Raw genomic sequence first — 51,710 nt, 5'->3', positions numbered from 1 at the left:
CCCGATCACGGGAAGTTAATACCGGCCGGAGAGGGCGCGCGGGAACACCGCGCGCCCTCATGCGTTACGGTGCTTGAATGCTGCGCCTCGCCATCCTGAACGTACGTTCAGAAATCTGACGTTTAATTGAAGATCTCGTTCAGCGAGCATTCATGGAAAGTCCGTTACACCATGTGCAACGGTTGTAATACGGAGGATGCCGCTATGAAGAAGCTTTCAATTGCTCTTGCTACTGCCGCAATGGTCGTGACATCAAGCGTTATGCCGGCGATGTCCGCGCCAATTATGCCGCAGACGATCGCCAAGCCGGACTCAAACATTGAGCAGGTGCAGTACCGGCCGGGTTATCGCCAGGGCAAACGTCAGGGCTACCGCCAGGGTTACAGGCAGGGTCACCGCCAGGGCGCGCGCCGCGGCTATTGGGCCAGCGGCGGCCGGCACTACTATAACGGCCATCGTGGCTACAATTATTACCGCCCCGGCTATCGCCAGTATAATGGCTGGTGGTTCCCGGCCGGCGCCTTCGCCGCTGGCGCGCTCATCGGCGGTGCGCTCGGCGCGGCTGCCAGCCAGCCCAGCTATGCCGGCGGCAATGCCCATATCCAGTGGTGCGCCAACCACTATCGTTCCTACCGCGCCTCGGACAACACGTTCCAGCCTTACAACGGCCCCCGCCAGCAGTGTGTCTCGCCCTACTGAGCGAGCCGCGTTGCCGGCTCGCCTTCCCCGCGAGCCTCCCACCTGAACGAAAGCCCGGCTTCGGCCGGGCTTTTTTATGGTCGGACGGGGAGCGTTTATCTGATCGAGAGGTTCGCGGTGTTGTGGTAGCGGGAGAGGGACTTGAACCCCCGACCCCAGGATTATGATTTCAGGTGTTAGCGTTTGTTTTCAAAGGGTTACGCGGATCGCTCGTGCGATTTGCCGTCTTTTCCCTTGGGGTGTCGCACGATATCCAGCCGGCACGGTCGCACGCCGGCGACGCTTCTATCCAGGCACTGCGGAACACGTCGAGAAGCTCGGCCAGCATGCGGGTTCCCGCGCGTGCATCGAGCGGGATGACGAGGGCGGGCACCGGGTCGCCATTCTCCGGCGCCATCTGCACCACCAGCTCGGCCCGGTCGCGGCTGGTGCGGCGGATATAGGGCGCGATCTGCGGATGCGGCCGCATTCAGGGCCGCTCGATCCGGGTCACGCGGCCATCGAGCTTTTCAACATCACGCTGCAGCGCCATCACCTGTTCGTCGGTGCGGACCCAGCGTTCCATCAGCTGCGTCTGCGCCGTCAGCTGGTGGGTGAGCTGGCTGGACTGCATTTCCACCAGCCCGAGCCGCATGGTCAGCTGGCCATAGGCATAGCCGGCACCGACCAGCATGGCGAACAGGGCGCCGAGGTTGATCGGGTTGAAGGTGAAGTCCAGCCGCAGCTTCGGCCGTGCCGGTGTGTCCGCCGGGCGCGGCATGTCGTTCATCGGCCGGCTCCGCATATCTCGCGCCAGACGGCGTTGTGTGCCTTCACCTGGGCGATGGTCTCGTCCGTGTCCTGGGCGGACCAGGTGATCGGCCGGAAGGAGCGGCAGACGGCTTTACCCGTCGTTCCTTCGCCAGCCGTCGTCGTCACGCAGCCCACCAGAAAGAGCGTCCCGGTCAGCACGCTCGCGAGCCGCAGCAGCGCGGTGTTCGATGTCGTCTGCACGGGCCTGCTCCTTGTCTCGGGCGCGCTGGAGAGCGCCGGCCGCGCCTTTGTTGCGGCCGGCGAGATAAGCGAGGGCGCCGACGATCGACGCCGCCAGGGCGACGATGGCGGGCCAGGGGAGGATGGCGAGGATCGGCCGCCAGAGGGAGAACGTCGCCGCCAGCAGCACGCCACCGGCGGCCGTCCACAGCCACCAGGGCGTCCAGTCCAGCACGATGGCGAGGAGCCAGCTCATGCCACGGCTCGCCCGATGTGGCGCAGCTCGCTGAGGTCCGCCGTCGCTTCGCCGCTGACGACGGCCGCCACCTTCCGATTGCGACGCGACGCCCAGATGCCATAGACGGCGCCGCCGATCGCCACCGCGACGCCGGCGGCGACAAGGCCGGCGAAGATGGTGTCGAGCCAGCCACCGCTGCCGACCATCGGCTGCAGCGTGTCTTTCGCCTGGTCGATCAGCACGGCGGCGCTGCCGCCGCCGGCGACGGCACCGGCCGAGCCGCCGATCGGCGCCGGCGCGGTGGCGAGGTCGTCGAGCGTCGCGGGCTGCGCGCCCGCCTTGCTCCAGGTCGGCGCCGGCCCCACGCTGCCCATGGCCGCCGCCTGCCCGTGCCTCTTGACCTCGGCCACGCGGCGGGACCAGCCGACACCGAAGTGCGGCCAGGTCCGCAGCGCCTTCAGCATGGCGAGGCGGCGCGAGAGTATGTCGGCGATCAGCCGGTCATGGTCGCGGTGGCGGTCCAGCGCATCGAGCGTCGCCGCGCCGACCTGGCCGTCCGCGGCCACGCCGAGGGCCCGCTGCAGCCATTTGACGGACTGCGCCGGGCCGGAATTCACCGCGCCGTCGAAGACGACATAGTCGACGCCGGGCGGCATGGCGTCGGCACGGATCTCGTCCCAGTACTGGAAGCGGTAGATGGCCGCCACCTCGGCATTGGTGATGTGGCGCACGCTGGCCAGCGCCTTGCCCTGGCGCCGGCGCCAGCCGTCATAGACGCGCTGGGTCACGCCCTTCATGGTCGCGCCGCCCGGGTCGGCCGGATGGTCGGCATAGCCGCCCTCGTGAACGAGGACACGCTTCAATGCTTCGTCGAACTGCTCCGATGACATGCCGGCCTCCGCTCTTTCGGAGGCTCCAGCATGCGGGGAAGGCGCAGGGGTCAACCGAGCAGGGCGGTCGTGAGGCCGGCGGGGTCCAGCGCCTCGCGGGCCAGCACCAGGGTGCTCACCTGGCCCGCCATGAACAGCACGGTGTTCGCGCCGCCGATCGTGGGCGGCGCGGCGGAGGCCGTGTCGGCGCTGGTGGCGCCGGGCGCGAGAAAGGCGGCGGAGGCGGTGACGCCGTCGACCGTGATATCAGCCGTGGCGCCGGCATAGTCGATCCGGCCGATATGCGCGTGCCATCCCGTCGAGGAGGCCCCCACGGCATAGGCGGCGGCGCCGCCGGCGACGCGCCGCCCGCCGGCGCGCGCGCTGGTCGGCGTGGGCAGGCTGATCCCCGATCGCACATCGGTGCCGGACCACACGTCGCAGAACAGCCAGGGGCCGATGGCGCCATTGGTGACGCTCGCCCGCGCCGCCATGGTGATCTGGTCGGCCGCCTGCGAGAAGCCGAGCGCGTTCTGCAGGCGCAGGCAATCGTTGGAACCGTCGAACACCGCCGCCGGATTGCCCGCCGCATCGACATCGAGCACGCCGGCATTCACCAGTCGCGGCTGCGCGGCGGCGGTCGCGTTCAGCGCGTGCCGGCCGTTGCCGCTCTGGTCGTACCAGGTGGACACATAGGCGCTGGCGGCGCCGGCCCAGGCCAGCAGCGCGTCCGTGTCGAGCGTGCCGTCCGCGCGGAAGCCGAAGCCTTCAAGGTCATCGTCGCTGCTGCGCCGCGCGACCAGGATGTCGCCGGTGTGGCTGGACAGCAGCCGCTTGTAGCCCAGGGCGGTATAGAGCGCGGTGAAGCCGTCGAAAGGGCGCGGCGCGGTGCGCCGCCCGCCATAAAGCACCGTCTGGCCGATGGCGTTGCCGGTGCCCAGCATCACACGTCACTGATGCCGTAGATGGTGAGGCCGGCCGTGGTGCCGGTCGCCATCACCCGGCGCACCTGCACCGGGGGCAGCGGCTGCAGGCCGGGCGTCACCATCACGTCCTCCGGCTCATTGTCGGCGTTGCCGGTGGCCACCAGGCGCACCGTGCCGACGCCGCCGGCGACATCGGGCGGGCAGAAGCACCAGAGCTGCTTGCAATAGGTGGCCAGCTCGGCATCCGCCGGCGTGATGGTCACCAGCTTGCGGCCGGGCGCGGTGATGGAGGTGCCGGCAATGTGCGAATAAGGGTCCTTCGAGGCGTCGTAGGCCATGGCGCATCTCCTGAGGCCCGTTTTGGGCGGGCAGGCTCCAGAATGCGGCGCCGGCGCGAAGGTCAACCGAGGTCAGCACACCGCGCTGGTGACGAAGTGCACCGTGCCGTTGCGCGTGCTGTCGGCATCGAATTTGAGATAGTAGCCCACCGAATTCACCATGCCCTTCAGCGCGCTGATATCCCACGTCTTCACCGTGGCGCTCGCGTCGCCTGCATCCAGCGTGAGGGTCGCCACCTCGATAGTGCGCGCCTCGTCCGAATACACCCACACCTTGAAATTGTTCTCGGGGTGGTTGGAGAGGACGAGGTAGACATCGTCCATGCGCTGGGCGCTGCCATGGAACAGGATTTCCGCCAGGTGCCCGTTGGCGATCGAGCCATTGACGTCGCCGCCGACATCGTTGTGGCTCTGGGGTTCCACGCAATAGGGGCGCGTGCCGCCGCTGTCGCGCCTGAGCAGGGTGATGTTCCGTGCCCCGGGAATGTTGCGGATGATGACGGGGGGATAATAGGCGCCCGACGCGCCGGCCGTGAAGGTGATGTTCGCCGCCGAGGGGCCGGCCAGCATGTCCCTGAAGCTCACCATCGGGCGCAGGTTGATGCGCTCCTGCGCCGTGGTGAGGGCCACCACTTCCGCCTTGAGCCCCGGCATGCCGCCGCCATGCACATCGACCCGCAGGCCGGCGGGGATCCGCATCTGTTTTATCGCGGCGTCGGCCGAGGGGCCGCCGACCATGCCGCAGGTGTCGAACTCGACCCGGGCGGAGATGTATTCGCCGGCCCCTTCGAAGTCGAGCAGCCTCGATCGGGAGCCATCCTCATGGCCGGCGAGATTGAGATACTCGCCCTTCATGTTGACGACCTTGATGCTCGACGTCGGCCCCCAGAGGCCGGAGCCATTGCCGAGATAAAGCAAAGTGCCGTCGATGATGTTGGAGCCGGTGTCGATCTTGGTATGCCCATAGCCGGCGATGTCGTAGGCGCGCTCGATCTTGCCGTAGAACGACATATTGCGGAAGTTGTTCACCACCGCCTGCGAGGTGCGGCCATAGATGCAGGTGCGGGTGTCGACGAAATGGACCGTATCCCAGAGGTTCCGGTCGCCATTGCCGGCGCCGGTCTGGCGGTCGCCATAGGCGAAGCCCTCGAAGCGGATGTTTTCCAGCTTGAAGTGATTGCCGCCGTTGACGCCGGAGCGGCGAATGGCGGTGCAGGTCCATGTCGACCGGTCCGGGTCGGTGGCCACGTGCCGGAGCGTCATGTTCTTCAGGCGCAGCCACAGATTGACGGCAAAGTCGAGCATCACCCCGCTGTCGCTGTGATAGGCGATGACGGTGGAGAACGGCCCGCCGCCCTCCACCTCCAGGCTGCGCACGTCCATCGTCGGCAGCCCGTTCTCAACCTTGACGATGCCCTTGCCGACCCAGCCTTTGCGCATGCCCCAGCCGGCGAAGTCGGGCGGGGAGGTGGGGCTGGCGATAAGCCACGCCCAGAAGGCGGCCCATGCGGCATCGGAGAAGGTGGCGCCGGTCATGTCGGCGCCGAACATGGCGACATTGACGCGCTGGTCCTCTGCCAGTTTCCACCAGCTGCCGTCTTCGGATTGCAGCCCGCCCGGCGTCGTCATGTGGAAGCGCACATAGCGGGCGCCGCCGAAGCCCAGCACCGTGTGGCCCGCCGTCTCGAAGGCGTCGACCTCCTCCGGGATGTCGAGCAGGGCGATGTCGGTGGCGAGCAGGCTGTTGAAGGCGGTGCCCAGCGGTGGCACGCCGCCGACGCTGCGCGGCCCGCGAATGTCGGTCGCCAGCGCCACATTGGCCACCAGCCCCGTTTCGCCGAGATAGACGCCCACCGGCGGCTTGGGGCCGAAACCGCCGGTCCAGTCGGAAACGCGCATCACCCGCCGCTCGCCATCGGCGACGACGGCGAGGATCGGCGTCCAGCCCACGGCCTCGATATCGGCGTATTCGATGAAGGGCAGGATGCGTTCGAGGTCGCGGCGCAGCTCCTGCGCCCAGATGGTGGTGCGGTCGAAGAAGCGGTTCAGCAGCACGCTGTCCACCTTGCCGGCCGGCAGCGGGTCCTGCGTGTTGGCGATCAGCGCACTGCCCAGCACCCGCACGCGGGTGCCGGCGGCGAGGCCGGCGTTGAACACCACGGTGCCACCCTCCACCAGCGGCGGGGCGGTGGTGAGCGTGTAGTCGGCAAGCCAGGTGTGCGTTGTCCAGGTCAGCGGGTTGTCGGCCGGCGCGGTCTGCACCGCCAGGTCCTCGGCACCGATCAGCGCGAAGCCGAAGGTGAAGTTGGTCTGGCCGGCGGAAGCCGTGTAGGGCCCGGCGATGCGGGGAGCCGGGCCGATGGGCAGGATCGCGGACATGGGGCCTCACGCGGCGGGTTTTCAGCCCTTGCAGCGTGAGGCCTGTGGACGGTGGTCAACCGATCAGGCGGTGGCGAGGAATGGCACCTCTGACGGCGCATCCTCGATCACACCCACCGACAGGAAGGTGGCGCGCGAGGAATGCCGCAGAAAGCTCAGCGGCCCGATCCGGCGGGCGCCGGGAAGCCGCATCAGTGCCCGCGCATGGTCGAACGCCCATGGCGTTTCGCGGAAGATGTTGCTGAGAAAGGGGTGGCGATTGGCAATGGCGACGCCGATCTCCTCCTCCAGCCGATAGGTCTTCACGCCGGAGGCCGCCAGCACCTGGTGGATCTCGTCATGGTGCTCGGCAAGCGCCCCGTCGAAAAGATCGAGCAGCCCGCCGCGCACCGTCAGGTCGGAGCCGCGGCAGGCGGCATCGAGCAGCCGGCGCAGGCACGCATTGCCGTCAAGCGACGGGTCGATGCTTCGCCGGGGCACGCTCGGCGCCCGGTCGAGGAAGGGCACGCCGCAGGCGCGCAGATAATCCGCCGCCGCCGCCCGCCCGCTCATGCGCTCGATGCGGCTGGAAACCTGCACCGCCGAGTTCATCCACGACACCGCCCACGGCTCGCCGCGCAGGAAGGCGTCATGCGGCGCGGGCAAGGTGCCCCCATCATGGGGGTGCCTTGTCGCAGCCGTCGCACCGAAGAAGTGCTCGAACAGCACGCGATAGCACTCGCGCCGATACATAAGGATGCGATTTCGCGTTTCTTCATCCTTCACCCGGCCTTCGTCGATACCGAACAGCCAGCCATTGACCAGATCGAGGCGCAGCGCATTCATTTCCTGCATCCCACCCAGCGTAGGGGTGGTGATGATCACCACCCCTTCTGAGAGGACGGCATCGCGTTTGATCCGCTGCAATTGATTGCGCCAGTCGATCCCGAGGCGATCACAGATTGGCTTGATGACGACATAGATCACGCCGTCGATTTCCGTCGCCCACAGCGTGTCGCCGTGGAATTCCACTTGGGTGAGCTGTTTCGTTGCGGTCATGGCAAAACCCCTCTCAGGCAGCCGTTGAACGGCACCAGCCGGAGGGGCTTTTGTGACCCGACCGGGCGGCGGGGGCTCAAAACCTGATGAGAGGTCAGGCGGACTTCTTCGAGCGCCGAGGCGCCTTATACCGTCGCACCCCCGCCATAGGGGATCGTGCGCATGATTCGCGCACGATAAAAACCCGGGTCGCCGGGCACGCTCTCAAGAGGTGTTTTGAGCACCGTCGCAATCGTACGTTATCCGACCGCGTGCGACAACTACCTTATTGATGTACCTTGCTGACCACAGGATAGAAGTCGCACGGAAAAAATTCGGGGGGTCGCATGGTAGATCGTTACACGAAGGTGGTTTTGTCAGTCATTGCCGCCGCTCTGGTGGTGCTCGTCGTTCAGAACGGGACGCGAGAGGCGTCAGCAATTGGTGGGGAATGCGGCAGCCTCTTTCCATGCCAAGTGACGGTGAAGGGCGCGGTTGAGGTCTATCAGCGATAGGAGGCAGGCATGCCAGTGCTGCTCGCGCTGTTGTTCGCCGTCGCGCCCGCCATGGCGCAGGAGCGCACCTTCGGCGGCTATCCCTGCACCAAATCCTGCATTGGGCACGCCAAAGGCTACCTCTGGGCCGAGACGAACATGCATCGCATCACCGAATGCGAAGCGGCCAATTCCCGGTCGTTCAGGGAGGGATGCAAGGTCTACGTCGGCAATCCCGCGCGCGGTGCCGCGCGGGACGACCAAGGAAGGCTGATCCGATGACCAATCGAGTAGGCGCTGCATTTGATTTTCTTGGGGCGGCCTACCGAGCCGCTCTCGTGATCGTGCTCCTTGGTGGAGGCCTCTGGCTGTTGAACGGTATGTACCGTTCGTTGCTGATTGAGCCGGGCGAGACAGTCGAGGAGCTTTGCGGAAACGTGGCGGAGCTTCGCGACCTAATTGCCGAATCGGCCGAGCGCAAGGGGATGGAAACGCCGCGGATTACCCCTCTTGAAGCGATGAAGAGCACATGCGACCGAAAAGGGCTGCTGCCGACGTGAGCGCGGAGCGCGGCTAATCCCCGAACACCCCCGGAAACTCGCCCTTCACCACCTCCCGCGCCGCGCGGCCATAGGCCCGGACGATATCGGAAACGAGATCGTCCTTTCCGCCGTCACTGCCCGGTGTGGCGTCGCGGTACTTGGCCGAGAGCTTATGCCGGCCCTCCACGATATCGTTCAGCAGCGGCAACAGCGCCTGGTCGCCGAACTTCGCCACCAGCTTGCGGCCACCGGCGCCCATTTCCGAAGGTTTCATCTGCCCACGCACTTCCAGCAGCCGCGTGTAGACCTCCGGACGGTTGCGCAGTTTCACGCCGGAAATGTCCCATTGCGGCATGGAGAGGTTGAAATCATGCGCGACGGCCTCCCTGTCGATGGGCTCGGGATCGAAGGTGCGCGCCTGCAAGGGCGAAAGCGCATCATAAACCGTCCCCATGCCGCTCTGATACATGCGCGGCCGGCCCCACAGGTCGCGCGCCTGCGGCAGCTCCTCCGAGAGGCCCGGCGTGCGGTTCTTCAGCTGGGTGGTGAGGTCGTGGGTGTAGCGCATTGCCGGGTCGAGCTGGCGCCGGACCTCGCCGGCGACGGCCGGCACGAAGCTCGCGCCCAGCCGCTCGACGAAGCCGGCTGATTTGTTCGGGTTCTGGAGCGCATCCATGAAGCCGGCGATGCCCGACATATAGGTCTTGTCGAGCACTTGCGCGCCGAAGGCGGCCGCCGCCCCGGCCATGGCCTCGGTCAGGTCTTCGGCAGCGTCGTCATCGAGGTCGCCATTGTTCACGATCTCCGCGATGTCGGCGGCGAGACCGAAGGTCATCCCGATGGGGTCGGTGCGCTTGTAGGACACCCATGTGTTGCCCAGGCGGATCGAATAGGGCTGCCAGCCTGACCGTTCCATGGCGTCGCGGGTGCCACGCTTGCGGTCGTTGCGCGGGCCGCCGCCGCTGATATGGCCGTCGAAGGCGAGATCCATCACCGCGAGCAGCGTCATGGATCCGAGTGCCATCCGCGTGCGCGCAATGTCGGCATCAGCGCCGCCCCGGGCCACCGCCTCGCGGTAGCTCGCCATCAGCGGCGCCAGCGGCGTGCGCTCGAAGGCGAACTTCATGATGTTCGCCGGCGTGTTCCGGAATGGCATGAGCATGCGCAGGGCAAATGACGAGAGGCGCGCGCCGGGCGAGCCCGTCGCCAGCCGCCGGTCCAATCCATTTATGGCGCCGATCACGACCCCGGGTTTTGAGGTAAAGGTCTGGTACAGCGCCGCGTCGACGGCCGCGAGGCGGATGTTTTCGGGAGGGTCGGCCGCCAGTGCCGCCACGCGGGCCTTGAAGTCCTTCTGCGTCAGAGCGCCGGCGCGCACTTCCTCGGCCGCCTGCCGGAAAGCCTGCGCATGCACCTCGCCGCGATAGCCGATGGTCTTGAAGAAATCATCCTCCGCACCGAGGAAACGCGTCGGCAGGTTGGCGAAGGCACCGAGCCCGTCGACCGCCTTCCCCATCCAGTTGTCGGGGCTGATGCGCCAGTTCGCAGCCGAGACAGCGCGGTCGAAGCCGACATCGCCCACCTTGGTGGTTGCGGCGCCAAAGGCGCTGTTGCCGGTTTTCAGCGCCAGCCAGAACGCCCGGAAAGCTTCGCGCATCGACATGGCGGAGCCATAAGCCAGTGCCGCCGCCTCGCCGGGCAGGATGTCGCCGGAACCGATAGCCTGGCTCCAGCGCGCCGCCGCCGCCCGTTCCACCATGCCGATGCCCAGCACGCTGGCGTTCGACAGCATGTTGACCATGTGCGTCTTCGGGTTCGACAGCAGCGCGTTGATCCAGACTTCCTTCGCCGTGTCGAGCGAGCGGGAGAGCACGCCCTTCTCCACGACATCGTCGAGCACGCCGATGCCGCCCGGCACGCGGCTGAGCGCCGCCACGCGCTGCGCCAGCGCCTGCGCCGCTTCCGTGCCGCCATGGGAGGCGAGCACGTTCTCGATGGCGCGCAGCCGTTCGGCGCCGCCGCCGCCGACGGGGATCGCCCAGCTTTGCAGGGCGCGGGCGGTCTCGGTCCGCGCCGCGATCACTTCACGCTGCACCGCGTGATGCACCGCCATCATCTTGCGGAACTGGTACAGGTTTTCAGGTGTCGGCGTCAGCGACGCCGCATCCGCGACTTCCATAAGCTTCGCGGCCGAAGCCTCCCACAACCGGCGCGCGGCCACCGATTGCTCGGCATTCAGCGGCTCGCCCGTGCGTCGGCCGGCCAGCGTCTGCCACGCATCGACAGAGCCGGCAGCGCGCAGCGTGGCGTCATTGGTCCGCACGCCCCGCCGGGCGGCGTCGATGTCGCCCTTGAAGGCGTCGGCAAGGTCCGCCATCACCTGCTTCACGTCGGCATCGGCGTTTATGCGGGCGAAGTTGATGTAGGTCGAAGGCTCGCCCTTCACCGGCGCCGCCGGGGCGCCAGCCTGCCGCGCATCGCGGGCGCGCCCGGCAACCCCGCGCGCCGCCACGTCCGCCGGCACGCCAAGGTCGCCGGCGACGCGATCCGCCGACGTCAATTTGATGTCGGCGGCCGAAGGGGTGCCAGCCGGAATTTCCGGTGAAGGCCCTTCGGCCTTCGCGAGCAGAGGGGCCGCCTCATCGCCCAGAAGGTCCAGCGGCCGCGCTTCCGGAGGTGCCGCCTCGGCGCGCGCCGCCATGGTTTCGGGTCCGGCGGTGCGCGCGGCGCGCTGGCCGTCGCGGACATAACGCACGGCACGGAACAGCCCCTCCGTCATAGCGCCGAGACCAAGGCCCTCCAGCGCGTTCTTGAACCGGCCCTCGATCTCGCCGTCCCCGGCATCGGCGGCGAGATAATCGGTCACCGGATTTGCCAGCGCCGGCACCTGCTCGATCAGGTTGGAAAGCCGCTGCTGCTGCCCGTCGAACGCCGTGAAGTCCGCGAGCCCACCCTGCAGCGCCGCACGGGCCAGAGGCGCGCCCTTTGCCGCCGCGCCCATCGCGGCGCCGGCGCCGGCGAAGCCGGTGAGGAACTGCGCCACGCCGCGCACGACGCCGCCCGTCGTCGTCGTCGCCTCCTTCACGGCCGGAAGTTCGCCGCCGGTCTTATCCGGCGCAAGGCTCGGATCGCCGGCCGGCACGTAGCCGGGCGCGAAATTCCCCTGTTCGTCGAAAACGCGGACACCGCCGAGAGGGGCGATCTCTTCGAGACTGTCGGCCAGCCAGTCGCCAAGGTCGATGGCCGCCTGTGCCGCGTCCCGCATGCCGCCAAGTATCTGGCGTGGCGCTTCCGTGGCGCCTCGCGCCACATCGGCGGCGACGCGGCCCGCCAGGGACTTAGCGCCCTCCGGCCGGATCATGATCCGGGGCGTGCTGCCTCCGGCTTGCTCCGGCATCGCCGCCTGGGGCGCCTGCGGCTGGTTCGGCCCCGAGGTGATGAAGCCGTCCAGCCACCGAAGATCGTCTTCGCGCGACGTTGCGTCGAAGCGGCGACCGAGAGCGCCGGCTACGGGCTCCGGCGCGGGCAGCGTGTTGATGATCGCGTCGATTTCCTCATAGGCGTCCGGCATCGCTACTTCCCTGTATCGCGGCGCAGCAGGTCGCCCCAGCGGCGCAGGTTCTCGATTTCGGCCGCCTGTTCGACTTCGGTGAGGTCGCCCGCGTCGATGGCGGCCTTGAGCCGTGTGGCCGCCGCGCGCAGCGTGTCGACGCCGACCTTTTCGCGGGCCTCGGTCACATAGCGCGGCAGGGGCAACTCATTGCGCTCGTTCTTCACCGCGGCGCCCCGGTAGCGGTCCACGAGTGCATCGGCGGCATCGCGCGCCTGTTCCGTGGTGGCGCCCGGATTGGCTGCCACCCACGCCTCGAATGCGTCGCCGGCGTCGAGCTGGCGGACCGCCTCGGCGCCCGGCTGCCGCTCGCCGGGCTGGAGCCGGGTCAGGAGATCGCGACGCAGTTCGCCCACCCATTCCGGACGGTCGCCCTGCTCGGCGCGCATCGCCGCGCCGTGTATCTTGTTGAACGCCGTGCGGTCGAGCCGCCCCTCCCGATAGGCGTCGAAGGCGCCTTTCAGCGCGCCCTGCGGATCGTCCGAGGCTTCCAGCAGCAGAAGCCCGTACGTTTGTGGGTCCGTCGCCGCCGCCGGCGGGCGGGACAAGGCCCGGTCGAAGCGGCGGTAGGCTCCGGTACCGAGAGCGTCGGCGTTGGCGTCCAGCCAGCCGCGATCGAGCTTTCCCTGCGCGAGCAGGGAGAGGCCCGCCTTTTCCGTCGCACCCTGCTGCTCGGCCTCGGCGCGGGTCGTGGCCCTTTCGCTGGCGCGTGTGCGACGGTCGAGGTCGCGCACGATGCCCTCAAACGCCGGCCCCGGAAGCCCCTTCACCACACCGCGACCGGCGACATAGTCGTCCTCGAGCTGGTCGACGAAGTCGCGGCGCGCCTCGTCGCTGGCCAACCCCTCATAGGCCCCGGCGACATGGCCGGCCGCGCGGTCATACTGGACACCCTTTTCCAGCCGCTCCGCCTGTGAAGGCGTCAGCACGCCGATGGCGGCGTTGCGGCGGATGATGTCCAGCGTATTCGCCGCCTCGGCTTGCGTCGCCGCCAACCCGTCTTCGTCGAAGCCGTAGGCGGCCGCCTGCGTGCGCAGGTTTCCCCGCTGCGCCTCAATGGCGCCGTGCGCCTCGTCTCGGGTCTGCGCCAGCGCGATACCCGCCGCCGCGCGACCGGCGCGCCGTTCCGCCGCCATCCGTATGCGGCCGAACTGCGTCTCGAAGGCCGCGCGCGCCACGGGGTCGGGCAGCACGTCATCGGCCAGCATGCGGCCGCGCAGTTCGTCGAAGCCGGTGGCGAGTGCCGCCGGATCGGCGCCGGCGGCATCGGCAACGGCCGACGCCTCTCCGATTAGCCGGGTGGAGAGCTTGTTCGCATAAGTCGTCATCGCCGCCTGGTCGAAGGCGTCGGCATAGGTCGAGCCGGTGCGGCGCAGGGTCGGCTTGCCGTCCAGCGCGGCCTGCGTGCCCGCCAGCTCGCCCGCCTTCGCGGCCAGGCCGTCCGCCTTGGCGGCGAGGCGGCGGGAGACGCCGGCGAGCGCATCGCCCTCGGCGGCGATGGTGCCGGACACGCCGCCCACCGTGGTGCCCAGCGCGGCCTGCCCCATGAACTGCTGGATGCGGAGGGTGTTGCGCGCCATCAGCCGAAGCTCCCCGCCATCGAGGCCAGCCCCTCGCCAAGCTGCAGGAAGCCGGAGAGCTGGCCGGACGAGCGGGCCCGGCGCGAGGCGCGGCGATAGCCCATGAGCCTCATTTCCTCCTGCTGGCGGTCGATCTCGCTCTCCCGGGTCAAATCCTCCCAGGTGCGGGCGCGCTGGTCGGCCGCCTGCCCATAGGCCAAGTCGATGCCCGAGGCGGCGGCCGCCACGTCGTTCTGGCCCAGAATGTCCAGCGCCTCGCGCTTGAACCGGGTGCGACGCTGCACGCCGGCCATGCGGTCATCCATCGCCTGCGCCTCGATCTCGGCGCCCTTCGCGTCGCCGGCCGCCATGGTGCGCATGGCGGAAAGCACCGAGGTCCCGCCCGACAGGATCGAGGCGGCCGTGCCGACGCCGCCGAGGATGGAGGAAAGCCCGGTGCCGCCGGCGGCGGCCGCCGCGCCAAGCCCTTCTATGGCCAGCGAGGCGCCGGCCGCGCTCGCCGGGATCGCGGCGGCGGTGGCAGCCGTCGCCCCGGTGGCGAGGGTCGAGCCCAGCGCGGCGATGGCGGAAATCGCGATTTCCATCAGAGGTCTCCTTCGCCGGTGATCGAACGCAGGGTGATGCGGCCCGGGCGCAGCTGGGTCACCACCATGTTCGGCTGCTCGGCATCGCCGGCAATCCCGTCGCGCGCGCGCAGGCCGGTGAAGCCGGCGTCCAGCTCGGCCACGTCCATCGCCGCGCCATAGTCGATCAGCGACACTTCCTCGACCGCCGCGCCATTGGCGCCCAGCGCCACCGAGGTGGTGTCCGCCAGCGACACCCGCACCGTGTGGTAGCCGATGCGCGACTGGGTCACGATGTCGGGGCCGATCTCGCGCGAAGGCGGCAGTGTCTGCGCCAGGAAGGGCGTCCAGCGCCCCACCGTCACCACGCCCACGGGCTCCGGCAGGGTGATGGCGCCGCCTTCCACGGTGAAGGGGCCGAACACGTCGCCGGCGGCGACGGCCCAGACTTCCGCCCCCTCATGGTCGACAAGGCCGGTCACGGTGGCGGTGGCTTCCTCATGGGTCAGCGTCACCGCCTGGTCCAGCAGCAGCCCCTGCTCGAAGCGCTCGACGAAGGAGACCATTTCGCCGCCGACCGGCCGGTCCACCAGCACGGTGAGGCGGTTGGCGGCGTTCACCGCCACGGCGCGGAAAAGCCCGTCCGAGGTCACGCGGGTGAAGGCGGTCACGTCCTGTTCGCGCAGCAGGGTGACGAAGCGCATCTGCCCGTCGGCCTGCACATAGGCGAGGATATTGGCGTCGGAGCTGCCATCCGTGCGCTTCAGCGCCAGGTCCACCACGTCGCGCACCAGGTGCGAGGCGAGAAGGGAGAGACGGGCGGACACATAGGTCTGGTCGACTTCGTTGTAGCGGAAATCGCAGAGCACGCTGCCGGAGCGGTCGGCGAACACGGCGGCGCCTTCGTTTTCCACCACAGGCACGCCGCGCGCGCAGCCATTGCTCGAGGCCTTGATCGGGTTCAGCGGCTGGTCCTTGGAGATCGCGGTATTCGAGATCCAGTATTCGCCCCGGCTGGTCATCAGCATCAGCGCGCGGGCGGCGATGAATTCCTCGATCGCCTCGTCCTCATCCGTGTCCATCGGGGCGACGAAGGGCGCGGTGGCGGGGGTGAGGTTGGCGTTCAGCTCATAAAAATCGCCGGTTTCGCTCGCCACGATGGCGTTGGGCACGCCGGGCGAACCGCCCATCAACAGCCGCTGCTGGTAGAAAATCCCGGCGGTCGGCCAGCCCCGCGCATCGGAGAAGATATCTTCTCCGCCGAGATCGCCGCGCGTGGCGCGCGACCAGCTCACCGCCGCGTCGGCGACGTTCAGCACCCTTGTGGAGTTTATCGTCACCGGGCCTTCATTGCCGTCGCCGCTGAAGGTGATGGAGGCGGAACCGTATCCCCCGCCGATGTAGGCGGCGACGCTGATGCCGGGCTCGATACCTTCCAGTTTCTCGATCTCGGTCTTTATGGCGGCCCCGATATCGCCGGCAGGGTTGATCGAGCCGGTTTCCTCACCGTCGACGGTGATCGTGAACCATGCCGCGATCCCCACATTGACGAAGGCGAGGTTCCACACGGCCGCGACGGCGTTGTCATAATCGGTATCGCCGAAATCATGGCGCGGGATATTCTTCAGCGGCGCGGCGCCGCACTGCCACTCGAGATCGTCATTCTCGCGAAACACCCGCCAGGGCGGCCGGCCGGTGGAAAACAGCAGGCCGGTGTTCAGCCGCTGGCGCCAGCGCCCGCGCGCCTCCTCGCCGCTGTGCGGCAGGGCGAAGCCGGTGAGCCAGCCGCCGGTGGCGGCATAGACATCGCCATGGCCCTGCGTCAGCACCAGGTCGTAGGCGACATCGCGGGAAAAGCCGAAGGAGCGCACCCGCGCGGTGGCGAAGGTGGCGCTCTCGTTGAGGAAGGCCACTTCGTCGATCGACATCGTGGCGGCTTCCGACAGGGCGGCGACGACGCGCCAGGCGCTGGCGGTCACCGGCTGCGTCGGCGGCGCGCAGAAGCGGCGCGAGCGGTTGCCCGCCAGCAGCTTGCGCGGCCCGTTGAGCGCGCTCCAGCCGGCGCCCGTCTGGTACTGCACCTCGATCGTGCCGGTGCCGGTCGACAGGCGGTAGCGGTCCACGTCCACGGCGGCGACCGCCACCGGCGCGGCGAAGGTGGCGGTGAACACGACATGCGGCCCGCCGGTGATTTCACCGGTGGTCAGCAGCGTTTCGTCGTCGCCATCGGTCGCGTTGCCGGCGGTGCCGCCCGAGGGCGCGCCGAGCGTGGCGCCGGCGAGGCTGATGGCGGCGAGCACCGGCCGGCGCCGGCCGATCAGCCGCGTATAGGGGCGCTGCGAGGCCGGCCCCTGCGGGGTCGCCACCATGTTCTCCGCCCGCTTCAGGCCGGAACGGTAATATTTCAGGTTCTTGCGCTCGGCGAGCAGGTCTCCCAGCTCGCCGCTGGCGAAGGAAGCCTGTTCCTTGCCGGACTGGCCCGCCATGTCAGGACCCCCACGCCGTGGTCAGCGGGTCATAGGCCAGGACGGGGTTTTCCATCGACGGGGTGGACTGGCCGTCGTCGAGAATGGCGGCCAGCATCTTGCCGCCGCGATCGGACATCGAGGGCGGGCCGAAGGCGTCCAGCTTCAGCTCGCTGGCCAGCCCCCGGTTGCGCTTGAGCGAGTAGGCGAAATTGGCCGCCAGCGCGACGGTGAAGGCCTCGCGGAACGGCCCGCTCCACAGGCGCGGCGGCGCCTTGGTGCGGATGCGGGCGAACAGCGGATCATCGTCCGCGTGCACCTGGTCGCCTTCCAGCAGATAGGTGGGGTACAGCGCATCCGGCCGCTTGATGTCGGCGATGATGGCGCGCGGGTTGCCGACACGGTCGGGCGGCAGGGCGAACACGTATTTGTAGCCGGTCAGCGGCACCGCATCGGCAAGGCGCGAGAGCTGGCGGGTGGAGAGCGACCACGAAAACCAGTGAATGCCGAGCATGTGGCCCAGCAGCCGGTCATAGGCCAGCCGGGCGCCGGCGGCGGTCTGGGTGCTGGCGTCGAGGCTGGCCAGCGGCGTGGCGCCGGCCAGGAAGGCCGCCTCGTTGACGACGTCGATCGGCTCCAGCATGGCGGCCTCGTGTCAGGAGAAAAGGCCCCGGCGCGCGGCTGCGCCGGGGCAGGTGGCCCAGGGAGGGGGCTACTCGGGATGGGTGACGGCGAGTTCCGTCACCGTCACGTTGCCGGAGGCCGGCACGGTGGCGAACATGAGCTGGCGGAAGAACGGCGTGCCGCCGAGATCGCCGGAGATGAAGACGGGGTCGCCCGGCTTCACATAGCTGCGGGCGCCGTTCCAATAACCGGCACCGCCGATCGTCGCCCAATCGTCCGTCGGGTGCTTGTAGTGCCAGAAGCGCTGGCCGGTCTCGCCGGCGGCGGAGGCCGCGCCGGCGGAGGAGAAGGCACGCAGATACTTCTTGTCGAAGGCCATGGCAGGTTCCTCAAATGATGGGGGAGGGCGGCGGCGCCGGCGGCGTCGCCGTCGTCATGGCTGGGTTCAGGCAACCGTCTGGGTGCGCTGCACCGGTCGCTCGATGGCGGTATTGGTGAGGTAGTGAAGCCGGCGGATGCCCTTGGCGTCGCTGAAGATGGACTTCGCCACGGCCTGCAGGTCGAAGCGCACGGTCCAGACACCCTTGCGGTTGTCCCACTGGATCGTCACGTCGCCTTCGTAGTTGCTGAAGTAGCCGGCGGCGGTGCGGTGATACATGAAGCCGTACGCCTGGTTGGCGCCCGGGATCAGCATCTCCTTCTTCGAGAGCGGCAGCCATTTGACGCCGTTCCAGACCTTGCCGCGCACGCCGGTCGGGAAGCCGAGATCAGCGCCGATCCATTCGGCGGTGTTGAATTCCTTGTACAGCATCAGCCGGTTGAACCAGCGGGTGGGAATGACGGCGGTCACGTCGCCGTCCCACTCGATCTGATCGTCGTCCTGCAGCACGTCGCAGGAGGTCAGCGCCGCCTCCAGGTCGAAAACGGCGGAAGCGCCGCCGAGCTGGATGCCGGAATTGGCCACGGCGGCATCGTTGAGCGCGTTCATGATGATGCTGTCGACCTTGCGGCCGACTGCCTTGCCACCCGCCTCGACCGCCGCCTGCTGCTCGTTGGCGGTCATCTTGGTGAGATCCTTTTTCTTGATCTCGTAGAGCGCCTCGTAGTCGCGCACGGTCGCGCTGACATCGCCCATCTGCGGGTTGACCGGCGCCGCTTCGTCCGCGCCATCGGCTTCCTGCATGTCGAACGTGCCGAACACCGGCCAGTGCACGGTCGCGCCATCCACGCGACCTTCGGGCAGCACGGTGGGCTTCAGCTTGAAGCCCTTGGACTGGAAAACATGTTTGACGCCGGATTTGTACTGCTCGACGAACCAGGCGGGTGCTTCAAGAGCCATGGGTCTCGTTCCCTTGCGTTGAGATTGCCAATCTCCGGGGACGAGAGCCGCTTGCAGCGTCGGGGTTTTAAGGCCGGGCCGCGCGCGGGGCATTCCCTGGAATGCACCGATCCTCGCGCGGCCGGGCGTGCGTCAACCGAGGGTCGCGTCAGTTGCCGTGCAGCTGACGAAACCCGGCATCGATCCTGGCTCGGAAATCCTTGTCGTACTCGCGCGCATAGGGATTGGCGCGGGGATCGGTCATCGCCTTGTCGAGGCTCTCCTTCGTCCAACCGCCGGTGTCGCCGCCCTTCACGCCCGGCAGGGCGAAGCCGGGCACCTGCTTCATGGCGCCCGAAAGGGCGGTGATCATCTCCACGCCGTCCGCCTCGTCCGCCAGCGCGCCGAGCAGCGCCTTGGCGCCATCCGAGAGTTTCAGCTGCTGGCCCAGCACATCGGTGAAGCCGACCGCGTCGGCCTGCGCCTTGGCGACGATCGGCTTGGCCTCGTCCCAGCTCTTGCCCGGCGCCAGGCGCTGGGCCAGCGTGCGGGCTTCGGTCTCGGGCGAATACACCGGCCCCAGCAGCTTGTTGTCGACCGCCTGCTCATAGAGCTGGGTGACGAACGCGCCGAAATGCTCCTTCGGCATGCCCACCTTGAGGGCGACTTCCTGCGCCACCTTCAGGAACGGGTCGCTGGCCGCATCCTTGAAATAGGGTGCGATTTTCTCGTTTTTCGAAGCGTCGAAGGTGTAGTCCTCCGCGCTCTTGCCGGGCTGCGGGCGCTTGCTCTCGCCCTCGCGCAGGCCCTTCCAGGCGTCGGCGAGCTTGCCGAAGGTCTCCTCCGGCGTGGCGCCGTACATGCTTTCGGGGATGAAGTCCCGTTTCCACGGGTCGGCGGCTCCGCCACCGGCAGCGCCAGCCGCCCCGGCGCCACCTTCGCCACCGGCGCCAGCCCCGGCGCCGGCGCCGCCGCCTTCAGCTCCCGCCGCGCCGGCGCCGGCGCCCGCTTCCCCGTTGCGCAGAACCATCGCCCACAGTCCCTGATACCTCGTGAACATCTTGCGTCTCCGTTGGTGCGGGGCCGACAGGCATCTTTCGGCCCTCGGCGATCAGCTTGAGGATTTTCCAGACCAGCGCGTTTTCGCGGAACCGGCCGGCGGCATAGAGCGCGAACTGGTCCGGCGCGACGCCGAGCGGCGGCGGCGTTTCCGCCAGCACGATGGTGGTGCCGACCAGGTGCTCCAGCAGCAGCTTGAAATCGTCATTTTCGGCGAGCCGCCCGCAGGCCTCGCTCAGCCGGCCGCTGCGGGCGATGGCAAGGGCGATGGCCTTCGGGTCGCCCTGCGCCGCGCCGGCCAGCCGCTCGAACCATTCCCAGCCCATGCTGTCCGCCTGGGCGATGAGGCGGGACATGTCCATCAGCCCGCCGGGCTCGCGCTCGGGGAGGAGGAAGTCGCTCATAAATCCCACCCCGGCAGTTCAACCGTCTGGCCGGCAAGGGCATGGGTGCAGTCGCCGAGAAACTGGATGCGGCCATCGGTGACGAAGGAGTGGCATACCATGCGTTTGTCCTTCGACGTGTCGTCGAAGTCTTCCGACACATCACTCGGTTCGGACCATGTGACATTGATCGACGGCGTGAAGGTCGGCCGCTCGCTATCGCCGTTGTAGCCCCAGCGAGGGCCCGGCCCTTCGCCGACGCGCACCATGTGGCCCATGTTGCAGCCGGGGCAGCGGAACATCAGGCCGCCACCCTCGACGGATCGGAGTTTCCCGCCTGGGAGGATCATGCCAAAGCCCCCGCTGCGGCGTTCGCCGGCGGCGCCGCCGGTTGCTGCGCCTGGCCGCCCGCCTCGGCGGCGGCCATCGCCTGCGCCACCAGGGCGGTGACCTGTTCCATGATTTCCTGCCGGCGCTCGTCGCTCGGGATCCAGTTCTCCGGCACGCCGAGGCCGCGCCCGACGTCGATCAGCGCGTCGAGCTTGTTCACCACCAGGTCGGAATAGCCGGGCGCCAGCGCCATCGCCATTTCGATCCACTGCACGCCGGCCTGCGCCCGGGCGGCGAAGCGCGCCGTGGCGAAGGGCGAGGTGACGCGGGTTTTCAGCAGCAGCTGGTCGATCTCCAGCATGTGCGGGATGACCTTGGCGTCGTAGCAGATTTCCAGCGCCCGCTGGCCGGCCGGCACCACGATCTCGTGCACCAGGCGCCCGGCGGCGCCCTGATGGTCGGAAGCGAGGCGCTTCACCCGCTCAAGGATTTCGGTGGCGGAGCGCACGGCCGCGCCGTCCGGCGGCAGGGATTGGTCCATCAGCGCCGTCTGCACGCTCATGCGCAGCTCGTTGAGCACGATGTTGGACAGGTCGAGCCGCGGTTCCGGCAGCTTCTGGATCGAGGGGCCCAGCACGCCGCCATTCGCCCGCACCTTCCAGAACTGGCCGGGCGCCACCAGCGCCGTGGCGGGGTTGAAAGTGCCGTCGTCGGTGGCGGTGTAGATGCCGAGCATGGTGATGGCGGCGGCTTTCAGGGTCAGTTCCTGCGCCTTGTTCAGCGTCTTGATCGCCGGCATGGCGAGCAGGATCGGCCCGCGTCCCCAGGTCTCGCCCGGCACGCGGAAATAGCGCGGCGTCAGCCAGGGCGAGGTGCGGTAGTCGCGGGTCCAGAACGGCTCCTCGTCATCGTCATGCGAGACGTGCAGCGTCCATTTGCCGGTCTCGTAATCGAAGGTCGTGTCCTGGTGGACCTCGATTTCCTTCTGCGGCTCCTTCTCGATCCGCTCGGCCATCTTGCGCGACAGCTCGGCCTTCGGCCACGCCACCTTGATCAGGCCGCCTTTCACCTTGCGCGGCCAGAAACGGCCAATGATGTCGCCGAAAAGCCCCATCTCCAGCCGGACTTCCTCGGTCGGCACCGAGGCATAGGCGGCGAGCCGGCCGCGATTGTTCTTCGGCGCGTCGTCCATGATCAGCGCGCCGGTGCCGGCCTGCAGGTCGAGGCACATCTCGTGGCACGCCATGTCCCACTCGCCGGTCTGGAACAGCGATCCCACCACCTCGCTGATATCGGCAAGCTGCTTCGTCAGCCGGTCGCGCTCGCGGCCGCGCTTCACCAGCGGGCCCGGCTCGAAGCGCACCCAGGGCTCGCCCGGCGGGCAGAAGTCCTGCTGCAGCCGGCCGGCGCCGCGAAACGCGCTGGCCGTGGCGGTCATGTCGAAGATGCGGTTCACCCGCTTGTCGCCCTGTCCGGTCTCGCGGATGCCGCGCCGGAACGGGATGGCGAATTCATAGGCCTCGTCATAGAGCGGCTTCAGCACCGCCCATTCGCGATCGGCCTGCGCGCGCCGTTCCTTCAGTTCCTTGACCGTGGGCAAAGGGCGGCTCCTCAGTTCAGCGACTGCTGGCCGTCCTCGGCGAGATAGGTGAGCAGCTGGCGACCCTTGCGCCGGCGCGGCGCGCTGGTGGCGCCCTCGGTGCTCACCTCCGCCTCGCGCGCCAGCAGGCTGGCGAGCGCCGAGCCCTGCGCGCTTTTCTGCTGCTTGGCGATATCGCCGCCGCCCATGATCGACTTCACGACACTGCCCATGGATCGCGTCTCCAGATTTCCAGCCCGTCTATGGCGAGCGCGCGCCGGAAGCCGAGCAGGCGCGCGATGCGCGCTCCCGCCGGCGTGCGCACGATGGTCTCCACCGGGCGAGGGTCAGAGTGCGGCAGATCGGCGAAGGTCAACCGAGCCAGCGCCAGCACACGGCGCATGTGGGGCGCGGCCGCCGGGGCGGCGTGGAACCAGTTTTCCCAGGCGTCGCCGAGCGGGATGAACCCGCCGCAGGCCAGCGCCCGCGCCCCGGCATCACGCACGGCATAGGAGGGGCCCATGCGCAGCTGCTGGCAGGCCACGGTCCATTTGAACGGCGACACCTCGCCATAGACCTCGCCGAGATCCACGCGGTTGCAGGGCGCGTGCAGGGTGAGGTTCATACCGCGAACACGTCGAAGTCGCCGGGACGGTGGGTTTGCGCGGGGCGCTCGTCCCGCACGCGGGCACGGCCGGCGCCCGCCGCCTTGGTGATAATGCCGTGCAGGCCTACCAGGTCCATCACGCCGTACTGGATCGCGTCCTGCACGTTGGAAAATTCGTTCTTCTCCGGCAGGGTGCGGAAATTCGCCTGCGGGTTGGCGCCGATCCGCACGAAGCGGTAGCCATAGCTGAAGCCGCGCACCGCCCATTTGCAGCGCGGCGAAACGATGAGGGCCGGCAGGTGGCCGTCGATCATCGTGGTGAGCTGCTGGCGCACGCCATCGGTGCGCAGGCCGATATCGTTCGACGCCGCCGGCATGACCGGGATGCCGAGCGCCTGGCCGATGATCTCGTTCCACGACATTTCGCCTTCCTCGCGGTCGGCGCCATGGATGGCGGAAGGGTCGCACACGCCCGGCAGCAAGTGGCAGCTGCGGTAGCGTTCCAGCAGCAGCGCCACCAGCTCGCGGGCAAACCGCGTCGGCCCGACGCCCTGGCCGAGATAAAGCTCGTCCGTCAGGCGCAGCTGGCCGTTCGGCATCGGTTGCAGGATCACGGCGGAAGGGTGCCCGCCGGCATCGAGCGCGATCTTGATCGGCAGGTGCGGGTCCGGCACCAGCTCCTTTTTGGCGATGTGCAGGTTTTCGTTGAACTCCGGATAGACCGGCGCTCCGGAGCGCGAGTAACCCCACTTGTTGTGAATGAAGCGCCGCACCCACCAGTCGGGCTTGCCCTGCATCATCCGCTGGTAATAGTCTTTCGGAAGATTATGCAGGTTCTCGGCGCCGGGATCTAGCCCCCCGGGCTGCGGGTAGAACGCCCACCCTTCCGGCTTGTTCTCGACTAGTCTGTCGTGAAGATAGTTGTCGATGTCCGGCGCGTTGAAGTCCATCAGTATCTGCCCCGGGGGGTCGATACCATGCGGCAACATCCTCTTGGAGGGGTAGCGGCGAATACGCTGGGTCAGGTAGTCCAGCACGTCGGGCACCATCAGGTCCGCCTCGTTCGGCCAGCCCCACGTCCCTTCCCAGCCGCGTAGAATGTCCTCAACCCGGCTGGAGCCGATGCCGACGAACTCGGTGATGCTCTCCAGCGTGCGCTCGCCCGGCAGGCGGAAGCGCAGCGTGTGCACCGCCGGCCGGTCGTTTCCGCCGGTGTAGGTCCAGCTGGGGTGATCCTTCGGGAACCAGGTGAACCAGCTGGGAAGCGTGGTCTTTTCCAGGGTTCGGAAGCTGTCGCGCACCACCACGCCCTTGGCGCGCACCACGCCGTCCAGGCAGGTCGGCATGGAGGCAGCGAAGGCCTGGCTGGCGAAAATACAGGTCGTGGTCTTGCCACCGCCTACGGGGCCCATGATGCCCTTGACGAGCGAGGTGAAATCGACCGCGAAGGCCTCGGAGACCGGCCCCGGCGGGCCCCAGGCGTTGAGCAGTTCGGGTGCGTCGCTCATTCCCCGATGGGCCTCCCTCGCCCTTTCCCGGCCCGGGGGAGGGTGCCCGCGCCCTCCAACCCTCGCCCGCAGGCGCCCACGGTTGATTTTCGGCCCCAAACGCTGATCGGTGTGCGCACGCATGGGCGGGCGGGCAGGGGCGGGGGGGCGCTTCGGGGGGGTCGCTCCGCACCATGGCACCGCAAGAGAGGGGGGGAGGGGGGTGCCGCATGCCCCGGCGCCGAGGCTGCCGCCTGAAACGACCGGACGGGCCCGCGCGGTGCCCCTCGCGCGGGCGAGGGCGTGACACCATGATTTTTCATCATGGGTTCAATCGTCGCTTTCGTCAGCATCATCAATGCCTTGTGCCTCATCGTGCGACCCGTCATCGTGCGACCCTTCGGCCTCGCTCGGGCTAAGCCATTGATCCTGCGCGCTTTTCGCAATGGCCTCGATCGACAGCGTCCGGCCGCCATCGCCGCCCGCCGGCGCGCCCGCCGGAGCCCCGAAGTTCATCACCAGCGTCGGCATGACCGCCGCGCCCTTGTCATCCACCGCCGCCTGCTTCGCCGCGAGATAGGGCGCCACCTCGGCCGCCGCGCGCACCTGCACGCCCAGCGCCTCATGCGGCTTGCAGCCGAGCCGCGCCGCCAGGGCGAGCGTCTCGACCGAGTAGATTTCCGCCAGGGCGACGAGCGGGTGCTTGAACTGGGACAGCAGCAGCCGGCGGATATCGCGCGTCACGCGGTTCTGAGCCCCAGCCGGGCGCCCCGGGCCCGCGCGTTCGCGCACCAGCGAACCGAGCGGCGTCTCGGCCGCCTCATTGCCCAGCAGGTCGAGCTGGGCGCCGCCCGCGCCGGAAATTTCCGCCGCCGGCGCGTCCCTCAACACCCCTGAAACGACCGCTGCAACGCCATGCTTCGGGTCCGACACTTATCCGCCCCTTTTTTTATGAGGTGTCGCGAGTGTCGCGCCGGGTGTCGCGGGTCAACTGATCAAAATCGTTGATCTTTTTACTGTTTGAGACACTTGCGACACTTGAGACACCTATCTCTCTCCCAATGCGCGCGCGCATGATCGTATGGCGCGCGCGTGCGGTGTCGCACGTGTCGCAGGTGTCGCGCCGTTGATTTATAAGGAAAATTCGCGCCGGAGGTGTCGCAGGCTGGTGTCGTGGTGTCTCACCCCGCACCCGTCGCCCCGCCGCTCTGTCCGCGCCGAGCGACCGTAGGGCCGCACCGCCCGCGTCAACTGTCCGCCCTGCCGCCGTGCCGCTGGAGCGTGATGGCGGATAGAAGCGGCGGGGCGGACGGCCGCATGCGCGCCGAAAGGCGCGCTGGCAATGGACCGGCCGCGCGACTAGCGCGGCTCCGATTAAAGGCCTTGGGGCCCGGGCGCGGGAGGTCCGATCCGGGCGCCAAAGGGCCGGGGCACGGGTTGCGATGTTCCCATTTCGTTCTAGATTATCGCCGGCGACGAGGCAGGCAGGGAGAAGGGCGCGGGATGGTCGATCGGCTGTCGGATTATCCGTTCGTCACCGTCCGGGTGGCGTGTAGCCTTTGCGACAGAAAGGGCCGCTACCGGCTGGCGCGTTTGGCGGCGAAGTACAGCGCCGAGATCCCGCTGGAGTTGCTGATAGATCGGCTGGCATCAGATTGCCCGTGGCGCGGCCCGCAGGCCCGGCGTGACGCGACCTGCGGCGCCTATTTCCCGGACGTGCGCGGTGCACCTCGGCCGCCGGATGAGCCGGAGCCGGCGCGCCTGCGCGTAGTCAGGGGTGGGAGGAGCTAATGCAGCCCGGCCGCCCGCATGTTCCGGAAGCCCTGCGCCCGCGCGGCGCGCGCCTCGCGGCGCCAGGCGCATTCGGCGACCAGGCGCGGATTCCGGCTCTGCAGGCGGGCGAGGGCCGCCGTGTAGTCAAGCCCGCGATCCACGGCACACCCGCCACGCCACAGTTCGCCGTCATCGCACCCCAGGCCGCCGGCGCCGTGGCTCGCCCAATAGAGCGGGCAATCCTGCGCCTGGTCGTGAGGGCAGGCCGCGCTAGGCTTCCTCGGCATCGCCTCGCTCGCGCGCCATCAGGAAGTTCAGCTCGCGCAGGTTCACCAGCGTGCAGCGGCGCTCGATGCCGTTGATGCGCTCGCGGTTGAAGCGCTTGTCTGCGAAAATCACGCCCGTATGCAGGCCCTGCCGCAAAGCACCAGGCCAGGAGCCGGTGGAGCCGTCGCCGGCCCACACCTCGCCCTTGAACACCTCGGCGATCATTTTCCCCTGGTTCGGGATGAACAGCACCTTTCCGCCGATCTGGTTGGGCAGCACATCCTGCGCATCGCGCACCTTCAGGTCGACCTGCGCCAGCAGCACATTCGCATCGGCAAGGTTGATCGCGCCGTTGCTGCCGTCGCCGAGATCGTCCAGCAGCTGGCCGACCGTGTGGCGCACGCCGCCGCGCCAGGCGTCGATGCGGGCGGTCAGCAGATGGTTGAGGCACCGGCGCCAGTTGTCCGTCGCATCTTCGTGCTCGGGCAGCGAGGAGGGCGCCAGCATCTGGCTCCAGCGATCGAGCCCGCCGTCAATGGTCGGCATGCCCATCTCCTCGAGGAGCCCGTCGCCGAGGAGGAGATCGGCGCAGGCCAGCAGCGTGCCATAGGTGTCCTGGCCGCGCCCATCGTGCCCGCCGCGCGAAAGCGCCTCGCGATAGGTCTGGTAGGTCACTTCGAAAGCCGGCCAGCGGTCGATCAGCCGGCGCAGCACCATGCGGCCCACCGTGTCGGCATCCACCGTCACCGGCTTGGCTGAATAGCCGGCCGGGCGCGGGCGAAGGTGGATCAGCGCCATTCGGCTCAAATCCTGCGAGGGCACCGGCGGCATGTTGATGGCGCTCATGAAGAAGCAGTTCTTGGCGGTGAAGCTGGTGCCGACATGGTTGGAACCGCCGCGGAACTGCACGGCGCCGGACGCCGCCAGGCGGGCGAGGGCCACCACGCCTTTCACCCGGTCATTGTTGGCGCCGGCTTCCAGCTCGTCGACCGCCACCGGCAGGCTGTCCTGTCCTACCCGCTGATAGATGCCGGCCGGCGTGGTGTCGGCCGTCGCGTGCAGCGCGTCGCCGAGCACGCCCTTGATCAGCGCCTGCAGCGTGGATTTGCCGACGCCGCGATCGCCGACCACGAAAATCATCGGGCGCCAGGGCAGGGCGGCGCCGAGGAAGGCGGCGCACAGCCAGCCGAGGATGAAGATGGCGTCGATCTTCCGCTCGAAGGTGAAGTTGGCCAGCGCCTGCAGCAATCCGGTGTTGCGCAGCATGTCGTCGGTGACTTCGCGGGCCCAGGGCTCGGGCTTGCCCGGGCGCCGGGGGTAGAACTGGCCGTCATAGTCGCCCGTCGCCCGCTCGCGGCCGTTGATGAACAGCACCTCGCCGGCGTGATAGACGAAGTTCCCGGCGCGATCGGTCCAGCCGCCGAGGCCGCGCACCCGGTCGCCGGCGTTCCACATGCCCTTCTCGCCGGCGGCGGTGTAGAGAGCGTCGGCCACCGCCACGGTGTCGAAGCCGTCGACATTGGCCTGCCCACCGCCCTTCGGCTTTCCCCAGCGCGGAAAGGCCCAATAGAGATAGGGCATGCGGTGCAGGAACAGCCGCTGGATTTTCTTCTGGCCAAGGGCGTTGTCGGTGATGCTGGCCAGCTGCCCCAGCGCGTCGATCACATAGAGCACGTCGCCATCCATGCCGAGCACCTGGACGGGGCAGCCCGGCGGCATGCCATCCGGCGCCGCCAGGTGCTGCCAGCCGCCAGGCGGCACGATGTCGTCGCCGATCGCCATGGGCTGGCCGCGCGCGGGGTCTTTCACATTGCCCTGACGACGGTGCAGCCTGCGCTTCGCGTCGCCATAGCCGGCCGCGATCGCATCAGTTCCAGTGGCAGCGGACATTCAGGCCTCGGGATATGCACAAAGAGGCGGGCGCCGCCCGGGCGCCCGGGAGGCGGTCAGGCGTCGGCGATCGAGCGCTTTTTCGCCTTGGCCGTTGCCTTTTTGGCCTTCTCGGCCTCGCGCTCGGCGGCGGCCTGGTCGGCCTGCGCGCGGGCGGCCGCCATCTGCGGGTCGATGTCGTCGATCCCGTCGACACGCTCCAAGATGGTGTCTTCCAGGTCCACCTCGCGCGTCGCCATCATTGGCGCCGGCGGCGGGAAGCGGCGGACCATCTCGGCATTCATCACCTCGGCCACGTCAGCCACGGCGGGGATGATGCGGGCCGCCAGCTCGAAGCTGGCGCGGTCCACGGGCGTCAGCGCGTCCCATAGACCGGCAACGTGGCCGAGTTCCTTCATCTTGTTGAACAGCACTTCCGCCGCCGGCCGGCGCTCGATCGCGTAGCGGATGACATCGTCGTAGACGGGCGAACTCGCCATGCAAAACACTCCGAAATCGACGGGCACGTTTTGCTGGCCGGGCTCTGTCTTCAAGATGTACGCCGCCTCGGCACTTTCCAACACCATGGCCACCAGCTCGACCGTTCCTTGCACCGAGAAGGGCGCCAGTTCGTCCCAGGCGAGCAACGTGGTGCGAGCAGCGGCGATCGCGGCCTTGATGTCCGCTGCCTCGAACAGTTCGGGGTAGTTGAGACGAGCTGTTCCCTCGGCGTCGGCGTCTCCATCGGCCCGCATGTGCTCGATGGCCTCGGCCACAGTCTTCGGCCGCACATAGGTGGCGCCGTCGTTCTCCGCAGTCTCGGCGGCCGGCTTCTTTTCGTTCATCGCTCAGTCCTTTCCTGTGAGGGTGTCGTTCAAATCCTTGCCGGTGAAGGCCGGCAGGCGGGTCATCGGCTTGCCGGCGCGCGCCAGGGCGGTTTCCGCCCGCTGCAGATGCGCCAGCGCCTCGGCCTTGCCCCAATCATTTTGAGCGGCGACGTAGATCTCGGAGACGCACGGCCGATCGACCGGCTGGTGCGCCAGATTGCCGAGCGAAATCGCGCCCCACACGCGCAGCTCCGGCACCGCCAGGGCGGCGGAAAGCCCATCTTCCAGCCCTTCGGTCAGGCATAGCGGGCCGGTCACGCCATCGGTGGCGTCGGCCTGGCAGGGGTCCAGCCCGGTGGGGCCGTGCCCGATCCACATGGAAAGGCCCAGCTGCTCGGGCCAGATGAGCTTGGGCTTTTCAACGTCCGCCTTGCCGGAGCCATCGGGCGCGAGAAAGGTGTAGTGCAGCGAGCGCAGGGTGCCCTTGGCATCGCGCAGCGGCGTGATTATGCAGGGGAATTTGGGGCCCGGGCGTACCTTGTAGCGCTGGATACGGCCGCTCTCGGTGCGCTCGCCCCACTCCGCCGCCATCCAGTATTCTTCGGCGGGGAGATAGCGCAGCTCGCCGGAATAATGCTGCACCTCGGCCAGCGGCACGCCGCGCGCCTCGAGGTAGCGATAGGCGGTGGAGCCCGGCATCACCATGCGGCCGTATCGCCACTTGTCATAGGCCCGCTGCGCGCCGTGCCGGCGCTTGCGCTCCTCCGCCTCGGCGTTCTCGCGCCGGCGCTGGTCGCGGGCCTCCTTCGCCGCCCGGCGGTCCTCGGCGGTCATGTGCTCGATGCCGAGCATGTCGCGCAGCCAGCCGGCGGCGAAGCCGAAATCCTTGATCGGCTTGCCGTTGAGATAGGCCACCAGGCCGAAAATATCGCCCTTGATCACGTCGCGCTCGGCCCAGTCAACAAAGCCGCCGGCGGCGGTGCCGCGCGTCCAGATGCAGAGCGAGGGGTTGCGGTCGTTCCGCATCGGGTTGGAGACGAGATAGCTGGGCTTGGAGCCGCCCTGAAAGCGCCCGCCGGGCGCCAGCTGGTCGAGAATGGTGCGCAGATTGTCCTGCGCGAGGGCTTTCAGCTCCTCGGTTTCGCGGCGCTGGATCATGACGGCACCCTCCTCGCGGCAAAAGCATCCAGCATGGCGGTGCGCCACATCGCCGGCCACCAGTCCGGCATCGGCCCGCAGGGGGGCGGCGAGGGAAGGCTCGCCACGAAAAACTCGATCGACGCCTCCTGACGAAGCTGCTTGACGCGCGCGTTTAGCTCGGCTGGGGAGAGGCGCCGGATCATAGGAAGCCCTCCCCGCTGGCGCCCTTGGGGTTGCGCGGCACATCGCCGATGCGCTCCAGCTGGTTCAGCACCTGCACGGCCGCGATTTCCATCGTTCCGCAGGCCCGCAGCTTTCCGACCTGACAGGGGCAGTAGCCGCCGTTCACGGCCCGGCAGAGCACATAGGCGACATAGTCTTCGCGGTAGATCACGGCCGGCGGCGGCTCCGGCTGGCGACGGCGGCGGAAGGTGCTCATGCCGAGCCCTCCGCTACGGTTTGAGATCGCTTCACGCCGAGTGCGGTTCTCTCCGTGATAGCCTTGCCGTCATCGGTCCAGCTCGCCGCCATTGCCTGGCAACAGAGCGGGCAAAAGCGGAACGTCATCACCCGGGGCCGACCCTCGTTGATGCGTTCGACGCGACGCCGGATGCGCTCGCCGCCCCAAATCCGACCGCCGCAAATGGCGCAGTCGTGCCATTTCGACGCGAGGCCCATGGTGTCGGACAGCAGTGTGGTGTCCGTTTCGTCCGGGAAAAAGGGATCGAAGGACATCACATCGAGGTCGCGGCGCGGGTCGCCAAGGTGCGGGTCCCAGTGGCCTTCGTCCGCGAACGTCACCCACGCGCCGTTCAGTTTGAAGACGCAAAGGGCCGAGATGTCGCTACGGGTGGGCGAGCACATCCACCAGCCATCCCAACCGGTGAAGCGGCCTCGGCTGTGCCCGCCGCAACGCGTGAAGGTCAGCATGTCGCCGGGCTTGACGATGGCGCGCGCGCGTTCGGTGGCCCTGCGCGAATGCGCGCGCCTTTCGGCGCGCTCCTCGTCGGTGAGCGTGCTCATGCCGAGCCCTCCGGCTTGCGCGCCATCGCCTCGTCGACCGCGAGCATGTCCCGGTTCTTCAGCACGAAGGCGGCGAGCACAGCGACCATGTCGGCACGCTCGGCGGTCGACATGTAGTTGAAGCGCGGCTCGCGGCCGGCGCCGGCCAATTCCTCCCGCTCGGCCGCGAACAGCGTGAAGTCGTAGCCCGGCAGCGCCTCGCGCAGCGCGTCGAGCGTGAGCTTCATCACCTCGACGCACCGCGTCTGCACCGGGCCATGCCCGCCGGGGAATATCTCCTCCGGCCGGGCATCGCGGGAGAGCTTCCTGCGTTTTGCGTCACCCATGGGTCACTCCGCCGCCTGTGCCGGCAGCGGCAGGCGCTGCTGCAGAAAATGGGTGAGGCGGGCGCACAGCTCGCCGTTCAGAGGCTGCCCCCCCCTATGGTGGGCGATCCGCGCCTCGGTCAGCTCGGTCTTGAAGTCGAAATCGTCCATGGCATCGAGCAGCTCGCCGCCCGCCTTGCGCCATTCCGGCGCGGCGGCCAGCACCGTGCACAGCGCCTCGATGACAGGTTTGCCCAGCATGCCCGGGTTGCCGGCGCCGGTGAGCGTCACGCAGGAAAGCGCCGCCTGCACCACCTCCCGCCCATGCCGGGCGATGGCGTTGAGGATGACGTTCGGCGCGATGGTCTGGCCCCGCTCCATCCGCGAGGCCTGCACGGGATAGCGCAGCACCGTCACTTCGGCGGCGCGGCACACCTCGTCACACACCACGGCCGCCTTCTCGCCGGCCTTCACCCGGGCGTGATAGATCGCCATGGAATGCAGCCGCGTCACCTGCCCGTTGATGGCGGCGAAGGCCGAGGCCTGCTCGGCATTGTCGGCGATCACCACCTGGCACGGCACGCTCTCGATCTTGCGCAGCGCCGCCGCCGTGGCGCGGTGCTGGCCGTCGATCACGGCGTAGAGCCCGCCCTCGATCGGCGCCACCACCACGGGCGCGAACTTGCGCCAGTCGAAGCCGCGCGCGATCGCGAACAGCGAGCGCTGACCCTCGGCCGTGATATCGCGCTGGTAGGAGGGGTCGACGCGCAGCTGCGCGATCTCGATCCATTGCAGCATGGGCGCCGCGCCGAGGCCGTGATCGGCGCCGGCGAAGTCGGCCCAAAAAGCCCTGAGGTAGGGGGTGGGGTCGATGGCGCGCATGGCTCAATACCCCGTCCAGTGCTTCGGGCGGCCATAGCCGTCGGTTGCGCACATCGAGCGGCTGTCGACGGTGTCAAACTCACCGCGCTGCAGGGGCGGCGGCCGGCGCGGCATCATGCGCTGCTCGGTGATGACACGCGGCTCCTCGCGCGCCGTGTCGTCTTCCACCACCCGGTCGAGGTAGCCTTTGAGCCGGGCATTGGCCAGCTCGGCCTCGTGCAGACGGCGCTTCAGGTCGGCGAATTGGCCGCGCGCTTCCGCTTCGGCCTTTTCTGCCTTGAAAGCTGCGTCCTGGGCCTTGTCGCGCGCCATGTTGGTCCGGCCGATCTGGATCTCAAACTCCTGGAAACGCTGCTCGTAGCCGTCTTGCGCCTCGGCCATCTTCGTGACGAGTTCGCTCACCTTGTTCCGCTGCTCGCCCAGCGCCGTCTCCAGCTCGATGATCCGCTTGTCCTTGGCGTCGTCGCTCTTGAGGCGCATCACCGGCGCAACGTTCAATCGCGTGGTCTTCACCATGTTCGTTCCTCCGGTTCAGCCGCCACACGGCGTGCAGGTAAAGCCGCTCTGAAAGCCGCTCTCTTGGGTCGGCACCGCATGCGCGTGCGGGGTGCAGCCGGGCGCATGCGGTGCCTCGCCCGGCGCCGGGGGCGTGGCGTCGGGCATCGGGTTGGCCGCGTCGCATCCGGCGCGGCGCAGCTGAAGGACGAGGGAGGCGAAGCCGAGCGCCAGCTGCTTCAGCGCTTCCGGCGCGGTGTTTGCGCGCGGGTTGCCGGCCAGAACGTTGGTGGCCAGCCGGTCGAGATATTCCAGCGTCACCGGCCCGGTCACGGGGAAGAAGGCATCGCCGTCCCGCCGCGCCAGCACAGCCTCGTTGCCGTCCAGCGAGGTCAGCAGGAAGAACGGCGCCGCGCGGTCCTTGTCGACGCGGGCGACTTCGCCCAGCACCTGGAAAGAGGGCTCACCCATGGCTCCGCCCCCCGTTCCGGCGGAAGAACAGGCTGCCGCGCTGGCGCACATACCAGCCGCGCGCCGGCTCGGCGGCGGCATCGAGGGCGGCTATGCCCAGCAGCAGGCCGGCGACGACGACGCTGGCCAGCGCCAGCAGCGGCCGGCCGGAAACGGCGCAGGCGATGGCGAGCGCCGCCATCCACCCGCCGCCGAACAGCGCCAGCGCGCCAGGCAGCGAGAGCTTCAGGTGGCGGGGGCCGGGCACGGGCTCGGGTTCCCAATAGTCAGCGCGTATGGGGCGCACATTGGAGTGGTTGGGGTTCATCGGGGCATTCCAGTCACGGCCGCGGCGGCGCGGGAGAGCAGCGCGTCGATCTCGGGATCGTCGCGGCGGTCTTCCACGGTGCTGGCGGCCTTGTGGACGCGCTGTTTGGATGTGCCGCAGGCCTCCGCCAGCGCGGTGAGCGAAACCTGCAGTTCGACATGGGTGAGGTAGTAGGCGAGCTGGCGCGCCCGGGCGGCCCGCATCCAGGCCGGGTCCATGGGGCGCGAGGTGCCGTCGTCCGGTGCCAGCGCGAGCGTCGCGTCGGCGCCGGTCTCGGCGCAGAAGACAAGCACCGCCGCGCGCCAGAAAGCGGCGATCAAAGCGGGCGGCGGTGAAGGTGGCTCGCCGGAGGAAAGACGGTCGAGCGCACGGGAGAGTTTGATCAGGGTGCGCGGCTGGGGTTCAGCCTTGCCCCGGACGATGTCGCGATAGGCACGGACACTGACCCCTGCCGCGATGCAGAGGGCCTGCATATTGTGCCCCGCAGCCTGCCTAAGCGCCTCGATGGCACTAACGGTTGACAACTGCCGGCAGTTTGATTTGCGGGGAAGGGCGCCAATGAGGCTCATTCGGCCGCCTCGCCCGCTTCAGGGTGCAGCTGGCGGAGCCGGGCGAGCTGTTCACGCTCGTGGTCGAGCAGGGCATGCTCCAGCTTGCGCAGGGTCGAGCGGCGCGGATCGGTCTTGCCGTTCAGCGTGCGCTCGACCGTCGTCTTATGGAGGCCTGTCAGTCCGGCCAGTTCTTTCTGGGACAGACCGATCCTGTTGGCGCGGGCGACGATGTCCGTCGGTTCCATTTGCCCATCCGCTCAAAATCTGCAACTTTGCAGATAACGATCTGATTTGCGGCAGCCCGTCAACATCAATGTTTAGCGTCCCACACCATCACGCCCCGCTGCATATTGCGGACAGCAATTGTGCAGCGCACAGGCGGATACCGATGGGCGCGACGGCCAAGACCTCCGAAACGAAGCGGCAGCTTCAAGAGGTGCATAAGGAATGGATCGCGGCGCTCGAGCGGACGCTCGGCCTGAAGCCGTCCAAGATTGCCCAGGAAGCCGGCCTGTCGGATACGACGCTCACGCGGCTGTTCTGGCCGGACTATGCCGGCACCCTCTCGCAGATGACGATCGCCAAGGTGAAGACGCGCTTCGGCGTGGCCGGCCCGGGCGAGATCGCCGTGGCAGGTGCCACCATTCCCGGCTTCAGCGAGGGCGACCGGGTTCTCTTCAGCAACGACAACGGTGCCGGCGAGGAGATCGAGAAGATCGTCGAGGCCATGCGCGCCGGCCGCAACGCGGTCGAGCCGTGGCGCCTGCGCTCACGGGCGCTGGAAGGCGAGGGCATCCTGCCGGGCGATATCGTGATGGTGGACCTTAACGCCCAGGCGGCCGCCGGCGATGCCGTCTGCGCCCAGGTCTATGATCTGCGCCGGGGCACGGCGGAAACGGTGTTCCGCCTGTTCGAACCGCCCTTCCTGGTCGCGGCGAGCAGTGACGCCGCGTTGCGGCGCCCGCTGCTGGTCGACAACGAGCGGGTGGCCGTGGTCGGCGTGGTGGTCGGCTCGGTGCGGCCGTGGCGCCTGGGCGGCGCGCGCTAAGTTAACCAAGTATCCAGCGGAACCACGCCGGAAATCCGGTGAAATAATAAACCACTGCGCAAAGTCCATAGAGAACAATCAGCGTCGTCAATGCCGGCAGCCATAGGGCAAGCCTAGGTATACGACGTCCATATTCCTCCCAAACAGCTAACCGTTCTCGTTGATTTTCATAGGTTGAACGCGCCGCCAGCAAAGGTAGCGTGAAGGCAATGACGTTTAGTCCTGTCCAGAGTTCGTCCGCCCAACTCTCAAACCAGCCCATCCGCGACGCTCCATCCACAAGGGAAGGATGGTAGCGAGATATGCAGATGCATCCATTGAGAAATTAAGTTCGCACTAATCTGCATTCTTGCAGTCTGCAATCTGCACATATATCGTGCCGGTGTCTGGCTGCTTCGCGGGCGCCGCCTGCGGGCCGGGCAGGGATGCACGACATGAGCGTTCGAGATTTAGACCCGGCCATCGCGGAGGACTTCGCCCGCATGGCCGCCGCCTATGCCAAGCAGGCGGGCATGGAGGGGATCGAAGGCATTCACGGCCGGCTGGCGCTCGCCTTCGCCGAGCCGGCGACGCTGGCGATCTTCGAGGAGACCCTTCGCCGCTCCGACCGGGCGGACCTGGTGCAGGCCGTGACCACCATCTGCTGCACGCTGATGGTCAACGCGCTGGTCTATGCGTCGAAGGACCCGCGCATCGTCTGCAGCGTGGCGAAGCATTTTCACGAAATGCTGCGCGAGCAGTTCGAGGCCGCCATATCAGGCAAGGCCGAAGGCCTGCGGGTGATGATCACCGAAAGCGGCCCCTTCGAGGTCACGCGCATGGGCACCCCGTCATGACGGCCGCCATCAAGGAAGCCACCGCCCAGCGCCTCGCGCTGGCGCGGCAGATTGCCGAGGGCTCCAGGCTGCTCGGCGCCGAGGGCGTGTTCTGGCGCCTGTGCGGGGTCTATGCCCCCGTGCAGCTCGGCGCGCTCGCGGCGGAGGAGGCCCGGCGCGGCACCGCCGGAGACGCGATGATGGAGGGCGCCAGCGTCCACATCGCCCGCCAGATAGTCACGCTGGCCAACCAGACGGACCAGCCGCAGGAGGTGGGCCTCATGCTGCTGGAGGCCATCGGCCGGCAGGTGATGATGGAGCTGGCGCCGCCACCCGTGCGCCTGCCCGGGCTGCACTATCCCCTGGGGGGCGAACCGCAATGAGCGCGCCCCTCACCATGACGCTGGCGGACCTCGCCGCCGCCTTCCGCCGCACGGTGCCCACCACCTCGCGCCATCTGCGCCGGCTGGAGGACGAACAGGGCTTTCCCCCGGCATTGCCGGGCCGCAAGCCCAAGCTGTGGTCGCGGGCCCAGGTGGAAGCCTGGCTGCGCGACCCGCGCCATGCGCCCGCCGGCCCGTCGCCGGCGGCCAATGACAGCGCGCTCGATCCCGCCTTTTCCCCCGATGCCATCGCCGCCGCCAGCGCGCGGCTGGCCGGCCGCTATGGAGCCTCTCATGTCTGAAATCGCCAGCCCCGTCGCCAAGCGCTCCGTCGTCATTGGCGGGCACAAGACCAGCGTCTCGCTGGAAGAGGAGTTCTGGACCGCGATCAAGGAGATCGCCGCCCTCCGCCGCCAGACCATCGCCGACCTGGTCTCGTTCATCGACGCCAACCGCCGGCTCGGCGCCTCCGGCCGGGGCAACCTGTCCTCGGCCCTGCGCCTGTTCGTGCTGGCACACTTCCGCGCCGCCGGCGCCGGCGAGAGGAGCGCGGCATGAAGAAGAGGCTCACCGGCCCCGAGCTGCTGGCGCTCGTGCATCACGTCAAGGCTGGATATGCGGCACTGCCGCCCATCGAGGTCGGTGTTCTCTCGACCTACAAGGCGCGCGGGGAGGCTGCCGAGCAGCTGCTCGGCCGGCTCGCGGCAGACCATGGCGCGCGATGGTCCAACCGCTGGGATGGACACAAGCTTTCCATAGCTGGCGTCAGCAGCAGCTGCACCGCCGGCGCGGCCGGCGTGCTGCTCAACTGGATAAACGCCGCCTATCGGAAGCTGGATCAGGGGAGGACGGCATGAAGCTCTCCCCCCTGATGCTCGCGGCGCTGGATCTTCTGGCGCCCACGGGCACGGCGCGGCGGGTGCCGCGCGGCTGGCGCGTGCATGAGAGACAGGCCGACTTCATCGCGCCGGCGACCATGGATGCGCTGGAAACGCGCGGGCTGGTGGCGCCGCGCCAGGCCGGCGCCATGCGGGTCATCACCCGCGAGGGCCGGCAGGCACGGCAGGAAGGCGCGGGGAGGGCGGCATGAGCGTTCACACCTGCGATGGCCGCTACCACTTCAAGAACGGCAAGGTCTGGAAAGCTCCGACCGAGAAGATCCAGTCTGATGGCCGACGCTCGCTCTCGATAGGCTTCTCCGTGTGCCGCATCGAAGAGCACGTCTCAGGCGACGCGGGCCCGCGGATCGCGGCGGCTTTGAACCATGTGGAATTCGGCGATCCGTTGCCCAAGGAGCCATCCACATGACCCGCTCGACGCGCGTCCGCAAGCCGTTATCCTCGCCCCCCGTGCAGACGGGCAGGGGCGGGGGGTCCGCGATCATGGCGAAGCTCACCATACGCATTCCAAATGTCAGCTGGCGCGAGGGCCGGCCCCGGTTCAACCCGGGGCCCAAGCTCCGCAAGCTCGGCTACAGGGGCGAGGATTTGCGCCACCCCGGCGGCGCCTGGTTCACCCCGCAGGAAGCGGCGGAATGGGCGCAGGCGCGCGCCGACGAGGTCGCCGGCCGCCGCAGGGCGAAGGCGCAGACCGGCCGCCTGCCCGCCCTCCGTCGCCCGCGCCACCAGACCCTACAGGGGCTCGCGGACGAATGGTTCGAAAGCCCGAAGTTCAAGGGCGGCACCGTCAAGGGCAAGCGGGTGGAAGCGGGCCTCTCGCCCGTCACCTCGGCGGATTACAAGGGCAAGCTGGCGAGCCTGTGGAAATACGATCCCGCCCTTGGCCAGGAGCCGCCGCCGGCGATCACGCCGCAGCTGGCGCAGGCGATCTTCGACCGCATGTGGGAAGATCGCGGCCTCGCCGCCGCCCGCTCGGCCGTGGCGGTGCTCTCCTCCCTGTGGAAATGGGCCAAGGCGCGCGGGCGCGGCGGCATCAGCATCAATCCGTGGATCGGGCTGGAGAAGCCGATGCTGGAGCCGCGCCTGTGCGTGTGGGAAGACCACGAGATTGCCGCCATGGTCGCCGCCGCCGATGCCTGGGCGCGGCCGGAAATCGGCGACGCCGTGCTGTTCGGCCTGTTCACCGGCCAGCGGCAGAATGACCGGCTGGCCTATGAGCGCGCCGGCACGGACGATGCCAAGCGCCTGGTGTTCCGCCAGTCCAAGACCGGCGCCATCGTCGCCATCCCGGCGACGCCGCAGCTCGCCGCCAGGCTGGAAGCCGCCGAGCGCCGGCGTTTTTCCAAACCGCTTGTCGGCCGGCCGGAGGGCAAGGAGCCGCAGGCAGAGGCGGACGCACGCGCCCGTCGCCTCGTCATCGTGGACGAGACCGCCCGCCGCCCCTTCCTGCGCGACTGGTACAAGCATGTATTCACCAGGGTGCGCGAGGTCGCCGCGCGCGGCCTGGTCGAGAATGACGACGGCACCCTGCGCATCGGCCCGGAAAGGCCGAACGGCGGCGAGAACTGGCGGCTGCAGCCCTGCCCCTCGGTCGCCACCAAGCGCGACCAGGACCTGCGCGACACCGCCGTGACGTGGCTCGCAAGGGCAGGCTGCAACGAGCTGCAAATCGCCTCGATCACCGGCCACTCGCTGGCCTCGATCCACAACGTGCTCAAGCACTATCTGGCGCTGCACCCGGAGATGGCCGATACGGCGATCGGCAAGATGGTGGCGTGGATGGAACAGCGCGGCAGCGTGCTGTGACGACCGGGAAATCCCGTGTCCGTCGCATGCCGATTCATGGGGTCTGAGAACAAAGGTCGCACATGCGGTCGTACGACCCCCGGCGAAAGTCGCACGAGGCGTCGCATGTTCTCTAACCGTTCTTCTGGAAGACTTCGCTAACCCGTTGATATGTCTCGGGTTCGAGTGGTAGCGGGAGAGGGACTTGAACCCCCGACCCCAGGATTATGATTCCCGTGCTCTAACCAGCTGAGCTACCCCGCCACAACAAACCGGCCATCGATCCAGCGAGGGCCGACCTGCGAAGTGGCGCGATATAAGGAAGCGGCCCGGACGGTGTCAAGGCGGGAAAGCCGCCTTGGCCGCGATGCCCTCACCAATGTGCGGCGGCAGGCCGGCCTTCCAGCACTTCGACGAGGCGCCGGCGCGTGGCCGGGGTGGTGTCCGGCGGCAGGGCGTGGGGAGCGAAGACGCCGATCTCGGCGATCTCGCGATTCGGCACCCGCGCCGTGCCGCGCTCGAAACGCTCGACCACATAGACCGCGACATGGTCGCGGGCACCGAGATGGAGGTTCAGCAGCAGGCCGTGCAGCCGCGGCGGCTCCGTGGCCGTGACAGCGGTCTCCTCGAACAGTTCGCGCAGCAGCGCGGCCTCGGCGGTCTCGCCGGGGTCGACGGCGCCGCCGGGCAGGTGCCAGCCGGGCACATAGGTGTGGCGCAGCAGCAGCACCGCGCCATTCGCGTCGAGCACCACGGCGCGAACGCCCAATGTGACGCCGCGGGTCCAGCGGCCCCAGAGGTGGATGAGCCGCACCAGAAGCCGGCGCGAGGCCGGCATCGGCGCCGGTGCGGGCGCATGCGTTCCGGCAAGAGCATCGCCGCGCGTGCTTTCCTTCCCCCGCTCCGGGCTGGTATGGAGTGCCCCGTGTTTGTCCTTGCCCATGTCACCGACGCCCATCTTGGACCGCTGCCGCGCGCCCGCTTCGCCGAGCTGGCGGGCAAGCGGGCGCTTGGCGTGCTCAACTGGCGGCGGGGCCGCCAGCATCGATTTTCCATCGCCACGATCGACCTGCTGGTCGACGACATCAAGGCGATGGCGCCCGACCACATCGCGGTGACCGGCGACCTGGTGAATGTCGGCCTCGCCGCCGAATTCGCCACCGGGCTGAACTTCCTGAAGTCGCTCGGCGCCGGGCCGGACGTGACCGTCGTGCCGGGCAATCACGATGCCTATGTACGCTCGACCGCCCATCATTCGCTGCTCAACTGGGGCGACTACATGCGCGGCGACGGGGTGAATGGCGACGTCACCGACGAGAGCGCCTTTCCCTTCGTGCGCCGGCGCGGCGACATCGCCCTCGTCGGCGTCTCCTCCGCCATTCCCACCCGCCCCTTCATGGCGACGGGCAAGGTCGGGCGGGCGCAGCGCGAGCGGCTCGGCGCGGCGCTGGACGTGCTCGGCGCCGAGGGGCTGTTCCGTGTGGTGATGATCCATCACCCCCCCGCCGGCCTGCGCGCCGGCCACAAGCGGCTGATCGACGAGGCGGCGGTGCGCGAGGTGCTGGCCCGCCACGGCGCCGAGCTGGTCATCTGCGGCCATGACCATGTGCCCATGGTGGAGAGGATCCCGGGGCCGGATTCCGGGCTGATCCCGGTGGTCGAGGCGCCTTCCTTCGCCGCCGGGCCGGAAGACCGGCACTGGCCGGGCGGCTACCACCTCTACCGCATCGAGCGGGTGGCGGAGGGCGCGTTCCCCTGGCGCTGCACCATGGAGGCACGCGGCTTCCAGCGCGGCGACGCGGCGGTCGGCTCGCGCGGCACCCGGGTGCTCACGGAAGCGACAGGCGGGCGGTGATCTCGGGATAGAGGGCTATCGCCGCCACCATGGCCAGCGCCCCGAGAACGAGCCCGAGTAGGAAGGGCAGGGGGCCGCCGCGCCGGGCCTCCGGCTTCTCCGCCGCCGCGGCCGCCACGGCATGGTGCGGCGCCGGATGCGGCGTCGCCGCCTCCATCTCCGGTGGTGCGCCGATGCTGACCATGGCCTGTTCGCGGGCGATCAGCCGACGCGCGATGTAGCGCGTCACCGCGTCGACGATGTCGTTGGGATTGGTGCTCTCGGCCAGCACATGGCGGCCCGAGCGCGTATCCTGCAGGAAGCGGTAGGTGCGGCGGTCGCGGGCCAGCGTCACATGGGCCACCATGTCGATGAACAGGCGCGGAATCTCCCCGGGCATCAGGCCGCGGTCGAACAGGTCGACATGCTCCAGCGGCACCTGCGCGAAGACCGGGTCGAGCAGTTCGTTCAGCATGGACAGGCGGGCGAGGGTGGCGTCGCGCAGTTCGACGATGACGCCCGAACGCTCGGCCGCCTCCAGGCGGGCGGCGCGGATCGCCTCGCGCAGCGACAGGCCGGGCGTCTCGCCTCGCAGGCGCTCGTCGTCCATCGAAGTCGGTCCCCGTTGCCTGCCCGCCTGCTGTCGCCCCATCATGGCGCCGTCCGGTTAACGGGCCGTTCGCGGCGCCCCGGGGCTGTACCATCGCGCCCAAGCGATTATGAAGCGGGGCGGGCGCGTCGAACAGCGGCGCTGCGGGGGTGTTTCGCGGCGCGGCGCCTCCAGGCGCGGGCGGCATCGGGGACGGCATGTCGAGGGATTACGTGATACCGCCCGGCGTGGTGGCGGCGGAGGACTACGAGGCGCTGGCGCGCGGGCGGTTGAGCGAGGCGGCCTTCGCCTATTATGCCGGCGGCGCGGGCGACGAGACGACGCTGCGCTGGAACCGCGAGGCGTTCGAGCGGGTGCGGCTGGCCCCGCGCGTGCTTGCCAGCTTTACCGGCGGCGGCACCGGGCAGACCCTGTTCGGCCAGTCCTTCGCCCACCCCATACTGGTCGCGCCGACCGCCCATCACGGCCTCGCCGTGCCGGAGGCGGAGATCGCCACCGTGGTCGGGGCCGGCGGGGCGAAGGCCGGCATGGTGGCGAGCACCGAATCCGACGTCACGCTGGAGGAGATCGCCGGCGCCGCGCGTGCGCCGCTGTGGTTCCAGCTCTATATCCAGCACGATCGCGGCTTTACCGCCGACCTGGTGCGGCGGGCCGAGGCGGCGGGCTATGGCGCGCTGGTGGTGACGGTGGACGCCCCCGTCCACAGCCTGCGCAACCGCGAGCAGCGCGCGGGCTATCGCGGCCCCAAGCTCTCCGAGCACGCCAATCTGCGCGGCCTGCACACCAGTTACATCGCCGAGGCGGCTTTGGGCGAAAGCCTGATGTTCCGCGGCTTTCTCGACGTGGCGGCGCGCTGGGAGGACATCGCCTGGCTGCGCTCGCTCACCCTCCTGCCGATCCTACTCAAGGGCATCATGACGGCTGAGGACGCGGAAATCGCGCTCGCCCACGGCGTCGACGGGCTGATCGTCTCCAACCATGGCGGGCGGGTGCTGGACACCGTGCCGGCGAGCCTCGATGCGCTGCCCGCCGTGGTGCGGCAGGTGGCGGGGCGGGTGCCGGTGCTGATGGATGGCGGGATAAGGCGCGGCACCGACGTGCTGAAGGCGCTGGCACTGGGAGCCCGGGCGGTACTGGTGGGGCGGCCGTGCCTTTATGCGCTGGCGGTCGCCGGGCCGGCCGGCGTCGCCCATGTGCTGCACCTGCTGCGCTGCGAGTTCGAGGTGGCGATGGTGCTCACCGGCTGCCGCACGCTGGCCGACATCGGCCCGCAGGTGATCTGGCGGGATGATAGCGGGCCGGATCAGTAGAGCGTGGCGCGGTAGCGCTCCAGCATTTCCGCCTGCGTCTCGGCGGTGGCCATGCCGAGCTGGTCGCGCATGATCTCGCCCATGCTGGGCAGGCGCTCGCGCGGCAGGTGGCTGGCCGGGTCCCAGGCGCCCGAGCGCATCAGCGCCTTGGCGCAGTGGATATAGACCTCCTCCACCGCGATGCGCAGCACGGTGGCGGGCGCCTTCCCGTTCACAACGAAGCGGGCGAGCAGCTCCGCGTCGTCGCGGATTTCCGCCCGGCCGTTCACCCGCAGCGTCTCGTCGATACCAGGGATGAGGAACAGCAGGCCCACGGCGGGATTGTCGATCAAATTGGTCAGCGTATCGAGCCGGTTGTTGCCCGGCCGGTCGGGCAGCAGCAGGGTGACGGGGTCCTCGACGGTGACGAAGCCGGGCGCATCGCCGCGAGGGGTGACGTCGGCGCGCCCATCGGCGCCCATCGACGAGAGCATGACCAGCGGCGAGAAGCCGATGAAGGTGCGCGAATGCCCGTCAATGGCCGGCAGCACCTTGCGGCGGCTGCGCTCGCGCGCCTCGCCATAGAGCGCGCGCAGGTCTTCCAGACGGGTGATGGCGGCCATGATCTGTCCTCTCAGGTCTTCACGACGAGCTGCACCCGATCGGCGCAGAACCGGGCGCGCGAATACTGGATCGGCCGGCGCTGCGGGTCGCCGTTGATGGCATCCAGTACCATGACGGTGCGCCCGGCGGGGAGGGCGAGCAGGCGGCAATCCTCTGCGTCGGCGGGGCGGGCGGTGATCCGCGTCTCCAGCCGGCGGTAGTCGCCGAGGCCGAGCGTCTCCAGCGCCCGCGTCACCGAGCCGGTGGCGGCGACCAGAAGATCGAGATCGCGGCAGCGGCCGGCCTCGTACCAGTGCGAGGCGACGGTGATCGGCACGCCGTCGGCCTCGCGGATCATGTCGATCCGCAACACGGCTGCCCCGACCACGAGGCCGAGCGCCTGCGCGATCTCGGCCGAGGCGGGCTCGACGCGCGAGCCGATCAGCCGCCCGCTCGGGGCGCGCCCTTCGCGCGAGACGATCTCGGAGAAGCGGGTGCGGGCGCCGATCGGGTAGCGGATCGGCGGTTCCTTGACGAAGGTGCCGCGCCCCGGCGTCGCCTCGATCAGCCGACGCTCGGTGAGGTGGGCCAGCGCCCGGCGCAGCGTGTGGCGGTTCACCCCGAAGCGCTCCGCCAATTCGTTCTCGGTCGGCAGGCGGGCGCCGGCGACGAGGCGGCCCTCCGCGATATCCGCCTCGATGCGCTCGGCGATCTGCTTCCACAGCGAGACGCCGGTGCCGCGCGCCACGTCCTCGCCGGGTGGGGCTGCGGCGGGCGGCGTGTCGGTGGCGGGTGTCACGGTGGCCGGCGTCACGGCGCTGTCGTTGGTGGGGCTCATATTTTCACCGCGGTGCGAAAAACTACGCTTGCCTATTTGTATAGATGAATATACAAATCCGCCGAAATGTAAACGGCCTTTACGGCACGGCAGACGCGGATTTTCCCATGCAGTCTTCCCCGGTAGATTCCCGCGACGGCAATGCCTCGCACGCGGCGCGGCAAGGCGTGATGGCGCTGATGGCGCGGGCGGAGCGGGGCGAACTGGACGGCGCGCTGGCGCGGCTCGCCCCTGTACCGGCCGCTTCCGACCTCAAGCCGCCGGAAGTCGGGCTGGTGATGCTGCGCGGCCGGACCGGCGGCGACGGCGCTCCGTTCAATCTCGGCGAGGCGACGGTGGCGCGCGCCGCCATACGGCTGGAGGGTGGCGCCAGCGGCTTCGCCTACCGCCTCGGGCGCGACGTGAAGGCGGCGCGCACGGCCGCCATTCTCGACGCCCTCTGGCAGGACGCCGCCCGCCGCGGGGCGGTGGAGGAAGCGCTCGCCCCGCTGCGGGCGCGGCTTTCCACTGAGGCGGCCACGGTGCGCGCTGAGACGGCGGCCACCAAGGTCGACTTCTTCACCCTCGTGCGCGGAGAGGATTGAGATGTCCGGCACCTCTCCAGACGATACCCTAACGCCTTGCCTCGCCACCGGATTCGACGATCCTGTGATGGATGGGCAGGCCACCTTCCGCGCCGCCATGTGGGCGTTGTCGCGGCCGGGGCGCATCGAGCCGGTCACGCCTTCGCTTACCCCGCCGGCCCCGCTCTCGCCCGAGGCGGCGGCGCTGGTGCTGGCCCTGTGCGACTACGAGACCCCGCTTTGGCTGGACCCGGCGCTGGCCCTTGTGCCTGATGTGGCGGCGTTCCTGCGCTTTCACACCGGCGCGCCGATTGTCGGGGACGCCCGCGAGGCACGCTTTGCGCTGATCGCCGAACCCGTTGAAATGCCGGACTTTTCCGATTTCGCGCAGGGCACGCCGGACTTTCCCGACGCTTCCGCCACGCTGATCGTGCAGGTGCAAGGCTTTGGCGGCGGGCTGGTGCTGGAGGGGCCGGGGATCAAGGGCCGCACCGCGTTCGGCGCGGCGCCGCTGCCGGCCGATTTCATCGCCCGCATGGCGGCCAATCGCGCGCTGTTTCCGCTCGGGGTCGATCTTCTGCTGGCGGGGGCGGGCGGCGTCGCCGGCCTGCCGCGTTCCGTGACCGTGAAGGAGGGCTGAGCGATGTATGTGGCGGCCAAGGGCGGCGAGAAGGCCATCCGCAACGCGCACGCGCTGCTCGCCAAGCGCCGGCGCGGCAACACGAATCTGCCCTCGATCACGCTCGACCAGATCGCCCAGCAGCTCACTTTGGCGGTGGACCGGGTGATGGCGGAGGGCTCGCTCTACGACGTCGAGCTGGCGGCGCTGGCGGTGAAGCAGGCGCGCGGTGACCTGATCGAGGCGATCTTCCTGATCCGCGCCTTCCGCACCACGCTGCCGCGCTTCGGCTATGCCAGGGCGCTCGACACCGCGCGGATGCTGGTGCGCCGGCGCGTCTCGGCGACCTACAAGGACCTGCCGGGCGGGCAACTGCTGGGGCCGACCTTCGACTATACCCACCGGCTTCTGGATACCTCTCTCGGCGTGGCCGATGAGGCCGAAGGGGTGGCCGATCAGACCGATCAGGCCGGTGAGGCCGAGGCACCCGTCGCCATGCCGCGCGTCACCGACCTGCTCGGGCAGGAGGGGCTGATCGAGGGCGCGCCGGCGGACGACGGTTCCGAGCCCTTCGACATCACCCGCGCGCCGGTCTCCTTTCCGGTCGACCGCTCGACCCGGCTGCAGACGCTGGCGCGCGGCGACGAGGGCTATCTGCTGGCGCTCGGCTATTCCACCCAGCGCGGCTATGGCCGCTCGCACCCCTTTGTCGGCGAGATCCGCTTCGGCGATGTCGAGGTGATGTTCGAGGCGCCGGAACTCGGCTTCGAGGTCTCGCTCGGCACGGTGCAGGTCACCGAGTGCCAGAGCGTCAATCAGTTCAAGGGCTCGGCGACCACGCCGCCGCAGTTCACCCGCGGCTATGGCCTGGTCTTCGGCCAGTGCGAGCGCAAGGCGATGTCGATGGCGCTGGTGGAGCGGGCGCTGCGCTGGGAGGAACTGGGCGAGGAGCCCGGCGCCCCGGCGCAGGACGAGGAATTCGTGCTCTCCCATAGCGACAACGTGCAGGCGACCGGCTTCGTCGAGCACCTCAAGCTGCCGCACTATGTGGATTTCCAGGCCGAACTCGACCTGGTGCGCCGGATGCGGGCCGAGCAGGCGGCCGAGATGAAGGAAGCGGCGGAATGAACGCCCAGGCCGCCGGGGGCATGCCCGAAATCACCTACAACTTCGCCTATCTCGACGAGCAGACCAAAAGAATGATCCGCCGGGCGATCCTCAAGGCGATCGCCGTGCCCGGCTATCAGGTGCCGTTCGCCGCCCGCGAAATGCCGATGCCCTATGGCTGGGGAACGGGGGGCGTGCAGGTGACCGCCGCCGTGCTGGGGCCGGACGACGTGCTCAAGGTCATCGACCAGGGCGCCGACGACACCACCAATGCGGTGGCCATTCGCGGCTTCTTCGAGAAGACGGCGCGGGTCGCCACCACCACCTCGACGCAGGCGGCGACGCTGATCCAGACCCGCCACCGGGTGCCGGAGACGCCGCTGCGCGAGAACCAGATCCTCGTCTACCAGGTGCCGATCCCCGAGCCGCTGCGCTTCCTGGAGCCGCGCGAGACGGAAACGCGCCAGCTGCACGCACTGGCCGAATACGGCCTCATGCATGTGAAGCTCTATGAGGATATCGCCCGCCACGGCCACATCGCCACCACCTATGCCTACCCGGTGGAAGTGGCGGGGCGCTATGTGATGGACCCCTCGCCGATCCCGAAATTCGACAATCCCAAGCTTGACGATTGCCCCGCGCTGCAATTGTTCGGCGCCGGGCGGGAGAAGCGCATCTACGCCATTCCCCCGCACACGCGGGTGCGCTCGCTCGATTTCGAGGACCACCCGTTCAGGGTGCAGCGCTTCGCCCAGTCCTGCGCGCTGTGCGCGGCGAGCGGGGTCTATCTCGACGAGGTGATCCTCGACGACAAGGGCGGGCGGATGTTCGTGTGCTCCGACACCGATTACTGCAACGGAAGGCAGGAGGCGGGGCATCGCGGCGAGATGGCGGGGGAAGGGGCATGAGTGCGCTCTTTACCGATCCTCCTTCGAGGCCGGGCTTTGCCCGGCACCTCAGGATGACGGCTGTTTTCCGTCATCCGGGGATGACGGTTGTCCTCCGTCACCCGGGGATGACGGCTGTCCTCCGCCACCCGGGGATGGCGGCCGTTTTCCGTCATCCGGGGATGGCCCCGCACCAACGGAACAACGTCATCCTGAGGTGCGAGCGCAGCGAGCCTCGAAGGATGCAGCTTTGCCGCGCGCTCCACGCGAAGGGTGACTTCTCATGATCGAACACCCGCTCCTCGTCGCCGAGGGTCTTTCCAAGAATTACGGCCCCCGTATCGGCTGCCGCGACGTGTCGCTGGAGGTCCATCCCGGCGAGGTGCTGGCGGTGGTCGGCGAATCGGGCTCGGGCAAGTCGACCCTGCTCGGCCTGCTCTCCACCGAATTGGCGCCGAGCGCCGGCCGCGTCTCCTACCGGCTGCGCGACGGGCGGCTGGCCGACCTCGCCGGCCTCGGCGCGGCGGAAAAGCGCCTTCTGATGCGCACCGACTGGGGTTTCGTGCGGCAGAACCCGGCGGACGGGCTGCGCATGGCGGTCTCGGCCGGCGGCAATGTCGGCGAGCGGCTGATGGCGGTCGGCTGGCGCCACTATGGCAACATACGCGACGAGGCGATCGACTGGCTGGCCAAGGTCGAGATCGACGCCGACCGGGTGGACGACGACCCGCGCGCCTTTTCCGGCGGCATGCGCCAGCGCCTGCAGATCGCCCGCAATCTGGTGACGCGCCCGCGCCTCGTCTTCATGGACGAGCCGACCGGCGGGCTCGACGTCTCGGTGCAGGCGCGGCTGCTGGACCTGATCCGCGGGCTGGTGGCGGAACTCGGGCTGGCGGTGGTCATCGTCACCCACGACCTCGCGGTGGCCCGGCTGCTCTCGCACCGCATGGTGGTGATGCGGCACGGACGGGTGATCGAGACCGGCATCACCGACCAGGTGCTGGACGACCCGCGCGAGCCCTATACGCAACTGCTCGTGTCCTCGGTGCTGGCGGCGTGAGGGGGGCGTGAACGTGGGTCCCGTTCCCCGGCCAAGCGAAGCGCCGGCAAAGCCGGTGCGCAGCGCGAGCCGGGGCCCAGCCTCTCGTGCCGTCGCACGGCGCTGCGTGACGCCGCCGAAGCCGCCGTCGCCTGCTGCGCAGGAATTTTTCGCTGGGTCCCGGCGCGGCGCTCCGGCTACGCCGTCGCTGGGCCGGGACACGGCCGCGCCCTCCACCCTGCTATCGCCAACGGTTCGCGGGAAGACATGCACATGAACACCCCCCTCCTCAAAGTCTCCGGCGTCGCCAAGACCTTCGTGCTGCATCTGCGCGAGGGAGCGCGGCTGCCAGTGGTGAACGGCGCCGGCTTCGAGCTGTTCGCCGGCGAATGCGTGGCGCTGGGCGGGCCCTCCGGCGCGGGCAAGAGTTCGCTCTTGAAGATGGTCTATGGCAATTACCGCGTCGATGCCGGCGCGATCCGCGTGCGTGATGGCGAGGAAATGGTGGATGTCGCCAGCACCTCGCCGCGCCGGCTGATCAAGCTGCGCGACACCACCATGGGCTATGTCAGCCAGTTCCTGCGGGTGATCCCGCGCGTCGGCGCCCGCGACGTGGTGGCCGAGCCGCTGATCCATGACGGCGTGCCGGCGCAGGAAGCGGTGGCGCGGGCGGGGGCGCTGCTCGCCCGGCTGAATCTGCCGGAACGGCTGTGGGCCCTGCCGCCGGCCACCTTCTCGGGCGGCGAGCAGCAGCGGGTGAACATCGCCCGCGGGCTGATCGCCCATCGCCCGCTCTTGCTGATGGACGAGCCGACCGCCTCGCTCGACGCCGCCAACCGCACTGTGGTGGTGGAACTGATCGAGGAGAAGAAGCGCGCCGGCGTCGCCATTCTCGGCATCTTCCACGATGCCGAGGTGCGCGAGGCGGTGTGCGACCGGGTGATCGACGTCACCGATTTCGCCAAGGCGGCGGCGTGAACGGCGTGGCGTGAGGACAACATGAACGAGACCGTCTATGCCAATGCGAGGCTGGTGCTGGAGGACGCGGTGGTCGAGGGCCATCTCGTCGTGCGCGACGGGCTGATCGCCGAGATCGGCGAAGGCGCCGCGCCGCGTTCGGCGGTGGACATGGGCGGCGACCATGTGCTGCCCGGCTTCGTCGAACTGCACACAGACCATGTCGAGGGCCATCTCTACCCGCGCCCGCGGGTGATCTGGAACGCCTTCGCGGCGGTCACCGCCTATGACGCGCAGATCGCCGCCTCGGGCATCACCACCGTGTTCGATTCACTGCGGGTGTGGCCGGACAAGCGGGCCGTGGGCATGGACGGCGACGCGCCGCTGCTCTCGGCGACGCTGCGGGCGGCCGGGGAGGCGGGCGTGCTGCGGGCGGAACATTTCGTGCATCTGCGCTGCGAGGTGGCGGCCGACGGCGTGGTGGAGGAGACCGAAGCGCTGATCGAGAGCGCCGGGGTACGGCTGATCTCGCTGATGGACCACACGCCGGGGCAGCGCCAGTTCGCCACCGTCGAGCAGTTCCGCAGCTACTACAAGAAGAAGGGCGGCATGAGCGACGCGGAGCTGGATTTGGTCGTCGCCGACCGGATGGAGTCGCACACGCACCATGCCCGCCCGAACCGGGCGCGGCTGGTGGCGATGGCGCGGGCCTCGGGCATCGTGCTGGCGAGCCATGACGACGCCACCGAGGCGCATGTCGCCGAGGCGGTCGCGGACGGCGTCGCCATTGCCGAATTTCCCACCACCGACCGTGCGGCGGACGGCTCGCACCGTGCGGGCATCCGGGTGCTGATGGGGGCGCCGAACATCGTGCGCGGCGGCTCGCACACCGGCAATGTCGCCGCCGAGAGCCTGGTGCGGCGCGGCGTGCTCGACATTCTCTCCTCCGACTACGTGCCGGGCAGCCTGCTGCTGGCGGTGTTCGACCTGCCGGCGCGGACCGGCGTCATCACCCTGCCGCAGGCGGTGGCGATGGTGAGCGCCAACCCGGCGGCGGCGGCGGGGCTTGCCGATCGCGGCCGGCTGGCGCCGGGCCTGCGCGCGGATTTCGTCCGGGTCTCCGATGCCGGAGCCGGGCCGGCGGCGCGGGCGGTGTGGCGGCAGGGAGAGCGGATCGCGTGAACGAGAAGGCCACCATCGAGGCGGCGGCCCCGGGGCCGAAGCTGGGACCCGGCCTGCTGGTGCTGGTGGTCGGCCCCTCCGGCGCCGGCAAGGACACGCTGCTCGCCTATGCCCGCGAGAGGCTGGCGGGGCGCGACGACATCCGCTTCGCCCGCCGCCGCATCACCCGCCCGGCCGACGCCACCGAGGACCATGTCAGCGTTGATGCGGCGGCGTTCGCGCTGGCGGTGGAACTGGGGCGCTTCCCGCTGCACTGGCAGGCCAATGGCCTGAGCTACGCGCTGGGCGAGGAAGTCGCGCAGGATATCGCGCACGGGCGGATCGTCGTCGCCAACGGCTCGCGCGCCGCGGTGCCCGAGGCGCGGGCGCGTTTCGCCCGGGTGAAGCTGGTGCATGTCACCGCCCCGACCGAGATTCTGGCGGCCCGCATCGCCGCGCGCGGGCGCGAGAGCGCCGACGAGGTGCTGGCCCGGCTGAAGCGCGAGCCGCCGCTGGACGGCCCGCCGGATTTGCGCATTCTCAATGTCGATGGCGTCGACGCCGCCGGCGAACGGCTGGCCGCGTTTTTGCGGGGGCTGTGAGGGGGCGGACGATGGCCCATGCGGGGGCGTCCGAGCGCTTGTTTTTAGCGAAGTGCCGTTGAATTCGCCGCCATTGGCAGTGTAAATGAGTGTCACTTCAATTGACGGGCGCGCCCGTCTCCGACGGCCCGGGTCGTTGCCTTTTCCGATGTAGTCAAGAGGGTGGCATGGCCGACAATACTTTTCCCGGTGTCCAGGCTTTTCTCAATGTCCAGGTGTTGAGGGCGGTCGCGGCCGCATCGGTGGCCTTTTATCATCTTCAGGCCATGCTTGCCGGCATCCATGACCTGTTCGATATGCATTTTCCCGCCATTGGCGTCGATGTTTTCTTCGTCATATCAGGGTTCGTGATGTTCATCTCGAACCGCAACATGGACAAGAGCGCCCTGACATTTATTGTCCTGCGTCTTTTTCGGATCGTGCCGCTGTACTGGATCGCCACACTGGTGATAGTCGCGTTCTATTTTGTGGGATTCAGGCCGAACGGTTTGATGATATTCGATTTTGAAATTCTTCTTAAGTCCCTCTTCTTCATCCAGTCTGAATTTGAAAACGGACGGTACGATCTGATCCTGTCACTCGGCTGGACGTTGATTTTCGAGCTGTTCTTCTATGTGGTCCTGTCCATCCCACATTTCCCAAGTAAGGCGCTGATTTCGCTGTCCTGACCATTATATTTCCT

Annotated in this window: 65 protein-coding genes and 1 tRNA gene; 24 read left to right on the top strand and 42 right to left on the bottom strand. The window is 68.8% G+C overall.

Features of this window, described 5'->3' with window-relative positions:
• The first annotated feature begins 204 nt into the window (after positions 1-204).
• Positions 205-699 carry a BA14K family protein gene (locus KHC23_RS07835; RefSeq protein WP_246544412.1) on the top strand — a complete coding sequence of 165 codons (495 nt, stop codon included), beginning with the start codon at positions 205-207 and terminating at the stop codon, positions 697-699.
• A gap of 169 nt (positions 700-868) precedes the next feature.
• Here KHC23_RS07835 and KHC23_RS07830 read toward each other — a convergent pair whose 3' ends face one another.
• From KHC23_RS07830 to KHC23_RS07795, 8 genes are all read right to left on the bottom strand, one after another.
• Positions 869-1,168 carry a hypothetical protein gene (locus KHC23_RS07830; RefSeq protein WP_213371187.1) on the bottom strand — a complete coding sequence of 100 codons (300 nt, stop codon included), beginning with the start codon at positions 1,166-1,168 and terminating at the stop codon, positions 869-871.
• Positions 1,169-1,468, bottom strand: a complete 300-nt coding sequence (locus tag KHC23_RS07825) for a hypothetical protein (RefSeq protein ID WP_213371185.1) — start codon at positions 1,466-1,468, stop codon at positions 1,169-1,171. It abuts the gene before it with no gap.
• A 114-nt stretch (positions 1,469-1,582) separates the two neighbouring features.
• Positions 1,583-1,927, bottom strand: a complete 345-nt coding sequence (locus KHC23_RS07820; RefSeq protein WP_213371183.1) for a hypothetical protein — start codon at positions 1,925-1,927, stop codon at positions 1,583-1,585.
• Positions 1,924-2,799, bottom strand: coding sequence for a glycoside hydrolase family 108 protein (locus KHC23_RS07815; protein ID WP_213371181.1), 876 nt, complete (start codon positions 2,797-2,799; stop codon positions 1,924-1,926). The genes KHC23_RS07820 and KHC23_RS07815 overlap by 4 nt, the downstream gene beginning before the upstream one ends.
• Before the next feature lie 50 nt (positions 2,800-2,849).
• Positions 2,850-3,722: a hypothetical protein gene (locus tag KHC23_RS07810; RefSeq protein WP_213371179.1), complete on the bottom strand. Its 873-nt coding sequence runs from the start codon at positions 3,720-3,722 to the stop codon at positions 2,850-2,852.
• Entirely contained in the window at positions 3,722-4,042 is a 321-nt protein-coding gene (locus KHC23_RS07805) for a spike base protein, RCAP_Rcc01079 family (RefSeq protein ID WP_213371177.1), read from the bottom strand. The genes KHC23_RS07810 and KHC23_RS07805 overlap by 1 nt, the downstream gene beginning before the upstream one ends.
• Before the next feature lie 72 nt (positions 4,043-4,114).
• Positions 4,115-6,421 (bottom strand): hypothetical protein, encoded by a 2,307-nt coding sequence (locus KHC23_RS07800; protein WP_213371175.1) that lies wholly within the window; start codon positions 6,419-6,421, stop codon positions 4,115-4,117.
• Positions 6,422-6,484: 63 nt separating this feature from the next.
• Positions 6,485-7,459: a phage antirepressor N-terminal domain-containing protein gene (locus KHC23_RS07795; protein WP_213371173.1), complete on the bottom strand. Its 975-nt coding sequence runs from the start codon at positions 7,457-7,459 to the stop codon at positions 6,485-6,487.
• Positions 7,460-7,962: 503 nt separating this feature from the next.
• Between KHC23_RS07795 and KHC23_RS07790 the strand changes: the two genes are divergently transcribed.
• Together KHC23_RS07790 and KHC23_RS07785 are read left to right on the top strand one after the other, a co-directional pair.
• Positions 7,963-8,214 (top strand): hypothetical protein, encoded by a 252-nt coding sequence (locus KHC23_RS07790; protein WP_213371171.1) that lies wholly within the window; start codon positions 7,963-7,965, stop codon positions 8,212-8,214.
• Complete coding sequence (locus KHC23_RS07785) at positions 8,211-8,492, top strand: hypothetical protein (RefSeq protein WP_213371170.1); 282 nt, start codon at positions 8,211-8,213, stop codon at positions 8,490-8,492. Before KHC23_RS07790 ends, KHC23_RS07785 begins: the two co-directional genes overlap by 4 nt.
• Positions 8,493-8,505: 13 nt before the next feature.
• Here the strand turns inward: KHC23_RS07785 and KHC23_RS07780 are convergent, their stop codons facing one another.
• The 15 genes from KHC23_RS07780 to KHC23_RS07710 form a co-directional block, all read right to left on the bottom strand.
• Complete coding sequence (locus KHC23_RS07780) at positions 8,506-12,045, bottom strand: hypothetical protein (RefSeq protein WP_213371169.1); 3,540 nt, start codon at positions 12,043-12,045, stop codon at positions 8,506-8,508.
• A gap of 2 nt (positions 12,046-12,047) precedes the next feature.
• Positions 12,048-13,664: a hypothetical protein gene (locus KHC23_RS07775; protein WP_213371168.1), complete on the bottom strand. Its 1,617-nt coding sequence runs from the start codon at positions 13,662-13,664 to the stop codon at positions 12,048-12,050.
• Positions 13,664-14,248, bottom strand: a complete 585-nt coding sequence (locus tag KHC23_RS07770) for a hypothetical protein (protein WP_213371167.1) — start codon at positions 14,246-14,248, stop codon at positions 13,664-13,666. The genes KHC23_RS07775 and KHC23_RS07770 overlap by 1 nt, the downstream gene beginning before the upstream one ends.
• A complete protein-coding gene (locus tag KHC23_RS07765; RefSeq protein ID WP_213371166.1) occupies positions 14,248-16,713 on the bottom strand; it encodes a phage tail protein in 2,466 nt (821 codons plus the stop codon). The genes KHC23_RS07770 and KHC23_RS07765 overlap by 1 nt, the downstream gene beginning before the upstream one ends.
• 1 nt (position 16,714) lies before the next feature.
• The gene (locus tag KHC23_RS07760; RefSeq protein WP_213371164.1) at positions 16,715-17,335 is read right to left on the bottom strand and encodes a phage connector family protein; all 621 of its coding nucleotides are present in this window, start codon (positions 17,333-17,335) and stop codon (positions 16,715-16,717) included.
• A gap of 69 nt (positions 17,336-17,404) precedes the next feature.
• A complete protein-coding gene (locus KHC23_RS07755; protein ID WP_213371162.1) occupies positions 17,405-17,695 on the bottom strand; it encodes a hypothetical protein in 291 nt (96 codons plus the stop codon).
• A 66-nt stretch (positions 17,696-17,761) separates the two neighbouring features.
• A complete protein-coding gene (locus KHC23_RS07750) occupies positions 17,762-18,655 on the bottom strand; it encodes a phage capsid protein (protein ID WP_213371160.1) in 894 nt (297 codons plus the stop codon).
• 148 nt (positions 18,656-18,803) lie between these two features.
• Positions 18,804-19,664 (bottom strand): hypothetical protein, encoded by an 861-nt coding sequence (locus KHC23_RS07745; protein WP_213371158.1) that lies wholly within the window; start codon positions 19,662-19,664, stop codon positions 18,804-18,806.
• Positions 19,612-20,097 (bottom strand): hypothetical protein, encoded by a 486-nt coding sequence (locus tag KHC23_RS07740; RefSeq protein ID WP_213371156.1) that lies wholly within the window; start codon positions 20,095-20,097, stop codon positions 19,612-19,614. The genes KHC23_RS07745 and KHC23_RS07740 overlap by 53 nt, the downstream gene beginning before the upstream one ends.
• A complete protein-coding gene (locus KHC23_RS07735; protein WP_213371154.1) occupies positions 20,094-20,426 on the bottom strand; it encodes a ubiquitination-like system serine protease family protein in 333 nt (110 codons plus the stop codon). The genes KHC23_RS07740 and KHC23_RS07735 overlap by 4 nt, the downstream gene beginning before the upstream one ends.
• Complete coding sequence (locus KHC23_RS07730; RefSeq protein ID WP_213371152.1) at positions 20,423-22,006, bottom strand: portal protein; 1,584 nt, start codon at positions 22,004-22,006, stop codon at positions 20,423-20,425. Before KHC23_RS07730 ends, KHC23_RS07735 begins: the two co-directional genes overlap by 4 nt.
• Positions 22,007-22,017: 11 nt before the next feature.
• Positions 22,018-22,218 carry a hypothetical protein gene (locus KHC23_RS07725; protein WP_213371150.1) on the bottom strand — a complete coding sequence of 67 codons (201 nt, stop codon included), beginning with the start codon at positions 22,216-22,218 and terminating at the stop codon, positions 22,018-22,020.
• Positions 22,203-22,610, bottom strand: a complete 408-nt coding sequence (locus tag KHC23_RS07720) for a hypothetical protein (RefSeq protein WP_213371147.1) — start codon at positions 22,608-22,610, stop codon at positions 22,203-22,205. Before KHC23_RS07720 ends, KHC23_RS07725 begins: the two co-directional genes overlap by 16 nt.
• A complete protein-coding gene (locus KHC23_RS07715) occupies positions 22,607-24,100 on the bottom strand; it encodes a hypothetical protein (RefSeq protein WP_213371145.1) in 1,494 nt (497 codons plus the stop codon). The genes KHC23_RS07720 and KHC23_RS07715 overlap by 4 nt, the downstream gene beginning before the upstream one ends.
• Before the next feature lie 309 nt (positions 24,101-24,409).
• Complete coding sequence (locus KHC23_RS07710; RefSeq protein ID WP_213371143.1) at positions 24,410-25,012, bottom strand: hypothetical protein; 603 nt, start codon at positions 25,010-25,012, stop codon at positions 24,410-24,412.
• 570 nt (positions 25,013-25,582) lie between these two features.
• Between KHC23_RS07710 and KHC23_RS07705 the strand changes: the two genes are divergently transcribed.
• Positions 25,583-25,870, top strand: coding sequence for a hypothetical protein (locus tag KHC23_RS07705; protein ID WP_213371142.1), 288 nt, complete (start codon positions 25,583-25,585; stop codon positions 25,868-25,870).
• Here KHC23_RS07705 and KHC23_RS07700 read toward each other — a convergent pair.
• From KHC23_RS07700 to KHC23_RS07640, 13 genes are all read right to left on the bottom strand, one after another.
• Complete coding sequence (locus KHC23_RS07700; RefSeq protein WP_213371141.1) at positions 25,867-26,139, bottom strand: hypothetical protein; 273 nt, start codon at positions 26,137-26,139, stop codon at positions 25,867-25,869. The two genes, KHC23_RS07705 and KHC23_RS07700, sit on opposite strands and share 4 nt — an antisense overlap.
• Positions 26,123-28,009, bottom strand: a complete 1,887-nt coding sequence (locus KHC23_RS07695; RefSeq protein ID WP_213371140.1) for a hypothetical protein — start codon at positions 28,007-28,009, stop codon at positions 26,123-26,125. Before KHC23_RS07695 ends, KHC23_RS07700 begins: the two co-directional genes overlap by 17 nt.
• 56 nt (positions 28,010-28,065) lie before the next feature.
• On the bottom strand, positions 28,066-28,833 hold the full coding sequence (locus KHC23_RS07690; RefSeq protein WP_213371139.1) for a hypothetical protein: 768 nt from the start codon (positions 28,831-28,833) through the stop codon (positions 28,066-28,068).
• Positions 28,834-28,836: 3 nt separating this feature from the next.
• Positions 28,837-29,973, bottom strand: a complete 1,137-nt coding sequence (locus KHC23_RS07685; RefSeq protein ID WP_213371138.1) for a DUF7146 domain-containing protein — start codon at positions 29,971-29,973, stop codon at positions 28,837-28,839.
• A gap of 181 nt (positions 29,974-30,154) precedes the next feature.
• Positions 30,155-30,394: a hypothetical protein gene (locus KHC23_RS07680; RefSeq protein ID WP_213371137.1), complete on the bottom strand. Its 240-nt coding sequence runs from the start codon at positions 30,392-30,394 to the stop codon at positions 30,155-30,157.
• A complete protein-coding gene (locus KHC23_RS07675; RefSeq protein ID WP_213371135.1) occupies positions 30,391-30,978 on the bottom strand; it encodes a hypothetical protein in 588 nt (195 codons plus the stop codon). Before KHC23_RS07675 ends, KHC23_RS07680 begins: the two co-directional genes overlap by 4 nt.
• Positions 30,975-31,304: a hypothetical protein gene (locus KHC23_RS07670; protein ID WP_213371133.1), complete on the bottom strand. Its 330-nt coding sequence runs from the start codon at positions 31,302-31,304 to the stop codon at positions 30,975-30,977. The genes KHC23_RS07675 and KHC23_RS07670 overlap by 4 nt, the downstream gene beginning before the upstream one ends.
• 3 nt (positions 31,305-31,307) lie before the next feature.
• Positions 31,308-32,165 carry a ParB N-terminal domain-containing protein gene (locus KHC23_RS07665; RefSeq protein WP_213371131.1) on the bottom strand — a complete coding sequence of 286 codons (858 nt, stop codon included), beginning with the start codon at positions 32,163-32,165 and terminating at the stop codon, positions 31,308-31,310.
• A gap of 3 nt (positions 32,166-32,168) precedes the next feature.
• The gene (locus KHC23_RS07660; protein WP_213371129.1) at positions 32,169-32,681 is read right to left on the bottom strand and encodes a hypothetical protein; all 513 of its coding nucleotides are present in this window, start codon (positions 32,679-32,681) and stop codon (positions 32,169-32,171) included.
• A 15-nt stretch (positions 32,682-32,696) separates the two neighbouring features.
• Entirely contained in the window at positions 32,697-33,131 is a 435-nt protein-coding gene (locus tag KHC23_RS07655; protein WP_213371127.1) for a hypothetical protein, read from the bottom strand.
• Complete coding sequence (locus KHC23_RS07650; RefSeq protein ID WP_213371125.1) at positions 33,124-33,438, bottom strand: hypothetical protein; 315 nt, start codon at positions 33,436-33,438, stop codon at positions 33,124-33,126. The genes KHC23_RS07655 and KHC23_RS07650 overlap by 8 nt, the downstream gene beginning before the upstream one ends.
• A complete protein-coding gene (locus KHC23_RS07645) occupies positions 33,435-34,007 on the bottom strand; it encodes a helix-turn-helix domain-containing protein (RefSeq protein ID WP_213371123.1) in 573 nt (190 codons plus the stop codon). The genes KHC23_RS07650 and KHC23_RS07645 overlap by 4 nt, the downstream gene beginning before the upstream one ends.
• Entirely contained in the window at positions 34,004-34,234 is a 231-nt protein-coding gene (locus KHC23_RS07640) for a helix-turn-helix domain-containing protein (RefSeq protein ID WP_213371121.1), read from the bottom strand. Before KHC23_RS07640 ends, KHC23_RS07645 begins: the two co-directional genes overlap by 4 nt.
• A gap of 143 nt (positions 34,235-34,377) precedes the next feature.
• On the opposite strand from KHC23_RS07640, the gene KHC23_RS07635 reads away from it, so the two are divergent.
• Complete coding sequence (locus KHC23_RS07635) at positions 34,378-35,037, top strand: hypothetical protein (protein WP_213371119.1); 660 nt, start codon at positions 34,378-34,380, stop codon at positions 35,035-35,037.
• A 1-nt stretch (position 35,038) separates the two neighbouring features.
• On the opposite strand, the gene KHC23_RS07630 is transcribed toward KHC23_RS07635, so the two are convergent.
• Entirely contained in the window at positions 35,039-35,299 is a 261-nt protein-coding gene (locus KHC23_RS07630) for a hypothetical protein (protein ID WP_213371117.1), read from the bottom strand.
• Positions 35,300-35,471: 172 nt separating this feature from the next.
• Here KHC23_RS07630 and KHC23_RS07625 point away from each other — a divergent pair, with 172 nt between their 5' ends.
• The 8 genes from KHC23_RS07625 to KHC23_RS07590 all read left to right on the top strand — a co-directional run bounded on the left by KHC23_RS07625 (position 35,472) and on the right by KHC23_RS07590 (position 38,940).
• Complete coding sequence (locus KHC23_RS07625; RefSeq protein ID WP_213371116.1) at positions 35,472-35,873, top strand: hypothetical protein; 402 nt, start codon at positions 35,472-35,474, stop codon at positions 35,871-35,873.
• Positions 35,870-36,235, top strand: a complete 366-nt coding sequence (locus KHC23_RS07620; RefSeq protein WP_213371114.1) for a hypothetical protein — start codon at positions 35,870-35,872, stop codon at positions 36,233-36,235. Before KHC23_RS07625 ends, KHC23_RS07620 begins: the two co-directional genes overlap by 4 nt.
• Positions 36,232-36,537: a helix-turn-helix domain-containing protein gene (locus KHC23_RS07615; protein WP_213371112.1), complete on the top strand. Its 306-nt coding sequence runs from the start codon at positions 36,232-36,234 to the stop codon at positions 36,535-36,537. Before KHC23_RS07620 ends, KHC23_RS07615 begins: the two co-directional genes overlap by 4 nt.
• 1 nt (position 36,538) lies before the next feature.
• On the top strand, positions 36,539-36,793 hold the full coding sequence (locus KHC23_RS07610; protein WP_213371461.1) for a ribbon-helix-helix domain-containing protein: 255 nt from the start codon (positions 36,539-36,541) through the stop codon (positions 36,791-36,793).
• A complete protein-coding gene (locus KHC23_RS07605; protein WP_213371110.1) occupies positions 36,790-37,092 on the top strand; it encodes a hypothetical protein in 303 nt (100 codons plus the stop codon). Before KHC23_RS07610 ends, KHC23_RS07605 begins: the two co-directional genes overlap by 4 nt.
• Positions 37,089-37,325, top strand: coding sequence for a hypothetical protein (locus tag KHC23_RS07600; RefSeq protein ID WP_213371108.1), 237 nt, complete (start codon positions 37,089-37,091; stop codon positions 37,323-37,325). Before KHC23_RS07605 ends, KHC23_RS07600 begins: the two co-directional genes overlap by 4 nt.
• A complete protein-coding gene (locus tag KHC23_RS07595; RefSeq protein WP_213371106.1) occupies positions 37,322-37,543 on the top strand; it encodes a hypothetical protein in 222 nt (73 codons plus the stop codon). Before KHC23_RS07600 ends, KHC23_RS07595 begins: the two co-directional genes overlap by 4 nt.
• Before the next feature lie 74 nt (positions 37,544-37,617).
• On the top strand, positions 37,618-38,940 hold the full coding sequence (locus KHC23_RS07590; protein ID WP_213371104.1) for a site-specific integrase: 1,323 nt from the start codon (positions 37,618-37,620) through the stop codon (positions 38,938-38,940).
• A gap of 166 nt (positions 38,941-39,106) precedes the next feature.
• Here KHC23_RS07590 and KHC23_RS07585 read toward each other — a convergent pair.
• Positions 39,107-39,183 (bottom strand) — tRNA-Met (locus KHC23_RS07585).
• 109 nt (positions 39,184-39,292) lie between these two features.
• A complete protein-coding gene (locus tag KHC23_RS07580; protein ID WP_213371459.1) occupies positions 39,293-39,757 on the bottom strand; it encodes an NUDIX domain-containing protein in 465 nt (154 codons plus the stop codon).
• Positions 39,758-39,844: 87 nt separating this feature from the next.
• Here KHC23_RS07580 and KHC23_RS07575 point away from each other — a divergent pair, with 87 nt between their 5' ends.
• A complete protein-coding gene (locus KHC23_RS07575; RefSeq protein ID WP_213371102.1) occupies positions 39,845-40,774 on the top strand; it encodes a metallophosphoesterase family protein in 930 nt (309 codons plus the stop codon).
• Here the strand turns inward: KHC23_RS07575 and KHC23_RS07570 are convergent.
• Complete coding sequence (locus KHC23_RS07570) at positions 40,749-41,363, bottom strand: hypothetical protein (RefSeq protein WP_213371100.1); 615 nt, start codon at positions 41,361-41,363, stop codon at positions 40,749-40,751. The genes KHC23_RS07575 and KHC23_RS07570 overlap by 26 nt on opposite strands.
• A gap of 197 nt (positions 41,364-41,560) precedes the next feature.
• On the opposite strand from KHC23_RS07570, the gene KHC23_RS07565 reads away from it, so the two are divergent.
• Entirely contained in the window at positions 41,561-42,673 is a 1,113-nt protein-coding gene (locus KHC23_RS07565) for an alpha-hydroxy acid oxidase (RefSeq protein WP_213371098.1), read from the top strand.
• Here KHC23_RS07565 and KHC23_RS07560 read toward each other — a convergent pair.
• On the bottom strand, positions 42,667-43,275 hold the full coding sequence (locus KHC23_RS07560) for a pyridoxamine 5'-phosphate oxidase family protein (RefSeq protein WP_213371096.1): 609 nt from the start codon (positions 43,273-43,275) through the stop codon (positions 42,667-42,669). The two genes, KHC23_RS07565 and KHC23_RS07560, sit on opposite strands and share 7 nt — an antisense overlap.
• Before the next feature lie 11 nt (positions 43,276-43,286).
• Complete coding sequence (gene phnF, locus KHC23_RS07555) at positions 43,287-44,093, bottom strand: phosphonate metabolism transcriptional regulator PhnF (RefSeq protein ID WP_213371094.1); 807 nt, start codon at positions 44,091-44,093, stop codon at positions 43,287-43,289.
• Between the two features lie 107 nt (positions 44,094-44,200).
• Between phnF and phnG the strand changes: the two genes are divergently transcribed.
• The 9 genes from phnG to KHC23_RS07510 all read left to right on the top strand — a co-directional run bounded on the left by phnG (position 44,201) and on the right by KHC23_RS07510 (position 51,696).
• Complete coding sequence (gene phnG, locus KHC23_RS07550) at positions 44,201-44,677, top strand: phosphonate C-P lyase system protein PhnG (protein WP_213371092.1); 477 nt, start codon at positions 44,201-44,203, stop codon at positions 44,675-44,677.
• 1 nt (position 44,678) lies between these two features.
• Positions 44,679-45,296 (top strand): phosphonate C-P lyase system protein PhnH, encoded by a 618-nt coding sequence (gene phnH, locus KHC23_RS07545; protein WP_213371090.1) that lies wholly within the window; start codon positions 44,679-44,681, stop codon positions 45,294-45,296.
• A gap of 3 nt (positions 45,297-45,299) precedes the next feature.
• Positions 45,300-46,403: a carbon-phosphorus lyase complex subunit gene (locus tag KHC23_RS07540; RefSeq protein ID WP_213371088.1), complete on the top strand. Its 1,104-nt coding sequence runs from the start codon at positions 45,300-45,302 to the stop codon at positions 46,401-46,403.
• Positions 46,400-47,290 (top strand): alpha-D-ribose 1-methylphosphonate 5-phosphate C-P-lyase PhnJ, encoded by an 891-nt coding sequence (locus KHC23_RS07535; RefSeq protein WP_271188662.1) that lies wholly within the window; start codon positions 46,400-46,402, stop codon positions 47,288-47,290. The genes KHC23_RS07540 and KHC23_RS07535 overlap by 4 nt, the downstream gene beginning before the upstream one ends.
• Positions 47,291-47,552: 262 nt before the next feature.
• Complete coding sequence (phnK, locus tag KHC23_RS07530; protein WP_213371086.1) at positions 47,553-48,329, top strand: phosphonate C-P lyase system protein PhnK; 777 nt, start codon at positions 47,553-47,555, stop codon at positions 48,327-48,329.
• A 252-nt stretch (positions 48,330-48,581) separates the two neighbouring features.
• Positions 48,582-49,286 (top strand): phosphonate C-P lyase system protein PhnL, encoded by a 705-nt coding sequence (gene phnL, locus KHC23_RS07525; protein ID WP_213371084.1) that lies wholly within the window; start codon positions 48,582-48,584, stop codon positions 49,284-49,286.
• Between the two features lie 21 nt (positions 49,287-49,307).
• Complete coding sequence (locus KHC23_RS07520; RefSeq protein WP_213371082.1) at positions 49,308-50,447, top strand: alpha-D-ribose 1-methylphosphonate 5-triphosphate diphosphatase; 1,140 nt, start codon at positions 49,308-49,310, stop codon at positions 50,445-50,447.
• Entirely contained in the window at positions 50,444-51,028 is a 585-nt protein-coding gene (gene phnN / locus KHC23_RS07515) for a phosphonate metabolism protein/1,5-bisphosphokinase (PRPP-forming) PhnN (protein ID WP_213371080.1), read from the top strand. The genes KHC23_RS07520 and phnN overlap by 4 nt, the downstream gene beginning before the upstream one ends.
• A gap of 167 nt (positions 51,029-51,195) precedes the next feature.
• Complete coding sequence (locus KHC23_RS07510; protein ID WP_213371078.1) at positions 51,196-51,696, top strand: acyltransferase family protein; 501 nt, start codon at positions 51,196-51,198, stop codon at positions 51,694-51,696.
• The last annotated feature ends 14 nt before the right edge of the window (positions 51,697-51,710 follow it).

The organism is Ancylobacter dichloromethanicus (assembly GCF_018390645.1).
Classification (GTDB): Bacteria; Pseudomonadota; Alphaproteobacteria; order Rhizobiales; family Xanthobacteraceae; genus Ancylobacter; species Ancylobacter dichloromethanicus.
The sequence above is the reverse complement of the archived record's forward strand: the minus strand, read 5'-3'. Positions and strand labels throughout refer to the sequence as shown.

Coding starts and splice junctions, on each gene's coding strand:
- KHC23_RS07690 (WP_213371139.1), bottom strand. CDS start 28,833: ATGAACGAAAAGAAGCCGGCCGCCGAGACTGCGGAGAACGACGGCGCC.
- KHC23_RS07570 (WP_213371100.1), bottom strand. CDS start 41,363: ATGGACGACGAGCGCCTGCGAGGCGAGACGCCCGGCCTGTCGCTGCGC.
- KHC23_RS07750 (WP_213371160.1), bottom strand. CDS start 18,655: ATGGCTCTTGAAGCACCCGCCTGGTTCGTCGAGCAGTACAAATCCGGC.
- KHC23_RS07735 (WP_213371154.1), bottom strand. CDS start 20,426: ATGATCCTCCCAGGCGGGAAACTCCGATCCGTCGAGGGTGGCGGCCTG.
- KHC23_RS07640 (WP_213371121.1), bottom strand. CDS start 34,234: ATGGAACCGACGGACATCGTCGCCCGCGCCAACAGGATCGGTCTGTCC.
- KHC23_RS07720 (WP_213371147.1), bottom strand. CDS start 22,610: ATGAACCTCACCCTGCACGCGCCCTGCAACCGCGTGGATCTCGGCGAG.
- KHC23_RS07695 (WP_213371140.1), bottom strand. CDS start 28,009: ATGTCCGCTGCCACTGGAACTGATGCGATCGCGGCCGGCTATGGCGAC.
- KHC23_RS07615 (WP_213371112.1), top strand. CDS start 36,232: ATGAGCGCGCCCCTCACCATGACGCTGGCGGACCTCGCCGCCGCCTTC.
- KHC23_RS07560 (WP_213371096.1), bottom strand. CDS start 43,275: ATGGCCGCCATCACCCGTCTGGAAGACCTGCGCGCGCTCTATGGCGAG.
- KHC23_RS07665 (WP_213371131.1), bottom strand. CDS start 32,165: ATGCGCGCCATCGACCCCACCCCCTACCTCAGGGCTTTTTGGGCCGAC.
- phnG (WP_213371092.1), top strand. CDS start 44,201: ATGCAGTCTTCCCCGGTAGATTCCCGCGACGGCAATGCCTCGCACGCG.
- KHC23_RS07590 (WP_213371104.1), top strand. CDS start 37,618: ATGGCGAAGCTCACCATACGCATTCCAAATGTCAGCTGGCGCGAGGGC.
- KHC23_RS07805 (WP_213371177.1), bottom strand. CDS start 4,042: ATGGCCTACGACGCCTCGAAGGACCCTTATTCGCACATTGCCGGCACC.
- phnH (WP_213371090.1), top strand. CDS start 44,679: ATGTCCGGCACCTCTCCAGACGATACCCTAACGCCTTGCCTCGCCACC.
- phnL (WP_213371084.1), top strand. CDS start 48,582: ATGAACACCCCCCTCCTCAAAGTCTCCGGCGTCGCCAAGACCTTCGTG.
- KHC23_RS07810 (WP_213371179.1), bottom strand. CDS start 3,722: ATGCTGGGCACCGGCAACGCCATCGGCCAGACGGTGCTTTATGGCGGG.
- phnK (WP_213371086.1), top strand. CDS start 47,553: ATGATCGAACACCCGCTCCTCGTCGCCGAGGGTCTTTCCAAGAATTAC.
- KHC23_RS07510 (WP_213371078.1), top strand. CDS start 51,196: ATGGCCGACAATACTTTTCCCGGTGTCCAGGCTTTTCTCAATGTCCAG.
- KHC23_RS07620 (WP_213371114.1), top strand. CDS start 35,870: ATGACGGCCGCCATCAAGGAAGCCACCGCCCAGCGCCTCGCGCTGGCG.
- KHC23_RS07675 (WP_213371135.1), bottom strand. CDS start 30,978: ATGAGCACGCTCACCGACGAGGAGCGCGCCGAAAGGCGCGCGCATTCG.
- KHC23_RS07635 (WP_213371119.1), top strand. CDS start 34,378: ATGGGCGCGACGGCCAAGACCTCCGAAACGAAGCGGCAGCTTCAAGAG.
- KHC23_RS07535 (WP_271188662.1), top strand. CDS start 46,400: ATGAACGCCCAGGCCGCCGGGGGCATGCCCGAAATCACCTACAACTTC.
- KHC23_RS07580 (WP_213371459.1), bottom strand. CDS start 39,757: ATGCCGGCCTCGCGCCGGCTTCTGGTGCGGCTCATCCACCTCTGGGGC.
- KHC23_RS07670 (WP_213371133.1), bottom strand. CDS start 31,304: ATGGGTGACGCAAAACGCAGGAAGCTCTCCCGCGATGCCCGGCCGGAG.
- KHC23_RS07760 (WP_213371164.1), bottom strand. CDS start 17,335: ATGCTGGAGCCGATCGACGTCGTCAACGAGGCGGCCTTCCTGGCCGGC.
- KHC23_RS07745 (WP_213371158.1), bottom strand. CDS start 19,664: ATGGTTCTGCGCAACGGGGAAGCGGGCGCCGGCGCCGGCGCGGCGGGA.
- KHC23_RS07835 (WP_246544412.1), top strand. CDS start 205: ATGAAGAAGCTTTCAATTGCTCTTGCTACTGCCGCAATGGTCGTGACA.
- KHC23_RS07645 (WP_213371123.1), bottom strand. CDS start 34,007: ATGAGCCTCATTGGCGCCCTTCCCCGCAAATCAAACTGCCGGCAGTTG.
- KHC23_RS07775 (WP_213371168.1), bottom strand. CDS start 13,664: ATGGCGCGCAACACCCTCCGCATCCAGCAGTTCATGGGGCAGGCCGCG.
- KHC23_RS07825 (WP_213371185.1), bottom strand. CDS start 1,468: ATGAACGACATGCCGCGCCCGGCGGACACACCGGCACGGCCGAAGCTG.
- KHC23_RS07770 (WP_213371167.1), bottom strand. CDS start 14,248: ATGGAAATCGCGATTTCCGCCATCGCCGCGCTGGGCTCGACCCTCGCC.
- KHC23_RS07650 (WP_213371125.1), bottom strand. CDS start 33,438: ATGAACCCCAACCACTCCAATGTGCGCCCCATACGCGCTGACTATTGG.
- KHC23_RS07565 (WP_213371098.1), top strand. CDS start 41,561: ATGTCGAGGGATTACGTGATACCGCCCGGCGTGGTGGCGGCGGAGGAC.
- KHC23_RS07700 (WP_213371141.1), bottom strand. CDS start 26,139: ATGCCGAGGAAGCCTAGCGCGGCCTGCCCTCACGACCAGGCGCAGGAT.
- KHC23_RS07780 (WP_213371169.1), bottom strand. CDS start 12,045: ATGCCGGACGCCTATGAGGAAATCGACGCGATCATCAACACGCTGCCC.
- KHC23_RS07705 (WP_213371142.1), top strand. CDS start 25,583: ATGGTCGATCGGCTGTCGGATTATCCGTTCGTCACCGTCCGGGTGGCG.
- KHC23_RS07540 (WP_213371088.1), top strand. CDS start 45,300: ATGTATGTGGCGGCCAAGGGCGGCGAGAAGGCCATCCGCAACGCGCAC.
- KHC23_RS07765 (WP_213371166.1), bottom strand. CDS start 16,713: ATGGCGGGCCAGTCCGGCAAGGAACAGGCTTCCTTCGCCAGCGGCGAG.
- KHC23_RS07595 (WP_213371106.1), top strand. CDS start 37,322: ATGAGCGTTCACACCTGCGATGGCCGCTACCACTTCAAGAACGGCAAG.
- KHC23_RS07725 (WP_213371150.1), bottom strand. CDS start 22,218: ATGGGCAGTGTCGTGAAGTCGATCATGGGCGGCGGCGATATCGCCAAG.
- KHC23_RS07785 (WP_213371170.1), top strand. CDS start 8,211: ATGACCAATCGAGTAGGCGCTGCATTTGATTTTCTTGGGGCGGCCTAC.
- KHC23_RS07815 (WP_213371181.1), bottom strand. CDS start 2,799: ATGTCATCGGAGCAGTTCGACGAAGCATTGAAGCGTGTCCTCGTTCAC.
- KHC23_RS07655 (WP_213371127.1), bottom strand. CDS start 33,131: ATGGGTGAGCCCTCTTTCCAGGTGCTGGGCGAAGTCGCCCGCGTCGAC.
- KHC23_RS07685 (WP_213371138.1), bottom strand. CDS start 29,973: ATGATCCAGCGCCGCGAAACCGAGGAGCTGAAAGCCCTCGCGCAGGAC.
- KHC23_RS07715 (WP_213371145.1), bottom strand. CDS start 24,100: ATGAGCGACGCACCCGAACTGCTCAACGCCTGGGGCCCGCCGGGGCCG.
- KHC23_RS07795 (WP_213371173.1), bottom strand. CDS start 7,459: ATGACCGCAACGAAACAGCTCACCCAAGTGGAATTCCACGGCGACACG.
- phnF (WP_213371094.1), bottom strand. CDS start 44,093: ATGAGCCCCACCAACGACAGCGCCGTGACGCCGGCCACCGTGACACCC.
- KHC23_RS07520 (WP_213371082.1), top strand. CDS start 49,308: ATGAACGAGACCGTCTATGCCAATGCGAGGCTGGTGCTGGAGGACGCG.
- KHC23_RS07740 (WP_213371156.1), bottom strand. CDS start 20,097: ATGAGCGACTTCCTCCTCCCCGAGCGCGAGCCCGGCGGGCTGATGGAC.
- KHC23_RS07820 (WP_213371183.1), bottom strand. CDS start 1,927: ATGAGCTGGCTCCTCGCCATCGTGCTGGACTGGACGCCCTGGTGGCTG.
- KHC23_RS07660 (WP_213371129.1), bottom strand. CDS start 32,681: ATGGTGAAGACCACGCGATTGAACGTTGCGCCGGTGATGCGCCTCAAG.
- KHC23_RS07630 (WP_213371117.1), bottom strand. CDS start 35,299: ATGGGCTGGTTTGAGAGTTGGGCGGACGAACTCTGGACAGGACTAAAC.
- KHC23_RS07800 (WP_213371175.1), bottom strand. CDS start 6,421: ATGTCCGCGATCCTGCCCATCGGCCCGGCTCCCCGCATCGCCGGGCCC.
- KHC23_RS07605 (WP_213371110.1), top strand. CDS start 36,790: ATGAAGAAGAGGCTCACCGGCCCCGAGCTGCTGGCGCTCGTGCATCAC.
- KHC23_RS07830 (WP_213371187.1), bottom strand. CDS start 1,168: ATGCGGCCGCATCCGCAGATCGCGCCCTATATCCGCCGCACCAGCCGC.
- KHC23_RS07790 (WP_213371171.1), top strand. CDS start 7,963: ATGCCAGTGCTGCTCGCGCTGTTGTTCGCCGTCGCGCCCGCCATGGCG.
- KHC23_RS07755 (WP_213371162.1), bottom strand. CDS start 17,695: ATGGCCTTCGACAAGAAGTATCTGCGTGCCTTCTCCTCCGCCGGCGCG.
- KHC23_RS07680 (WP_213371137.1), bottom strand. CDS start 30,394: ATGAGCACCTTCCGCCGCCGTCGCCAGCCGGAGCCGCCGCCGGCCGTG.
- KHC23_RS07625 (WP_213371116.1), top strand. CDS start 35,472: ATGAGCGTTCGAGATTTAGACCCGGCCATCGCGGAGGACTTCGCCCGC.
- KHC23_RS07600 (WP_213371108.1), top strand. CDS start 37,089: ATGAAGCTCTCCCCCCTGATGCTCGCGGCGCTGGATCTTCTGGCGCCC.